Below are 41,017 nucleotides of genomic sequence, written 5' to 3'. Positions count from 1 at the left end.
TCGTGTACCCCGAAAGGCCTTACCGCTCGACTTGCATGTGTTAAGCACGCCGCCAGCGTTCGTCCTGAGCCAGGATCAAACTCTCCGTAAAAGACTCTCGATCAACAGCCGAAACTGCAAATCAGTCATAAACATAAAGAGTCAAATCACTAGCAAATAAACTCAACTAGCATTCAAGCAACACTCGACAACAACCACCACAAGCGGATGGCTGATACATCGAATGCTTTCACCAAATAAAATTCGGCACTGACATTCATCGACACACTGTTGAGTTCTCAAAGAACACGCACACACCATGGTCACCGTGTGAACGGCAACGTCCGGGGCTTACACGCTCGAACCCCAGACATGGCTGATAACCTCTGCCTTGTCTGGGTTGTTCAGGACGTACTCCGTACAACCTCGTTGTCCCGGTTTGTGAAGACCGGGTCGGTGTCCGTGTCGCTCTGACTCGACAAAAGTTACGCGAAGACCAACGCTTACGCAAATCGCCAGGTCAGATGTAATTTTCGTGTGAACATCTAGGTCGAGCGTTCAGTCAGACGACGGCGATGGCGTCTATCTCGACCAACATCTCCTCGCGCGGAAGCCCCGTGAACACGGTCGTCCGGCTCGGCAGCACGTCGCCTGTCGTGTTCGCCGAGACGAACTCGCCATAGGCGTCGTTCATGATCGAGAAGTCCTCACGCTTGGTCAGGTACACGCGCAGCATGACGACGTCGTCGAACGTCGCGCCGCCGGCTTCCACGATTGCCTTGACGTTCTCCAAGGTTCGAGTGGTCTGCGCGGCGACGTCACCTGGGAACAGGTATTCGCTCGTCGCCGGATCCACCGGGCCCTGACCCGAAACCTGCACGAACGGCCCTTTCCGCACCCCCTGGGAGAAGGTGTGTGCCGGGGCCGGGGCACCGGTGGTGCGGATTTCGATCTTTTCGCTCATGATTTTCCTTCCATCGAACTGTCGTTTGTCAGTGAGCGGTCATGTCGATCGGGCGGCCGCCAGCCCAGTCCTTCGGAAATTGCCGCTGCCGTGCCGCGCACTGCGGGCAGCGCAGCCAGTACCTGCTGATGGTCGAGCAACATGTCCGGTACCGACATGGACACCGCGGCCACCACGTCTCCGGTCCCGTTGTGCACCGCGCAGCCGATGCAATTGACGAAAGACTCGTGTTCTTCACGGTCCTCCGCAAAACCCTGCTGGTCCACGAGCTCGAGCTCGCGCAGGTACTGCTCCGGTGTGCTGATCGTGCGTTCCGTGAACGGCGTGTACGTGATGCGTCGAGCGATCTCTTCTCGTTCGGCGCGCGGGCGGCCTGCGACCAGTATCTTTCCCACCGCGGTGCAGTGCAGCGGTGCCGGCCGGCCGACGCGTGAGTACATCCGCACGCTCTGCTGTGCGTCGAACTTGTCGATGTAGATGACCTCCCCCGCCTCGTACGTGGCCAGGTGCACCGTCTGGCCCGTGTCGGAGTTCAGCGCAGCGAGATGCGGTCGCGCGACGGTGCGCACGTCTCGCTGCTCGAGCGCGTGATTTGCGAGCTCGAACAGCCTCGAACCGAGTTGGTACCGGTGATCTGCTCCATGGCTGACAAACCTGTCCGATTCCATGGTCCGAAGCAGTCGCAGCACCGTCGTCTTGTGTACACCGAGGACTGCGGCGAGTTCGTCGAGTGACTTGGATCCGTCCCCGAGCAAACCCAGGATCGTCAGCGCCCTCGACAAGCTCTGGCTCACAACGCCGCCTCGGTGTGCACCGCTGCCACGGCCGCGTAGTCGAGTGTCGCCCACGCATTGTCGTCGATTCCGGCCAGTGCTGCCAGCTCGTCGTGCGGCAGGACTTTTGCTACATCACCGTCGCCGGTCAATGCGCCTGCGGCACAGAGATGTCCGAATCGCACACGCTGCACCGCGCTGTATCCCATCAGCAACGCGGCCAGAAAGCCGCCGGCGAAAGCGTCACCTGCACCGATCTTTTCGACGACGTCGAGTGTCAATGCGGGAACGTCGACTCGCGCGACTCCCTCGAATGCCGTGACCGTGTGCGCATCGTTCTTGATCACCAGATGACGGGGCTCGGGAAACATCTCGCGTAGTTCCACTGGACTCGAGGTCCCGAACACCGAAGCGGCCTCGTCGGCACCCATCGACACGATGTCGCTACCGCGGACGTGCTCACCGAGGACGCGGGCCGCGTCGTCCGAACGCCCGGCCCACAAGGCCGGCCGATAGTTGAGATCGAAGCTGACAGTGGACGGGCCGGCCATGAGGCTTCGCGTCAATTGTTCCGCAGTGGGTGAGATGGCGACGGTGATGCCGGTGAAATGGACGATGTCGGCGCAGTCGATCGCCGCTCGCACCTCGTCGTGAATATCGTTGGGCGAGAGCGCAGTAGCAGCCGACAGAGACCGGTAGTACGTCATCGCGCTGTCTCCCAGAGGCAGGTCGTGACGGTGATCGGACCCCGATCCGCGCTCCTTGAAGTAGAGGCCCGTCGGCCGCCCGTTATCGACGATCACGCCCGACGTGTCCACACCGGCAGCGTCGAGTTCCGCGACCAGATATCGGCCGAACCCGTCGTCACCCACCCGCGAGACCCACGCAGCCTCGATTCCCAGTTGGACGAGGACACGAGCCACGTTGGCTTCCGCACCTCCAGCCGTCCGATGGAACGTCTCCGACCGTTCCAGTGGGCCAGGGTCCGCGACGAGGACAGCGAGGCCTTCGCCTACACACACCACCCGAGGGGCTGCCATGTCCGTCTCCTCGAACTCTTGCGGGAATGCATCGTTGGATGCAGACTACAAATGAACCACACGATACGCAACCGTCGTTGCATATAGCGCAACGCAGAACTCGAGGAGACTGCCGTGATCGACACTGCCGGAGTCGAGGCGCTGAGTCGACGACTCCTGGGGCCCGAACACAAATCGCTCCCAGCGAGATCGTGGGGACAGAGCGCCGAGAGCTTTCTGGCCACCGCGCCGCGGCTGTCCGAGTTCACCACTCCTGTACTCACCCTCGACAGGACACGCATCGCATCGAACGTCGATGTGATGGCGCAGTGGACCGAGAAGGCGGGCGTCCTCCTGGCACCCCACGGCAAAACGACCATGGCTCCCCAACTGTGGAAGCAGCAACTGGATGCGGGCTGCTGGGCCATCACCCTCGCTACCGGTTGGCAAGTTCAGGTGGCACGCGCATTCGGTGTGGAGAGAATCGTTCTCGCCAATGCCGAAGTCGATCCTGTTGCTCTGAACTGGGTTGCTGCCGAACTGGACTCGCATCCCGAGTTCGAGTTCTACTGCTGGGCGGACAGCGTCGCCACGGTGCGAGAGATGAACCGCATCCTTGCCGACCACGGCGATCGACCGGTGTCCGTCGTCGTCGAACTCGGCGGCGAGCACGGACGAACCGGCGCGCGAACGACCGAGGAGGCCGTCGCAGTAGGACGGGAGATCGCCGCGTCACCGCGCCTCGAACTGGCCGGTGTGGGCGGCTACGAGGGTGCCCTGAGCCACGACCGTTCCGAGGCCGGTCTCGCGGCAGTACGTGCGTACCTCGACACTCTCGCCGCACTGCATCGCACCTTCGATGCCGAAGGACTGTACGGCGATCACGCCATTGTGACCGCAGGCGGGAGCGCGTACCAGGATCTAGTGGTCGAACGCCTGCATTCTCTGACCTCGGGCAACGGCGTGCGCACCGACGTCGTGCTCCGATCCGGGGCCTATGTGGCGCACGACGACGGCTTCTATTCGCAAATCTCACCGCTGACTCCCGCCCGAACCGAGACGCCGTTGGTTTCTGCGATGCACGGATGGGCGCGAGTGGTGTCACGCCCCGAGCCCGGCCTCGCATTGCTGGACGCAGGTAAGCGCGACTTTCCTTTCGACGAAGGAATGCCCGTCCCGCAACGTGTTCGAGGTAATGAAGTCCTGGATCCGGCCGCGGAGGTGACGGCACTCAACGACCAGCATGCTTTTCTTCGACTACCGGCAGACGACGCCGGCGCACTTCCGGTGGGGGCGGTGCTGCGGCTCGGCCTCTCGCACCCCTGCACTGCGTTCGACAAATGGCGTCTGATCCCCGTCGTGGACGACTCGGACAGCGACGACCCACTCGTGGTCGATCTGATACACACCTTTTTCTAGGAAGCAGAACTTGATGGCGGACACACTATTTCGCGGGTTCGACGTCATCGACGGCACCGGTTCCGCGCGGCTGCGTCGGGACGTTCTCGTCCGTGATGGCACCATCGCAGCACTCGTCGAGCCCGGAAGCCTTTCCAGTGCAGACAGAATCGTCGATGCAGCACCAGGTCACGTCCTGTCCCCCGGCTTCATCGACATGCATGCGCACTCCGATCTGGGGTTGCTGACCGATCCTGGGCACTTCGCCAAGATCAGCCAGGGTGTCACCACCGAGGTGATCGGACAGGACGGCATCGCGTACGCGCCCATCGACGATGCGACGTTGGACGTCATCCGGCGACAGATCGCCGGGTGGAACGGCAATCCCGTCGATCTGGACTTCTTCTGGCGAACGGTTGCCGAGTATCTCGCCCGACTCGACCGTGGCATCACTCCGAACGCCGCATATCTGGTTCCGCAGGGAACGCTGCGCTACCTGGCCGTCGGTGCCGATCGACGTCCCGCAACGCCGTCCGAGATCACCCACATGCAGGAGTTGCTGGCGCAGGGCCTGCAGGACGGTGCCGTCGGAATGTCGAGCGGACTCACCTACACACCCGGAATGTATGCCGACACAGGCGAATTGCGAGCACTGTGTGAGGTAGTGGCAGATTTCGGCGGGTTCTATGCTCCCCACACCCGGTCGTACGGCGCGGGTGCACTCGACGCCTACCAGGAGATGCTCGATCTCTCCAGAGAAACCGGATGCGCCCTGCATCTGACCCACGCAACGATGAACTTCGGTGTCAATCGTGGTCGGGCACGTGAATTTCTCGATCTTGTCGACTCCGCGATCGCCGACGGCTGCGACGTCACGCTCGATACGTATCCGTACCTACCCGGGGCCACGACTCTGTCTGCGCTGCTGCCGAGTTGGGCGATGTCGGGTGGGCCGGACCGAGCGCTGGAACGACTCGACGATCCGGCCGAGCGTCGCCGCATAGCGCAGGACGTCGATGTCGACGGCTCGGACGGCTGCCACGGAGTCACCGTCGAGTGGGAGACGATTCAGCTCAGCGGAGTATCGAACCCGGAACTCGACCGGTACGTCGGTCGCACGATGGCCGACATCTCGGCGGACGAAGGGCTCGAGCCGGTCGACGTGTTCTTCGACTTTCTACGCCGCGACGCTCTGGCCACGACCATCCTGCAGCACGTCGGGCACGAGGAGAACGTTCGCGAGATCATGCAGCATCCGCGCCATATGGGCGGCAGTGACGCCATTCTCGTAGGCGAAAAGCCACATCCGCGTGCGTGGGGAACGTTCCCCCGCTATCTGGGCCACTACGTGCGGGACGAGCAACTGCTCTCACTCGAGGAGTGCATCAATCACCTCACGGGTCGTCCGGCTGCACGGTTACGACTGCGCAGGCGCGGCACGATCGCCGTGGGTCATGCTGCCGATCTCGTGGTGTTCGACCCGGACACCGTTCGAGACACCGCCACGTTCGAAGAGCCCAAACAGCAGGCCGAGGGAATCAGCCACGTGATGGTCAACGGCTCGTTCGCGATAGACGATTTTCTTCCCACCCACTCCTTGGCAGGCCATGCCCTGCGTATGGACTCAGCCAGAAAGCAGACGTCGTGAATGCACTGACGACAATTCTCGAAGACCGCGCACTTGCCGTGGTGCGCGCGCCGCACATCTCGGATCCCGCCGCACTCGCACACGCCCTGGCCGGCGGCGGAATTCGCGCTGTGGAGCTCACGTTCACCACGCCGGGAGTCCTCGACCTCATCCGGGCCGCATCCGATGCGGGTGCCATCGTCGGGGCCGGAACGGTCCTCACAGCCGATCAAGCCCGGGCCGCCCTGGACTCGGGTGCCAGTTTCGTCGTGACACCCGGGCTGCGGTCAGACGTCGCCGCCGTGGTGACCGCCGCGCGCATACCGCTGATGATGGGGGCACTCACCCCGTCCGAGGTGATGACCGCGCTCGACCTCGGTGCAGACGCGGTGAAGATTTTCCCGGCGCGCACCGTCGGACCGGCCTATTTCAAGGATCTGCTCGGTCCGTTCCCGGATGCACGTCTGGTCCCGTCCGGCGGCGTCAACGCCGCAAATGCCGCGCACTTTCTGGCAGCCGGAGCCATGGCTGTAACTGCCGGCACGGATGTGGTGCCGCCGAATTCTGTTGCTACCGCTCAGTGGGACGACATCGCAGCACGAGCCCGGGCATTCGTCCACGCCATCGAAACCGCCAACGAGAAAGAACTGTCATGAATCCTGCCGTCGACTGGCTGAGAACCTCGACACCCGGCCTTCTGGTGCTGTGCGGCATAGCAATCGCCGTGTTGCTCGTCGTGATCATCAAGATCAAACTGGAACCGTTCGTCGCACTGCTCATCGTCGGACTCGGCCTGGCCCTGGCTGCCGGTCTTCCGGTCAATCAAATCGTCGGAACCGCGATCAAGAGCAACGAGTCGTTGCTCGAGACCGGCTTCGGCGGAATTCTCGGGCACATCGCCGTCATCATCGGCCTCGGCACCGTACTGGGGGCCATACTCGAGAAGTCCGGCGGCGCACAGGCGTTGACCGCCAAGTTGCTAGGAATTTTCGGCGAGCGCGGCGCTCCCGTCGCGATGGGCCTGCTCGGATTGATCTTCGGTATCCCGGTGTTCTTCGACATCGGCATCTTCGTGCTCGCCCCGCTGGTGTACGTCGCTGCGCGCCAAGGCGGAAAGTCGCTGGTGCTGTACGCGTTGCCGATGCTCGCCGGCTTGTCGATGACGCACGCATTCTTGCCGCCGCACCCCGGGCCGGTGGCACTCGGTGGACTGCTCGAGGTCAATCTCGGTTGGCTGATCCTGTTCGGCTTCATCTGTGGCATACCCGGATTCATCGCTGCGGGCCTGGTATGGGGAAACTGGATCGGCAAGCGCATCATCGTCGAGGTTCCGGACGACTTCATCAACGACGGGGACGACTCGCTCCGCGACTCGAACGGTGGCGCCGGTGCCGTCACCACCGCACGACCGGTGGTCACGACGCCTCCCTCGGTGGGCACCATCGGCGCGATCATCGCAGTGCCGCTGGTCCTCATCCTCGGTGCGACCTTCGGCAGCATCCTCCTCGACCCGGGCAATCTGCTCGAAGTGCTGACATTCTTCGGCACTCCGGCCGTCGCACTTCTCATTGCCGTGCTGATCGCGTTCTACGTTCTGGGCATCCGCCGCGGGTCCACCGTTCAGGAACTGAGCAAGCTCACAGGTGAGTCGCTGCGCCCGGTCGGCATGCTGTTGCTCGTTGTCGGCGCGGGTGCATTCTTCGGAAAGGTCATCTCTGCCACAGGGATCGGCACTGCACTGGCCGACACCATGGCGGCAGCGGGTCTACCGATCATCGTCCTGGCGTACATCATCAGTTGTGCGCTGCGTGTCGCACAGGGTTCGGCCACCGTCGCGATCGTCACCACCGGTGGCATCGTGGGCCCACTCGTCGCAGCGCAGGACTATTCGGCCCCCGCCGTCGCATTGATCGCCATGTCCATCGCAGCGGGCTCGATCATCGCGAGCCACGTCAACGACGGAGGCTTCTGGATCATCTCGAAGTTCTTCAACCTCACCGTCAAGCAGACGCTACAGACGTGGACCGTCCTCGAGACGATTCTGTCCGTGGTCAGCTTCGCGGTTGCCGGCATTCTCTTCGCCATCATCGCCTAGCTCGACGGCGCGGTCGGGTGTCGACGTGGGCACCTGATCGCGCCACTGGGAGTGCACCTGATCACCGACGAAGTGCGTGTTCTCTGCCGACATCTCCCGGCTCCCCGACCGTCCGACGAGATCGTCTATTCGATCGTCCAGGCTGTGGGCGCGAGCCATGGCGTCCGACGTACGTGCTTCACCCTCCGAAGACTCGACCAGATCGGCCAAACGAACCAACGCAGCCACTCGTCCCGTCAACTGGGTCCATACGACTTCCAGTGCGCGGCGACGTGATTCGACCTGTTCCGCCGTGTCCTCGTCGACCATCGTCCGACCAATACGGATCAACTCGTCCCCTACCGAGCGCAAAGACGTTGCATCGACCGAGATTTCGGCGAGCTCGACGAACAGATCGACCTGGCTTCGCTGAAACTCGAAGTACGTCGACTGCCACGCCGGCGAGCGATGTATGCGATCGAACGAGGTGCCCGCGAGAAACAGCAGCGTGTCGTAGCGGTCCGAGAATCGGTCGTCTTTGCGATCGATCAACTGATCGACCACCCCGGCTGCCCACTGCACCCGTTTGTCGATGGGCGTTCTACGTGCAAGCGTGCTGACTCGATCCTTTGCGGCGTCCGCCAACGTCAGACCTCGCTCGGCGAGCACCCCGTACTTGAGGGGTGCGGGCGTGTGCATCAATGCATCGAAGACCGCGTCGCGCTGTTCCAGGTCGAGATGAATACCTTCGCGACGTTCCTTACGTGCCGCGCGGACGCCGTTGGCGTAGTGCCGGTTCGACATCACCACCGTGGTTCGCAGATGCTCGATCCGCTTGTTCGACTCCGCGACTCGCAACTTGTAGACCAGGGCCGCGCCGGGCTTACCCGACGAATCCTTGGCACGCCATCGATCCCGCTCGTCCACCAACTGCCGCAAGGTTCCGAATCCCCCGACCGACGGGAGAGAACGCCCCGCACGCCACCGAGCGATGAGCACCGTTCTGGTTGCTTCATCGACCCTGCCCGCCGCGACGGCCGTTGCGGCGGCGTCGGACAACGGCTCGGAATGGCCGGGTAGCCGACAGTCGGCACAGAGGCGATGCACCCGGTCATCGAATCGAGCGCGCTGCTGTGCCGAATCGCCTGCATCGAACTGAGACATCATTTCTCCTCGGTCGCACCGCGGTCCGGCGTGCTCGCCGTCGAGTGTTCCAGAAAGTTCAGATCAACCCCTTCAGGGTTTCCTCCGTGTGAGGCTTCTTCTCGGCCAGCAAGGTGCGCGCCTCGTCCAGCCCCTCCCAGACATTCCACATCAGTACCCCGCGCACGACGGCATCGTCGTCGAGGTAGTAGACGACGCCTTCTTTGCCGATCGTCTTCCAGTCCTCCACCGTGTTCATCGACGTTGCCACCGTTCCGATTGCCTGGTAGCCGTCGTCGTACACGTCGGAGTAGAAGTACGGAGTGTAGGTGTAGGCCGCGCCGGCACCTGCCATGTTGCGGCCCGCCGCTTTGCCCATCTCGGTTGCGTTGTCCACGTGCTCGATGCGTCGGCGACCGAGAATGGCGTCCGGATAGTTGGCCACGTCGCCGGCCGCGTAGATGTGCTCGTCCGCGGTGCGCAGGAACTCGTCGACGACGATGCCGTTGTCCACCTCGAGACCTGCCGCCTCGGCCAGGTCTGTGCTGGGCCGGACGCCGAGACCGAACACGACCCCATCTGCTTCCACCGCGGACCCGTCGTCCAATTGCAGTTGAACACGAGCCGAAGCCTCCGCACCCGACGTGACCTTGGTTCCTCGGCGCACGGTGACCCCGTGATCGGAGAACCCTTTGTCGAACCCGGCGGCCAGCGAGCGGGGGAACATGTGGCTGCCCACGACGTCGTCGGACGTGACGAGGGTGACTTTGACACCCTGCTGAGACAGCGCTGCTGCGATTTCCGTTCCGATGTAGCCGCCGCCCACCACCGCTATGTGCTCCGCGGTCTCGGTCAGTTCCCGCAACATCCGGTAATCGGCGAAGGTGCGGAAGTAGATCACTCGTGGACTGGGCGACAGGTCGATCTGCGTGGGCGCTGCGCCGGTTGCGAACAAGAGCGTTCCGTACTCGTGGTTCTCGCCGGCCGCTGTCGTGACCGCCTGCTTCGACCGGTCAACCGACGCGATACGCGTACCCGTATGGACCTCGGCACCGGTGTCCGAGGCGGTGCCGAGCGGAACCTGATCACGGCCGAAATCGCTGTCGGTCCACAACTTCTTCGACAACGCAGGGCGCGTGTACGGCTCGTCGGAATCGGCTCCGAAGATCCCGATGGAACCCGTTGCGTCGTGTTCACGAATCCCACGAGCAGCACTGTCGGCAACCATTCCGCCGCCGATGATGAGGTAGTCGTATCGCATCGCTCACTCCTTGCACGTGGGGGTATCGACGACCTGGCTACCCGGAACGGCGTGAGCGCAACCACTCCGACGCCTCGGTTCGGAAGGCCGGAGAAAATCGAACCGAACGAACTGTATGCAGCATCACACCCCGTAAAGGTTGGCCCAGGCCCGTCCAGTGGGCATCTTGGTTTGCGAGACGAAACATCGCGTTCACACATTTTGGGTTGTAACGGTTCGGCTCGGACGAACGACTCACACCTCAGGACGCGAACAAAAGGAGACGATGTGACTGTTCAGATCGATTCGCTCGCAGCCGGCACCAGCAATGCCGACAACGCGATCGCAGACGTCGACCAACTCTTCGACGAAGTTTCAACGCTGGACGCCAACATCCTCGACGCCATCGAGCGCCGCACCCGCTTGGCGCGCACCCTCGCTGCCGTGACGCCCGACGCCACCGTGTCGGACACGACAGCAGACCCCTACGCCGATCTCGGCAACGACGGCCGAGTTTTCTCGCGGATGCTTTCCCGCCTCGCGCAGATCACTCGGTAACGTCCTTCCCCCTTTATTTCGCAGTCCGCGGCCCCGTCGAGCACGTCTCGGCGGGGCCGCGTCGTGTCTGGGCACGGCACCGGTGAATTTGTCGACGGACCGTTGTCTGTACCGGCACGACCGTTGTTCGACGGTCGTGCCGGTACCCGACGAATAGGTGTAATCCATGTCCCGTTTGCTGTTCGCCAATATGCCCGTCCGCGATGTCGTGGCCACCCGCGCATTCTTCGAGGGTCTCGGGTTCGAGTTCAACGACATTTTCAGCGACGAGAACACCGCCTCGATGATCGTCAGCGACCAGGCCACGGTGATGTTTCTGGCCACATCGAGGTTCGGGGATTTCATCTCCGATTCGATCTGCGACACGACGTCGGCTCGTGAGGTACTGATGTGTATTTCGGCCGACAGCCGCGCCGAGGTCGACTCACTCACGGACGCGGCCATCGCCGCGGGTGGATCGAAGTGGATGGAACCGCAGGATCATGGGTTCATGTACGGCCGAGCATTCCGTGATCTGGACGGTCACGTGTGGGAAGTGATGTGGATGGACCCCTCGGCCGTTCCGACGAGCTGATGTCGCTCAGAGGCGGTCGGGCAGTCCGAATCGATCGAACAGCGACAGATCGAAGAAGCAGGCGACATGCCCGACGCCTCGAGCGTCGACGTCGAGAACGTGTAGTTGGAACGGTCGATGTATTCCGTCCTCGCCCACCATGTAGAGCCCGTACGCAGGTTGACCGTTCGCTGATGTCGCCACCATCCGCATGTCGCCCGCTCCCTGGGCGGGGCAGTTGTTTCGGATGAGCGATCCGATCGTCTCGGCTCCCTGATACCAGCCGACGAACGGGGGCATCTCCCACACCGCGTCCGAGGTGAAGAGTGTGACCAGCCGGTCGATGTCGTAACGCTCGAAGCACTCCACGTACTGGGCCAGGAGCTGGCGCAGTTCGGCAGATTCGATGGGTTCCACGTTGTCCAGTTCCGGAGCGATCTCTTCGAGTCGCTCGCGGGCCCGCTGCAGGAGGCTGTTGACCGCAGTGGTCGTCGTGGCGAGAACCTCGGCGACCTCGGAGGCCTTCCACTGCAACACCTCGCGCATCAACAGCACTGCGCGTTGTCTCGACGACAGATGCTGCAGCGACGCCACGAACGCGAGGCGAACCGACTCCCTCCCCACCACCAACGTGGCCGGGTCGTTCGAGTCGGCCAGATCCGAGTCGGCAATCGGTTCGAGCCACGGCACCTCGTTGTTCTGCACCAGCTCGTCGGTCGGGCCCGAACTCGGCGCGCCGAGTCCGGTAGGAAGCGGACGCTTGGCTCGCCCCTCGAGGGCGGTGAGGCACGTGTTCGTTGCGATTCGATACAGCCAGGTGCGCAGCGACGATCGGCCCTCGTACTTGGCGTACCCCCGCCAGGCGCGGATGTAGGTCTCCTGGAGCATGTCCTCGGCGTCGTGGATGGACCCGGTCATGCGGTAACAGTGCGCCAACAGCTCGCGACGGAACGGATCGAACTGCGCGACGAAGTCGTCGTTCTGCACAGATGCCACGGTCATGCCGAAGAGCTTAAACCGGGTTCGGTCGCATCGACGGCCGATCGCGCGCCACCGCCGGGATTGGTCGGGCCTCTGGGTTAACCTCGGCTCGTGACATCGCTCAGCAGCATCGACGACTTGGTAGAAGAGCTGTATCTGCATCGTCGTCGCGCGTGGGAAGCCGCACTCGTCACCGCACAGAATTTTCTGGAGACCATCGCCGACGAGATACTCGAAGATGTCGACCGAGACAGACTCAATGCCCAGACCGCGCGGATCAAGGACCCTGGTAGATCTGCCGACAAACTCCGTCGATATCTGTCCGAGGGACGCATCAGCGAACCGCACGACGCCGACGCCGTGGCCGACGCACTGCCCGATCTGGTCGGCATCAAGGTGCTGTGCAAGACCCCACGGGACCAGCTCTCGTTCGTCACCGCACTCGAGCGCGCGTGTACCGATCCGAAATGCTCGGTGCGGTTCGCGCAGCCGCCCACCGACTACGTCTCGTTTCCCAAGCCGAGCGGATACCGGGCATATCACGCTGTGCTTGTCGTACGAGTGGCCACTCATCAGGGCGACCTCGACGTGAAGGTGGAGGTTCAGGTCAAGACTCGGCTGCAGGACGCGTGGGGCGAGCTGACCCACGAGGACATGTACAAGCCCGGTGAAGCACTCAAACCGACCAAAAAGCACACGGATTACGCCGCGCACATGGCGCACCTGCTCGATCAGGTCGACGCCATGGCCGACGATCTCGCCGCGCAGCTCGACTCGCTGACCGCCGCCTCGAAGGACGGCAGCGTGGTGGCACCCGACCCGATCCCCAAGGACCCCGACTTCATCCGGGCACGCGTCACGCGCACCGGCCCTCGCTACGCCCTGGCCGTCGGTCCGGACGGGCGCCGTGGGCTCGTCCCCGCACGGTCGGTCAAAGCCGTGATCGGCTCGACCGATCGCATCGCAGTCAACGATTACCTCGAGGTGGGCGACTACATCGACGTCGTCGTGGAGGACTCCGAGGACGCGCTGTACTACCACCTGACCTCGCAGCCGCCGCGACGCACGCAAGGAAAGAAACGCAAGCGCTGACCGGCGTTTCTCAGGAAGATCTCACGTCGGTCCGGTAGACATGCCATCTCGTGACCACTACCGAGAAATCCCAGGTCGTCACCGACGGCGATAGCGTCGCCGCAACTACGACCGGCACACGTGCCATCGGCCGTCTGCGCAGGAGACTCCGGTCTCCCGATGTGATGGTCCCGACCGTCGCGTTCGTACTCCTTGCATCGCTGTACTCGACGATGTCCGTTCTCGGCCACCGCCAACTGCGCACATCGGGCTTCGACCTCGGAATATTCGTGCAGCAGGTCGCGTCGTACTCGCAGTTTCGGGCTCCGACCTCCGATCTGCTGGGCACCGGCTACAACACTCTCGGCGATCACTTCTCGCCGATCACGGCCCTGCTCGGCCCGGTGTATCGCGTCTTCCCTCATGCCGAAACGCTGCTCATCGCTCAGGCGGTTCTGTTCGCGCTCGCGGTGATTCCGATCAGCCGATTGGCGGTGCAGAAATTCGGCACTGTCGTCGGAACAGTGATTGCCGGCGCGTTCGGCCTGTCGTGGGGCGTACAAGCCGCGCTGAACTTCGACTTCCACGAAGTGGCCTTCGCGATGCCGTTATTGGCGATGTCCCTGGTGGCTCTCGTTCGCGAACGCTGGGTGCCCGCTCTGGCCTGGGCTCTTCCGCTGGTGTTCGTCAAAGAGGACATGGGTTTGACCGTCGTCGTCATCGGCGCGCTGGTTGCCCTGTTCACCACCGGCCGTCCGCGCATCCTGGGAGCGATGACCGCGGTGTGGGGGCTGACCTGGGTGATAGTGGCCGTCAAGGTGATCGTTCCCGCGCTGAGCTCCGACGACTCGTACGGCCAGGGCTCGAAATTGCCGCCCATTGGCGAAGGGATCGCCGATACCGCGCACGGGCTGGTTGCCGGAGACTCCCGGGCCGCGACGGCGTTTCTGCTGCTTGCCGTCACGGGGTTCTTCGCGCTGCGCTCTCCACTCCTGCTGGTCGCGGTACCGACGGTTGCCTGGCGTTTCCTCAGCGACAACACCAACTTCTGGAAACCGATCTACCACTACAACGCCATTCTGATGGTGATCGTCTTCGTCGCCCTGATCGACGCCTTGGCACGCAGCGAGCGCCACGCCCAGCTGACCGAACGAGGTCGACGAGCGATCGTCGCCTTCGTCGCTGCGTTCGCATTGGTGGCACTACCGTTCCTGCCCATGTCGCGGATGGTGCACGCCGAGGAGTGGCGCGTCGATCCACAAGCAGCCACTGCTCGCGATATCTCGGCGTGGATCCCGGCCGGTGACCGCGTTGCAGCGTCGAACAACCTCGTGGCACAACTCGTCGCCGACCACGACGTATCGGTGTTTCCGCAGCGACCGACCGATTCGACCGTCCCGGACTGGATCGTCGTCAACCGAGAACGGCCCGCGGGTTGGCCGACCGACGAACGCGGCGATCGGCAGGCGATCGACCGGGCACTGACCACCGGATACGACGTCGTCTACTCCGTAGACGGTATCGAGGTGCTGCACCGCAACTGAGCGGTCCCTACTAAGGTTTCGATCAGTTCGGGCATTTCGATACCGCGGGGTTCTCGAACTCTCGACATTCGACCGATCACGACAGCTACGGCAAGGCAGGTACAGGACATCGACGCTCGAACCGGCGACCTCGGCACCACCCGAACAGCATCGAAGCGGTCACCGTGGAATCGGAAGAATCCGTACCGCGCGCAGGTGTCGAGCAACCGATTGCTGTCCGGTCCCACCTCTGCAAAAGAAGTACGACACTTCTCGATCGACCTCGGTGACAGCGGAATCACCTACGAGCCGGGAGACGGATTCGGCGTCAAACCCGTCAACGACGCCGCACTGGTCTCGGCCGTGATCGACCGTCTCGGTGTCCCCGCAGACACGGCCGTCCACACCAAGTCCGGAGAAATCAGCCTCGCCCAGGCCCTGACCACCGAATACGAAATCGGCATACCGTCGATGGACCTGATAGAAGCCATCGCCGAGCGGGCCGGTGACGCCGAACTCGACCACGTGCTCCAGAACGGCGACCGGGCGTCGTTCGACGCGTGGACATGGGGACGCGACGTCGTCGACGTTCTCGACCTCGACCGGTCGGGTGCTCTCGACCCCGCTGAATTCCTGGGCCTGCTCCGTCCCCTGCAGCACCGCGTCTATTCGATCTCGTCGTCGCCGACAGCGCACGAGGGAAGCGTTCACCTCACCGTGTCGACCGTGAGATATCGATCGGCCGAGCGAGATCGCGGCGGGGTGTGCTCGACGTACTTGGCAGATCGTGTCGGCGACGCGCAGGAAGCGGGAGTGTTTCTCTCGGCCAACAAGTCGTTCCGACTTCCTTCCGACGACACTCCGATCATCATGATCGGTCCGGGCACCGGAGTGGCACCGTTCCGTGCGTTTCTGCACGAACGACGGGCTCGCGGTGCGTCGGGCCGAAACTGGCTGTTCTTCGGGGACCAACATCGAGCGAGCGACTTCCTCTACGAGGACGAACTCACGGACTTCGAGCGTGACGGTCTGTTGACCAGGCTGGATCTGGCGTTCTCGCGTGACCAGTTCGAGAAGATCTATGTACAGCACCGCATGCGCGAGGCCGGAAAGCAGCTGTACGGCTGGCTCGAAGAAGGCGCACAGATCTACGTCTGCGGAGACGCGTCACGCATGGCGCAGGGAGTCGACGAGGCACTCCACGAGGTCGTCGCCGAACACGGTGGGCGCTCCTCCGACGCCGCGGAGGACTACGTGAACGACCTCAAGCGCGCCAAGCGCTATCTGCGCGACGTCTACTGACGGGCCGTTCTTGTCGGACCCCCTCGCTACCGTCACGGGCACAGCAATGAAGTTCTCGTCCGAGTAGAGGGTGTGCACCGTGAACGCAGTGCAGAACGACCATTTCGACTCCACCACCGCGCGTGCATGGGGCACGTTCACCGAGAATCTGCACGCGCACCTGCGGTCGCTGCCGATGCGGGACTACATCACTGTGACGGCCGCGCAGGCCAGCCCCGGCGAGCGTGGGCTCCGGCCGTACATCGACATCGCAGCAACTCGAGACGGGGCTCTGGTGTCGATCGCGTCGCTGCCCTCCCTGCTGTATCCACAGGCACCCGAGTCGGTCACCCTCGACGTTCAATTGCTCGACTTCGGGTGGCTGGACCGAGGCAAGCCCGTCGCAGACGGGTCGATCATCGATCTCACCCGAACGGATTCGAGGGCCGACGCTGCTCTCGTCGCCGAGATGGTGACCCGGGCGTTCCGCGAGCTGTGGAACGTTCCCCATCCGTCGTTTCTCAGCGTGTGGGGCGTCGCCGCAGACGGAGCCGCCTCGGGGCCGATCGACCTCCAGCGCGGAATCGTCGGCGTCCGGTCCAGCACTGCCGGGGACAGCCGTGTCGACTCGACACCGACCAATCCCCCGTTCGACATCACCGACGTTCCCGACGAACTGCGATCACTGCACACCCTGTGCCAATTGACCGGTCGAAAAGCCGACGCGCAAACAGTGCACTCGGTGTGCGTGGGGGCGGACATCGATGAACTCGGTGTACACGCGCTCGCCCTGCATCGCTCGGCTGCCGCACACTCGGACCGCAGCGCAGCCGAGGGAACAGGCACCTCGATCGCGGTGTGGACGGGACTGGCCCGAACCTGGCTGTTGGTTGCCCGCAGTATCGCAGCTGCAGCCGGATCGGACCGGCACGCCTGTCGCTGAACTGCTACAGAATCCTTCGCCGCAATCCGCTGGCCCGCAGGACCTGACGTTCGACTCCGGCTCGGATGGCCTCCTCGGTGCCGATCACCCGTACATGCGACCGCGCACGGGTGATCGCGGTGTAGAGCAACTCGCGAGTGAGCAGAGTCGATGCCTCGACGGGCAACAGAACCGACACGGTGTCGTACTGACTTCCCTGGCTCCGGTGAATCGTCATCGCGTACACGGTCTGGACGGCAGAGAGGACGTTCGGGTGAATGAGAACGTGGCCGCGACCCCGCGCGAAAGCAGCCATTGGAGTTCCGTTCTCACCCGACACCACAACACCCGTGTCTCCGTTGTAGATTCGCGCTTCGTGATCGTTGGCCGTCACCAGCAGCGGCTGACCGGGGTACCAGTAGGCGGGGTCGAGGAAGGCCTTGTTCGCTTCTCCCACCCACTCGAGTGCCAGCCGATCCCACAGCGCAACGCCCCACCGCCCCTCACGGTGCGCGCACAGAAGTCGATGCTTCTCCAGTCCCAGCAGCGCCGCGGCGGCGTCACCGCGGGTTGCCGCCGCTGTGACCTCGGCGGCGGTGTCGACCACGTCGGCCCGCAATGCGTCGGTGTCCTCGGGTGCATGGAACGAGATCTGGTCGTCACCGGATTCGAGTAGTTTCATCACCTCGTCACCGCGGCCGTCTCGAACTGCGACGGCCAGACGGGCGATCGCGCCACCGAATCGTCGACCGCGGCTGAGCCGAACCACTCCGCCGCGCAACCTGTCTCGCTCGAACGCACTGAGCGCCGCCTCGTCCGGATCCTCGGCTGCGTCGAAATCCGCGTCGACCAGGTGCGCCAACACAGGGTTCTCGGTGCCGGTGACCGGCCGTGCGACGAGGTCGGCCAGCACTGCTCCGGCGTCGACGGACGTCAACTGATCGGGATCGCCCACGAGTATCAACCGCGATTCCGGTCGAACTGCTTCGAGCAGCCGGCACATCATCGTCAACGACACCATCGACGTCTCGTCGACGACCACCACGTCGTACGGCAGTCGATTGTGGGAGTCATGACGAAACCTGGTCTTGCTGCCCGGTTTCCACCCCAGCAGGCGATGCAGAGTCATTGCTTTCAGTTCTGCCGGGAGACCCAGCAGTCCCGCTTGCTCGGCCACCGACTCCTGCAGACGAGCGGCAGCCTTGCCGGTGGGGGCGGCAAGACCGATTCTCACATCGCTGCCGTGTTCTCGAACCAACAGCGCCAGAATTCGAGCCACCGTGTGGGTCTTACCGGTGCCCGGCCCGCCCGCTATGACCGTGGTCCAGTGCGTCGCCGCGAGGGCTGCTGCAATGCGTTGTCGATCGGGAGGGGTGGTGGGTGCGCCGGATTCGTCGATGAACAATTCGGCCAACGCACGGTCGATCTTTGCACCGTCGACGACGGGGTGCGACTGCGATCGAGCGTCGAGTATGCCTCGAACTGTATTCTCCTGCAGGTGATATCGATCCAGGTACAGCAGTTCACCCAGGTCGGTGCGCACCAGCTTCAGCGGCGTCAACGGCCCGTTGGCGCTGCCGACCACGAGCGGGCTGACCGCCAACGCGTCGAGAACGTCGGACAGATCGGGCCAGGGAAGAAGGCTCGGATCCACGTCCGATTCCTCGTCCACCGTGACATCCCGCAGGCGCTGCAGGTCGAGACATATCGATCCTGATCGCACTGCGCGCACCGTCAGAGCCGTGGCGAGCAGCACCGGATCGGAGGCTTCCCCGGCCAGGGCACCGAGCCGCAACGCCACGTGCACGTCGGCCGCTGTCAGTACACCGGCGTCGTTGAAGGACCGCAGAATTCCGCTGCCTCGCAGCGCCGTCGAGACACTCGTCATCGTTGTACCTTTCCGGCGAGCAGATCCGACAACTCGACCACCAGTGCCGCAGGCGGATCCCAGTCGAACACACCGCAGCCGGCCGGAGTCTGCGGCCCCACCATGCCCCGAACGAACAGGTACCGCACTCCGCCGAGATGCGTCTCCGGCCGGTAGTTCGGTTGCCGCCATCGCAAATACCTGTGCAACGCAACGGCATACAGAATGGCCTGCAGCGGATAGTGCGACCGCATCATCTCCTGCGCCATCTTCTCGCGCGTGAAATTGCCGGTCGTCAGATCGCCTCGGGCCAGGCGGTTGGTCTTGTAGTCGACCACGATGTAGCGAGGGCCGGGTACCCGAAGAACGGAGTCGATACTTCCGGTGAGAAAGCCGCGCAGTGGGGTGGCTTCCACCGCATCGAGCAGATCGGCGTAGTCCGCGAGGACATCCGCCGGGTCGAGATGTCGACGCAGCAGCTGCGCAACCGATGTCAGAGTCACGCTCGATTCCACCGGGTCGTCGCCTCCGGCCAAGGGTAGCTCGAAATCCAGCTCGGCCAGGTGGTCGTTCGGCGCGATGTCGGCCAGCGTCCCGAAGCCCAGCGGTGTCTGCATCACCGGCAACAGGGCGGCTGCCAGAGCCGTCGGATCGACATCTGCCATCCGTGAGGCAACGGCAGCTCTGCAGCGCTGCTCGAGTTCAGACAGTAGATCGGCTGCGGAGGTATCGACGTGCTCAAGGGCCTCGTGCACCAGGGTTCCGAATGCGGCACCGGCCGGCATTCCGTTCATAGGTGACGCGATCCCGTCCACGGGCTCGTCCGGGTTCGCGCTTCCCAGCGGAGGTTCGACAGGCTCATCCGCTTTCTCGGGCCGCTCGGCCTCACTGGTCACCCCCACCTCCGGCTCGACGGGCGACGCATCGTGCGCGTGAGCGGTCAAGGCCGAGTAGGACGTTCGACGCCACAGCAGATCCAGAGCACGCCCGAAGCGAGCGGCAGTGACGTCGCGGTGTTCCTCCTCGGGTCGAACCCACTGCTGGTCCGAGGGTGGTGTGGGGCCGACTGCCTCGATCGAGATCAGATCCGCTGACGGACCGACCCAGGATTGCACGCGGTTGGCGGTAGTGGCGTCGTCGAGCACCTTGTACGACGGCTCCGGCTGCGCGATCCCCGGAATGCGGCCGAACAGCATGCGGTGCAACGACGACGTAGCAGTGTTGCGTCCCGGCGCCCACCACAACACCACTTGACACTGGGCTCTGGTGAGTCCCACGTACAGCAGCCGTAGTTCTTCTCCGGCTTCTTCACGATCGTTGACGAGCTTTCGTGCCGCGTAGCCGGCCCCGGAGGGACCGCCGACGTCCCGGATGCGGTGGCCGTCCTCGTGCAGCAGCAGGGTCGACGGTGAGCTGAAGTAGAGCGTGTCCCAGGCGTACGGAAGGTAGACGACGGGAAATTCCAGCCCCTTGCTCCCGTGCGTTGTCATGATCTGCACTGCCGCCGAGTCACTGTCGAGCCGGCGACTGCGATCGGTGGAACCGCCGGCTGCCGGTTCCTTGATTCGATCGGTGAGCCACCGAGTGAGAGCGGTGATTCCGTACGATTCGGATACCGCTGCGCGATTGAGCAGTTGGGCGATGTGCCGCAGGTCGGTCATCGTGCGCTCCCCCGCCTCGACCGCGAGCAACCGAGCATCGAGACCCGACTGCGCCGACACCCGCTCGAACACTGCCGCGAAACCCGCCTCGTCGAACAGCACGGAGTACTCACGCAGCCGGCTGCTCACCTGCGACAGAGCGTCCTCGGCCCCGGAATCGAGTTGGGCGGCAGTCCAACCGAGCAAAGGTGTCAGGGCTGCGAGTCTGACGCGGTCGGTGCGGTGCGGTTGTTCGATCGCTTGCAGTAGCCACAACCAGTGTCGAGCACTGTCGGTGCCGAAGACGCTGGTGCTGCTCGACACCACCGACGGCACACCCACTGCGTCGAGCGCATCTCGAATCAGCGCAACCTGTTTGGTCGTGCGAGTCAACACCGCAATGTCCCGCGGTTCGACCGTCCTCGGCCCGTCCGGCCGGTCCATGACGGCGTTCCCGGACAGGAGCGTCACGATCTCGGCCGCCACATCCGCAGCCACCCGAGAGCGAAGTCGATCCACCGCCGGAAATCCCGAACGTAACGGTCCTGCTCCGGTGCGCGGCAGATAGCGCAGCCGCAGCGGACGATGTTCTGCCATGCGCGAGAACGGGTTCCGCGCTTCGACGCGATGGACGACGATATCGTCGTGTCCGAGAGCGGCACCTCCGTAGAGATGGTCCAACGCGTCGAGGAGCCCGGAGTCGCTACGCCAATTAGCCGTCAGCTCGTACAGATGATCGGCCGACTGCACCGCATCCAGATAACTCAGCACTTCGGCACCGCGGAAAGCGTAGATGGCCTGCTTCGGATCTCCGACGAGGATCAATGTCGTGTAGCCGTGAAAGGCCCGGCGCAGGATGTCCCACTGCATGGGGTCGGTGTCCTGGAATTCGTCGATCAACACGACACGGAACCGGTCTCGCACGCGCGCGCATGCTGCCTCCCCGTGCACGGGATCGAACAACACCGAGTGCAGCAGTCCGAGTAGATCGTTGTAGTCGCGGATGCCGAGAAGACGTTTGCGACGCTCGACCTCACGGCGGGCCTCCCGAGCGAACTGCACCCGCAGGGCGGCTTCCCGGTTGCCGTCGTCACCGTCGAGGTCGTCGATGTCGGGGTACAGGATCGACTGTTGATCTCCGACGGCTGCCGCGGCCAGTTGTTGGGCGTCGCGTCGCCCGAACGGTGGTGCCTCGTCGTCGCCGCTGAACATCTGCAGATACAGATCGTCGACCACCTGCTCGAGCAGATCCGACACCGACTCGACGAACGTGGATTCGGGTTCGCGCTCACCCGCGATACCCAGCCCGTCGAGCATGCGTTGACAGAAGCTGTGCGTGGTGACGATCGTCCCGGCGTCGAAGTCCGACAGCGCTTTACGCAGTCGTCGGCGCCGCTTGTCCACTTCGTCGTCGTCTGCCGCGGCGAGAAAGGCGACGAGGGGGTCGCGAGCACCACGCGCAGCGTCCGGATCACCGAGGTCTCGGGCGATCGACGCGAACCGGCTGCGGGTGCGATCGCGCAGTTCCTGGGTCGCGGCCCGACTGAACGTCACCAGCAGTAGATCCGAGATCTCGGCCAGTCCTTCGGCGATGTACCGCGCCGCAAGTCCGACGATCGCGTACGTCTTGCCCGTTCCTGCACTGGCCTCGAGCACGGTCGTCCCGGTGGGCATCGGACCGAGGAGGTCGAATCCGCGTGCGGCGGTCATGCGTTCCCCATGTTCTCTGCGGTCAGCAATGGATCCCACAACCGGCGGGAGAGAACTCCGAAGCGGCTCTGCTCGTTCGCGGGGTCGGTCTCGTCGTCGAGAGGGCTCGGATCGAGCAACGTTCCGAACGAGAGCGTCGGGCCGTGCACGTATCGCAACGATCGGTCGGTGCCGTCACCGAAATCGCCGCGCCACGCCCAACCGGCAGATTCGTAACCGTCCTCGATCGATCCGCCGCCGAACCGCTTCTCCGCGTAGGCAGCTGCCGTCCCGGTCGAGATCGGCAGCGGCGCAACCAATCCGCGATCCCGCAGGTCCACCACGTCACAGAGTACCGCGAGGGGATTCGGAGGGGTCGTCAGGCGGGACCGGCGAGGCGGACGCATTCCGCTGGCGCGCCCGATGGTGACCGCGCTCCACTCCCCCGGCTCGGACGCTGCCACCGCCAGCAGACGCACCCACGCCGCGAGCCTGTGCTTGGCCGCCAGCCGTGAATAGGACGAACGCACGAGTGTCCGGTCGTGAATGCCGATGACGGTACCGGTCAGACGTCGCCCATCACCGAGATCGACCACGATGTCGGTGGTCTCGGCCGGGCCGTCGTGAAACGGCGCGGCCGCGTCGGCGATGATTCCGACGACTCGGCGGATGTCGGACATCTCGCGTCGACCTTGATGAAACGGAGGCAACGTGCCTCGCCGCCACTCGGCGTCGGCGAATTCGCCGATGTCCGTGCCGGCCAGCACCGCTGCCAACATCCGATCGCCGATGTTCCACCGAGACAACGGATCCAGTTCGATGTCGAGACTGTCCGCCAGATCGTCTTCGAGCTCGGGAACTCGAAACCCGAGACGTTGACGCAGAAACGCCTGAACCGGATTCTCCACGAACGCGATCACGTCCGCGAGTTCCACGTCGCCCGAATTCGCTGGGGGCAGTGCATCTGGCAAGAACAACGGCACCGGTACGGACGGTCGCTGCTGAGACACGGCGCCCGCCAACGCCACCGTGTCGAAGCTGAACGGGTGTCGGGCCTCGAAATTCCGAGGGTCGAAGGGCTGCAGTGGATGCCGGTGTTCGACGCTACGGCCGGCGGTCACGTCGAGAACGTCCATCAACTCGCGCAGTGGGATCGCGGGCGGTTTGGTCGATCCGTCGACGGGGTCGGCACCGGTGTAGAAAAGCAGTAGCTTTTCTTCGGCGGACATCACGGCGTCGAGCAGTAGCTGTCGGTCCTCGCTGCGGATGTCGCGTTCGCCGACGGCCGGGTCTCGTGCGAGGACGTCGTCTCCGTCGAGGCTGCCGACGCGGGGAAATACCTCGTCGTCGAGACCGAGAAGTATCACGACGCGGTGCGGGACCGATCGCATCGGCACCATCGTGCACACGGTGAGCTCTCCGGTGCGAAAGTTCGCTCGGGTGGGGCGGCCGGTGAGCCGGCCACCGAGCATGGCGCGCACATCCGCCAGCCGCAGCTCGGCGGTGTCGCCGTGCTCGGTGGCCTCGGCGATCTCGCGATGCGCTTGCGCCAGTTGCCATTCGTCGGCGGTGGGCACGTCGGCGAGCAGATCGAGGGTGCGGCCGAGCTGCCGCGTCCATTCGGTCACGGGGGCGCGCCCGGACAGCGCCCGTAGTACCGAGGCGAGCCGGTCGACCAGCTCGGCGAATCGGCCCGCAAGCCCGATGTCGTTACTGTCCACGTCGTCGAGGGGCAGCGCGAGGTCGAGATAGTCGTTCCCACTCTCGTCCGCCGCCACTCCGAGGAGAATACGGTCGAGTGCGGACTTGAAGGTGTTCTGCCGAAAGTTGTTCAACCCGAAGGATTCTCGTTGTCGCACCGTCAAACCCCAACGGGCTCCGGACGTGGCGACCCATTCGCGGAGGCGTTCGAGGTCGTCGTCGGTGAACGAGAACTTCTGCCGCACCGGGCCGCTCGCCGCGAAATCGAGTAGTTCGCTGGCCGTCACTCGCCCCTCGGAAAAGTCGAGCACCGTCGCCACCACATCCAGTACCGGATTGGTGCGACGCAGGCCCCGATCGGCAAGCCGGACCCGCAGTCGATGACCGGGATGCACCAATGTGGCCTGGCCGAAATTGGCACGGATCAGCGGCGCATAGGTCTCGACGTCCGGGCACATGACGAGCACGTCACGGGGTTCGAGAGTCGGGTCGTCGGTGAACAGATGCAGCAGAGACTCGCGCAGCACCTCGACCTGGCGAGCAGGCCCATGACATGCGTGAACCTGCACGCTGCCGTCGGCGAACGCTGGATCGCCGACCGTCGTTGCGTCGGAGGGCACTTCGTCGCCGGCGATGTCGGATTGGATCGTTCCGAGCAAGGTCCGCGTTGGTTCGGGCCCTTCGTGGTGCACGGTGTGATCGGCGATCGAGCCGATGGTTGTTTGCAGTTCCCGCACGTCGCGCGACAGACTCGCCAGCAGCGGGTGCTCGACGGCCAGAGCGGTCACATCGTCGCGCCGTCGGGTGGCCGCCGGGATGTCGGCGAGTGTGGCCCACATCGACGGGCTGGGGTGCGGGATCCAGATGTGGACGTCGCGGTGGTGCGCGAGCGCGTGCAGGATGTCGAGCTGGTCGGCGGTCAGCCGAGTCGGACCGAACACCGACAACCTGGACGGTAGGTCCACCGCGTTCGGTTCCGATCGCAGTGTCGAACACGTATCGGGAAGGCGCTCGGCGGGACTCGGACTGCCGATCCGCTCGCGTACCAGGCTCCATATCCGCGGTTGCCACGTCAGGTCGTCGTCCAGTTCCTGGCCGAGCCCGTCGGTGAATCGTCCGGCGCGCCAGTCGCGCAGCATCTGCGGTCGCTGAGATCCATAGGCGCGGAACAGCTCCGCGATGTGCGCGGCCGTCGACCAGCGGCGCCCTACCCGATGATCGTCCGACCCCGAACCCAGATGTTTGGAGAGCACCGCGGCCCACGGTTCGGTGCGACAGTCGTCGATCACCGACAGCGCGGTCCACAGCACTCGATTGTGAGACCACGGGTCGTCGTCGGGATCGATGCCGTCGACCTCGGAGATGGTGCGCGCGACCAACCTCGCCGGGCTCGGAAACTCGATGTTCGCGGCTATTCCATCACCGTCGGGAGCGCCCAGGACGCTCGACAGACGTTGGGTGAGCCACCGCTCGACACCTCTTGCCGGCACCGACACGATTTCGGGCACGAAGGCATCGGGCAACGGCTCCGACAGAACATCGGCGAGGGCTGCAGCGAGCGTTCCTGCACGTTCGGCGCGGTGGAGCGTCAACACGGTCGAAGTCCCCTGCCTGCTCGTCTGAGAACGCCCGAATTCGGACTGGTGACGACCCTACTCGAGCCACCGACAAGTTCTGTCCGGTGAGTCGAGCCCTCGGCACCGGTCCGTATGTGCAGAACCCGACAGCAACGGAGGAGAACGACATGTTCAGACACATTTTCGCGGTCGTGGCGGTCCGGGACATCGATATCGCGAACGCCTGGTACGAGACGTTGTTCGACCGCCGGGCGGACAACAATCCGATGTCGACACTGGTGGAGTGGCAGGCCGCTCCCGGAGCATGGGTGCAGGTGACCGTCGATTCCGAGCGTGCAGGCTCGTCGCTGGTCAATGTGGCGGTCGACGACCTCGAACCGTTCGTGTCGGCGGCCCACTCGCGCGGAATCGACTTCGCCGACATCGTCGAAGCGAACAAGGGTGTTCGGCTGTCCACGGCCACGGATCCCGACGGCAATTCCATCACCGCTATCGGCGGTTTTCGCGAGCACTACTGAGCCGGGGCGTGCCGTCTCGGCTCGAGGTGTAACGACGCTCGCACGCGGTGCGACATGGTGGAAGGAAATGCGACCGCCCGGTTCGGAAGAACGTGGGGTTGCTCCCGTCTCGCGGACACCCTTCGCCGCGAGACCGACACCCCGTGACCCGAGGACGATCCGACATGACCAGTGCCTACCCACCACCGTTCCAGCGCCCCGCACCCGAGCCAGCTCCTTCTCGACGACCCCCCGTCGGCAGGATCTTCGCCTGGGCGGCAATCGTTTTCGGCGCGATCTTCTTGATCGGAGCCATAGTCTCGTTCGAGTTCGGTGCGGTACTCGTCGGCGCATCGATGCTCGCTGCGGGCGTCGCGTACCTTCGGTTGTCCCCTGAGCGTGGACGCAAGGGTTGGGCCGTACCGGCGATCGCTGTTCTTCCGGCATTGATCGTCATGGGACTGACGGGGTCGACCGAACCCGAGAAGGTGGCCGTCACCCCGGTCGCGGCCGTGCCCGCGCTACCCACCGTGACGACGACCTCCGCACGTCCGACGACCACCACACCGGCACCGACCACGACGACCACGGCCGCTCCCACCACCGAGCCCGTCGCCGCGATCGTGGAAATACCGACGACGTCGGAGTACACCACCGCTCCCGAGCCCGTCTACATCCCCGAACCTGTCTACATTCCCGAACCTGTCTACATCCCGGAGCCGGTATACACACCCGAGCCCGTCTACACCGTTCCCGCGCCGTTGGCAGCGGTGCCGGAGAGCGTCTACTACGCAAACTGCTCCGCGGTGCGTGCAGCAGGCGCAGCCCCTATCTACGCCGGCGACCCGGGATACGCGAGCAAACTCGACCGCGACGGGGACGGGGTCGGCTGCGAGAACTAATTCACCATCCGCTGTGTCAGCTCCGCAGCCTCGCGAGAGTATGCGACGAGCATGACGAGGTCGACGGATGGCCGCGCCGACTTGACTGCAAGGACCTGTCGAGTGATGGCGTCGTGCATCGGCCAACCGTAGGAGCCGGCCGAAATGAGTGGGAAAGCAATGGATTTCAGATTCATCGACGCCGCCAACGCCAGGCTGCGCAGGTAGCACAGGCGTAGTAGTTCGGATCTGTCTTCGTTCTTCGAATAGCGCGGGCCGACGGTGTGGATCACGCAACTGGCGCGCAACCTGCCTGCGGTGGTGGCCACAGCGGCACCGGTGTCGAGGCCGTGGGGCAGGGTGGTGGCCCGCAATGCCTTGCATTCCGCGAGGATCGTGGGGCCTCCGGCCCGATGCAGCGCGCCGTCCACCCCACCGCCGCCGAGGAGTCGGGTGTTGGCCGCATTGACGATCGCGTCTGCGGCCACCTCGGTGATATCACCGTGCACTACGTCGATGATCGTCATGCGTCGTCCTTTCTCTCGGCGATCGCGATGGCGATGCGATCGAGGTCGTCGGCGCGCAGCCCCGGGTAGCCGTGGACCAGCTCGCGCCACTGCGTCGGGACCGCCGACGCGCCCCACCGTGCACCGAGAAGTCCGCCTGCGATCGCGGCGGTGGTGTCGGTGTCCCCGCCTGCTCGGACACACAGTTCGAGCGCGGCAGGAAGGGGCAACGATGCGTCTGCCGCGCGATGTATCGCCCACCAGGCCGTTTGGAGCGCGTGCACGACCCAACCGTTCTTCGGGAAGTCGGTCGGCTCGCCCTCCCGAGCGCTGCCGAGCAGCGGCTGCCAGAAGTCCCGGACATCGGGTTCTTCGTGGCGCAGGAAGTCGGCGATACCGTCGTACGTTCCGTGTAGCACCGCGTGCCGGATCGCGTGCGACCACAGTTGACATGCCTGACCGGCACGAGGATCGGAGTGGGTCAGCGCGCTGATCCGCTCCGCAGCAGCCCGGCATCCGGTCACGTCGTCGAGATAGGCCAGCGCGACGGGCGCGGTCCGCATCAACGAGCCGTTTCCACCGGTCCGGCCGGTCAGCGACGCCGCGACCGCGGCCATCTCCGATCCGGTGCTCGCTCTCTGCGACAGCACTTTCCGGGTCTGATTGCCGACGTCGGGAGGATTCACCGCGAACCAGGCGCGGAAGTTCGCTGCCACCTCATCGACGTCTCCGCCGATCTCGAGAGCGCTCGCAACGCACAGTGCCATCGACGTGTCATCGGTCCATTCCCCCGGGGCCCAGTCGAATGCGCCGCCGCCGATCATCGCAATGGCGGTCTCGTGCGTCGGATATCCGAATTCGTACCCCGCGCCCAACGCATCGCCCACTGCAGTGCCGAGCAGTACCCCACGCGCCCGATCCCGCTGATTGTCGGTCAAGTTCATTCGCTGCCCCTTAGATCGTTGTTGATCTAACAATAGATCAGACTTGCGCTAAGCTGCAACCCATGACGTGGACGGACCGAGACGGCAAGGCTCTGACCGATTACCCGCGACCTTCGGTTGCGGTCGATGTCGCGGTCCTGACGGTCCGTGAACAGCAGCTACAGGTCGTTGTCGTGCCCTCTGAGCGGGGCCTCGCACTTCCCGGAACGTTTCTGCGCCCGTCGGAAACCCTGACCGAAGCCGCCGAACGCGCACTCGAGTCCAAGGCGAACATCGTCGATCTGCAGTTCCACCAACTCAAGCTCTTCGACGAGCCCGGCCGCGACGACCGCGGTTGGGTGCTGTCGATGGCGCACGGCGCAGCAACACCGAGTCGATCACTGCCTGCGACAGCCGAATCGGTCGCCATCGACGGTGTGGTGCCGGGCTCGACGCTGGCGTTCGATCACAGCGAGATGGTCACCGAGGCAGTGCTGGACCTCCGAGCTCGCTACGCGCGAGAGATCGACCCTGCCGGATTTCTGGATTCCACCTTCACACTCCTCGAACTGCGGTCGCTGTACGAAATCGTTTTCGATCGCGCGTTCTCCAAAGACACGTTTCGCCGCCACGTCATCACCGCACTCGAGGGAACGAGCACGACGACGACGGCAGGTGGCGGTCGCCCCGCCGAGCTGTACCGCCGGGCACCCGATGCTGCACCGGCCGCTTCTGCGGACTCGTTCCTTCGCGGCTAGAGGCGTCACGCGACGAAACCGGACATGTCAGCGGATAAGCTGCGAGCCATGGGATCGAAGCGGCCTGCCAACCGCGGACAGAAACGTGCAGAAAAGACCAAGGCCCGGCAACGGCGTCACCAGCAATCTCGGCCGGCACCGACCGGTGTCGTATCCGAGCGGATCAGCGATCTGATCGACGGTTTCGTCGAGTGGCTCGACGAGAGCGAGATGTCGGAGCAGGCCGAGGCAATCTCACGGTTGGTGTCGTCGACACTGACCCAGTTGTCCGGTGCGCGCCACGGGTTCTCCCCCAGCGCGTGGATTCCCGCCGATGCGCACCTGCTGGTGGATGCTGCAGAACGCATCCTGCAGGAGGAATCGGAGACCGCCGAGGACACGGCGGTGAACCTCGTTCTGACGTCACTGCAGTATCTGACGTTCCTCGACGAGACCGATCTGTGGGACGGCAGCCCCGAGGACTACGCACACTGCATGGAAGACCTCTCCGACTTCCTCGAGGGCGACGAGCCCGACATGCTCGACGCAGACGACATCGATCTGCCGAACGTCTCGCTCGACCAGGAGCTTGCGGCCATTTCGGCTCTGCCGCTGTTGCCTGCGCTCGATGACATCGTTGCTCGCGTCGCCGACGGACTCGCAGTGTCGGACGACGTCCATCTACGCACCGCCGTCGGCCCGGCTCCACTCGACCCCGCCGGACTCACCGAGTCCTCGGACGTTGCAGCCGTCGATTACTGGTCGACGGCCATCGCGACCGAATTGGTCCGGATCGACGGCGACACGGCCAAGCTCGGCGACAACGCCCCCTCTCTGGCCAAGCGTGAGGCGGAGACCGTTCATGAGCTGGTTGCCGAACACGTCCGAGTGCAGCTGTCCGGAGACGCCGACGACCCCGACGTGTCCCGTTCGCTGGCCAACACGTTCGCGGTTCAGACCCTGCTGGCCGCGATGACCGACGAGCTGCCTCTGAACAACGAGGGCGAGGACTACGCCGATTTGGAAGGTGAGGACCTGCGGACGGCGCAGCTGATCGACCACCGGGTTCGATCTCTGATCGAGCAAGGCATTCTCGTTCGAATCGAAGAGGTCCTGGCGGTTCCACATGCGCTGCGTCCCGCCGTTCTGGACGGCGTGGCCGAGGCACACCCTTTCGGGGCGCTGGACGAGGAGACGCACGAGACGCTCGAGGACTCGGCGTCGTCGTGAACGCACTCGCGCGCGCCGAGACTCTGTCGGTGCTCGCCGCTAGCGTGACCGACGCCGCGTTATCTCAGCGCGATTCGGGTAAGGAGCCGACATGAGCGATTCACTCGAGTTCGACTTCGACGTCGACTCGGCATGGATGCACTTCCAGCGCCGGCTCGGCGAGTACGTCAGCGCCATGCGCGACGGTGACGCCTTGGTGATCGAGTCTCGATACGACAGCACGGACGGCGTTCCGGACACCGCGGCCTGCGTCCAGTTCTACGCCTGGGATCTCGACATGGTTCGCTGCGAGCTGCCCGCCAACGAGCACCTACACAGTAGTCGGGCCATCACCGACGCTCACCGAGAAGCACTGAACGCGTTGGGCTTTCGAACGTCCCGGGATTCCGAGCCGACGCCACCCCACGTCGACCGCAATCGATCGTGGTCCGATGATCTGGCGAATAAGACCGTCGCGGTGTTCCGTGACATCTGGGGCCTGCCGCACCCGTCCTTTCTGAGTTCGCGGGCCACCGGACGCTACGACGTGCCGAGCTTCGAGGCCAGCACCGAACCCGTCTCGGCAGTCGTTCCACTGTGCGTGCAGCCGAAAGGCAAGGACCACCTGCAGCAACTGGTCGATCGTGCACTCGAACCCTGGTTCGGCTTTCCGCCCGATCACGACCCCGACGGCGACATCCCTCTGCGATTCGTCAACGGCACCGCATACGTCACGGTCAAATCCACCGAACCGGTCGTCGAGATCAACTCGACGTTGGTGCACGCGGTCACCGGTCGCACCCGTGCAGCCGAGTTGCTGGTCGATCTCAACGTGCAGCTTCCCGATGTGATGTTGCATCTCGTCCAGGACTGCATCGTGGCCCAGGTACGTGTCAGCGGATCACCGTTCGTGGCCGATCACCTGCTGTGGGCGGTCCGGATGCTCTCGCACGTGTGGGAGCAGGTCGACGACAAGTTCGCCGAGGACTTCGGGGGCAGGCTCGGCGAACCGACCCCTCCGGTCCTCGAAGGTGACGACTTCCCGGACGGTCTGCTCGCGTTGATAGAGCTGATCGCGGATTCGCCCGATGCTGTCGAGCCACGCACCGTCCTCGAGTGCTGCTCTTCGGACCGTGACGTGGTCGTGTCGTATCTCCGCATCAGCGCCGAGCAGGAGGCATCGTGGCGCGGCATGGCGGTAGCCGCGGACCTGGGCGACGAACACTGCGATGTGGACGAGGCGGATCGCGAGGCCGCGAACTGGGGTCGCGCAGTGGCTGCCCTGCGGGAGGTGCTGCGGAGCACCCCCGAACAGGTCACTCCTGTGGTCGATCCGTCGGCGATCCAATTGCAGCTGTTCGAGACCGACGAAGTCGCGGAGGTGTCCGACGAGCGTTCGGACGATCAGTAGCGCCGTCCGAACAGAAAAGTTTCGACGGGCTTCCCTTTCATGTTAACTGGGGTTACATTAACTCCATGTTCGCATCACGTTTGGAGAAGCCATGACACTGACGACCGGCACCACGTCCGTTTCGGTGGACATCGACGCCACGGACGAGCAGCAGTACAACGAAACACTCACGTTGCTGTCCGAGGGTTCGGTGCACAAACACTTCGATCCTTACGTCGACATCGACTGGGAGTCCGAGAAGTTCGCGGTTCCCGCCAATGATCCCCGCTGGGTACTGCCCGCCAAGACCGACCCTATCGGGGGCCATGACTGGTACAAGTCCCTGCCGCTGGACCGGCAGATCGAGATCGGCATGTGGCGTCAGGCCAATGTCGCCAAGGTCGGCCTGCAGTTCGAGAACATTCTGATCCGCGGCATGATGCAGTACGTATTCTCGCTGCCCAACGGTTCGGCCGAGGCGCGCTACTGCACCCACGAATCCATCGAAGAGTGCAACCACACCCTGATGTTCCAGGAGATGGTCAATCGGGTGGGTTCCGACGCTCCCGGCATGAGTCGACCGATGAAGATGCTCTCGCCGTTCATCCCTTTGTTCGCGACGCTGCTACCCGAGTTGTTCTTCGTCGGGGTCCTCGCAGGCGAAGAACCCATCGACCACATTCAGAAGTCGGTGCTTCGCTCCGGCGAAGAAATCCATCCGATCATGCAGAGCGTGATGGCCATTCATGTGGCCGAGGAGGCTCGCCACATCTCCTTCGCGCACCAGCTCCTTCGTCGTCGTGTGCCCAAGATGTCCAAGGCCGGACGCTTCCTGCTGTCGCTGGCCTTCCCGGTCACGATGCGCATTCTGTGCGACGTCATCGTCATCCCGCCGAAGAAATTCTGGACGAAGTTCGACATTCCGAAGAGTGTCAAGAAGGACCTCTTCTGGGGATCCGAGCAGTCGCAGCACGCTCTGCAGGACTACTTCGGTGATGTGCGCATGCTGGCCACCGATACCGGAATGATGAACCGGGCGGCTCGCCTGATGTGGAAGCTGTGTGGAATCGACGGCAAGGCATCACGTTTCCGTAGTGAGCCGGACCGCAGCTCGAGCCAGTTCGCCGCATAGCCCTCTCGACACCCCACGCGCCAGTTATCCGTACAGCAGCGCCCGCCGTCAGGAACCCCACATGCCCCACGTCGTCACCCAGTCATGTTGCAGCGACGCGTCGTGCGTCTACGCGTGCCCCGTCAACTGCATACACCCCACCCCCGACGAGCCGGACTTCCTGACGGCGGAAATGCTGCACATCGACCCGCAGTCGTGTGTCGACTGTGGTGCCTGTGTGTCGGCCTGCCCGGTGGACGCCATCGTTCCCCAGGCCAAACTGACCGAGGCTCAACTTCCGTTCCTGACCATCAATGCCGACTTCTACAAGCAGGAGCGGCCGCCACGGCCGATTCTGGCTCCGGTCACGCCGGCCGCCTCGGTGTCGAGAGATCGCCAACCGCTCCGAGTGGCGATCGTCGGGTCCGGACCCTCGGCGATGTACGCGGCCGACGAGCTGCTCACGCAGCCGGGGGTCAGCGTCGATGTCTACGATCGGCTTCCGCAACCGCACGGTCTGGCACGCCTGGGTGTTGCACCCGACCACCAGAAGACGCGTCAAGTGTCACGGCTGTTCGAAACCATCTCGGCGCAAGAGGGATTCACCTATCACCTCGGCGTCGAGGTAGGAAAAGACGTGACGCACGACGAGTTGATGGACACCCATCACGCCGTGATCTATGCGGTCGGAGCGTCGTCGGATCGCGAACTCGGTATCCCCGGAGCCGAACTGCCCGGGCGCACGTCGGCGACCGACTTCGTCGCCTGGTACAACGGCCATCCCGATCACGCTCACCGCACGTTCGATCTGTCACACGAACGAGCGGTCGTCATCGGCAACGGCAACGTCGCACTCGACGTGGCCCGGATCCTGACCATGGACCCCGACGCACTCGCCGCGACCGACATCGCCCCCCACGCCTTGGAAGCGCTGCGCCACAGTGCCATTCGAGAGGTGATGGTCGTCGGTCGGCGCGGCGTGGCGCAATCCGCATTCACGGTGCCCGAATTCGCGGGACTCCTGACCGTCCCCGACATCGATCTCACCGTCGATCGCAGCGAGCTCGCACTGGATCCGGTGACGGTACGACTGGCCGGCACCAACGACCTGCCTCACGCGGTCGCCCAGAAGCTGCAACTGCTGCGGCACGTCGACGAGTCACCCGAGCACATCGACGGCCGAAAACGCATTACGCTGCGCTACCTGCTCTCCCCCACTCGAATCCTGGGCACGGATCGGGTCACCGGGGTCGAGTTCGAGCGCATGGGTCTGACCGCCGACACCGACGATGTGGTGCGCAGCACCGCCACCGGCGAGATCGAAACGATCGACGCCGGCCTCGTACTCACCTCCATCGGATACCGCGGCGTCGCGCTGCCAGGAATTCCGTTCGATCACGCAGTCGGCATCATCCCCAACCTCGGCGGCCGCGTCCTCGAGGAAGTAGGCGGATCCCCGTCGACCGGTACGTACGTCACCGGGTGGATCAAGAGAGGACCTTCGGGCTTCATCGGCACCAACAAGTCGTGTGCTCAGGAGACCGTCGGACATCTGGTCGACGACTTCAACGCAGGCCGCCTGACCGATCCGATCGATCTGCCGAGCGCATGGACGGCGGGCTCGGGTCGAGGGTCGCTGCGTCGCTCGAAAGACAAATTGCTGGCACTGCGCCGATCCTGACTGATCGGCTCCGACACCCCACCCGGTCGGGATCAATGCGACTGTCAGTCGCTCTGAGTGCAACAAAGCCACATTCATCCGGTCAGGGGTGAGGTTGAAGCGTCTACTATTAGGGTACGTACTTTCATCGGCCACCGATTCGCGGCGGGCCAACACCTCGAGGAGACCGAGATGCCGGGCCTGCGTCGCATCACAACCACAGCCGCTGTCCCATTTGTCGGAATTGCCATGGCGCTCGCGTGCGCCGCACCGGCGCAGGCTCTGCCCACACCGGGCGATCTGGCAGATGTGCCGGCGCGGACGTCGATCTCGTACGAACACGTCCCGACGGGTACGTACGTCGGCAGCGCAGAGGACAATTCGGCGCGCCCGGGGTTGTCGACGGTCAAGCTCTACATGGCCGACTACGTCGTGCGCTTCGGAGACGGTTCGCCGCGAGATCGCGACCTGGCCGCACGCATGGTCCAGGTCAGTGACGACGGTGCCGCCTCGGTACTCGACAACAAATATCCCCAGGCCATCGATTCGACGGCAACGGAGTTCGGACTCACCTCTACCTCGCGGGGCGGTTTCTGGGGCAGTTCCTACACCAGCACAGCCGACACCGTGCGATTCCTGGCGGCGAAGAAGCGAACAGACCCCCCCAGCCCGGTCCTCGGCTGGATGAACTCCGCCGCACCGGTTGCAGCCGACGGAACCGTGCAGGACTGGGGCACCCAGCAACTACCCGGCGTGACCGGTAGCAAATGGGGATGGGCCGACGACGGATCGAGCGTGGTTGCGTCCACGTCGATCGGTGACGAGTTCGTCGTGGCTTCCAACACGTATGGACCGCGCCGCTCACAGACCGACGACGTCCTGGCAGCGCTGGGCGGCGTCGACTTGACGGCACCGCCCGCTGCTTCTCCTGTACCGAACCTTCCCGTGATTCCCGGCCTGCCGTCGGTGGAAGAACTGCTGCTGATGCTCGCTCCTCGCTGACATGTTCGAATAACTTGTCGGACCCCTCCCCTACTCTGCGATTCACCGAAAAGTTCGGGGACCACACCGGGGGACGTGGAGGGGACGACGATGAGTCGTATCGATCTGGACAGCTTTCAAAATTTTCACCGCACCGGTCAAATCCGGCCGGACGCGGATCCGGTTCGCCTCGTCGAAATGGGCCTCGACTACGCCACTCGAGGGTCAGGGTGGAAGGCGTACGTTCGGCTGGTTGCAGACCGTCTCGCGAAATTCGAGTGCACGCCCGAGGTCGATCCTGCGTACGCCGTATCAGCACGGATACTCGACCACTCTGTCGACAGGTTGTTCGAGATCGGTTGGCAGCCGGCCGAACTCGCGCACGCTACTCGAAAGATGGTCGGGGGCGCGGCCGGGATGCTCGTGGTGGAGGCGATCGCCACCCATGCGGGGCGTTCCTCTGCCCTCACCAACGCACCCGATTCCTGGCGAGAGCAACTGATCGATCTGAAAATCGATTCCACCGCAGGCGTGTCCGTCGACCGTCTCCGGAGGTGGTGTGCGAGGCCTCGGGTCTCCACGTCCGACTCCTGGAACACGGTGTTGACCGTCCTCGGTCATACGACCTCACTGGGTTCACTCGACAAGCTGGTTCCCATTCCGTCGCAGTGGTCGTCGGTTCGATCCTCGCCCGCACCGTCATCGGCCCGCAAGAGTGGCGTCTCGGATTCCAAGATGCTGGGCAAGATCCGGGGGTTACTGGCAAAGGCGGAGTCCACCCAGTTTCCAGCCGAGGCCGAGGCGTTTTCGGCGAAGGCTCAAGATCTCATGACCCGCTATGCCATCGACCATGCGCTGCTCGAGTCCGACAACCCGCGCGGTTCGATCGGCGACGTAACCACCCGCCGCATCTTGGTCGACAGTCCGTACTCGGAGGCCAAGTCTCTTCTCCTGCACAGTGTTTGCGAAGCAAATGGTGCCCGAACCCTGTGGTACAAGCGATTCGCTCTGGTCAACATCGTCGGGCTCGAAGTCGATCTGGATTTGTGCGAGCTGCTGTTCACATCGCTACTCGTGCAGTCTTCTCGCGCACTCGACGAACTCGCCGAATCACCGGAAGCCCGAGGTCGCAGCTTCAGAAAATCTTTTCTGATCGCGTACGCCCACCGTATCGGCCAGCGCTTGCTGGAAGCTCGGGAGCGAGCTACAAAGGCGGCGTCGGAGCATCACGGTAGCGCCTTGCTGCCGATCTTGGCCGAGCGCAGCGATGCCGTGAACAAGGCATTCACGGCCATGTATCCGTCGACAACGGAGGTGCGTATCGAGGCACGCGATCATGCGGGTCGACGTGCAGGCCGTGCCGCCGCCGAACGCGCCGACCTTACCGGTGGGCGCGAACGTATCGACAAATCAGATCTGGCCTCGTAGTGCGCGCTACATTGGCTGACATGACCGGTCTGGATACTCCGCTGACACCACTTCGCTTTCTCGAACGCGCTGCGGAGGTTCATGCCCACAAGATCGCCGTAGAGGATGGTCCGCGCACCTTCACCTACGAACAGTTCGCCGCCGCCGTCACCCGGCTCGCGCATGCACTGCGCGCGTCGGGGGTCGGCCACGGCGATCGGGTGGCCTACATTGCGTCGAACTCGGCAGAGCTGCTGTTCGCGCATTACGCGGTGCCACTGGCCGGCGCCGTTCTGGTCGCCATCAACACCCGGCTCTCACCGGACGAAGTTCGGTACATCTGCGATCACTCCGGTTCGGTTCTGTTGGTGGGTGATTCGGCACTGTTGGCCGGTCTCGGAACGGACCCCATCGCAGATTCGGTCACCGAGATCGTCGAGACCCCCTCGGTGGACGGCGCGTACGACAGGCTGCCGCACACCACGCGATACGACGCGTTCCTCGAACGGGGCACGGACGAACCCATGGAGTGGGAGGTCGACGACGAGACGTCGACCATCACGATCAATTACACCTCGGGCACCACCGGTCGACCCAAGGGCGTGATGTACACCCACCGCGGTGCTTACCTCAATTCCCTGGGAGAACTTCACCACCAGGGATTCGGGGGCGACACCCGCTATCTGTGGACTCTGCCGATGTTCCACTGCAATGGATGGTGCACCACGTGGGCGGTCACGGCCGCGTCCGGCACCCACGTGTGCCTTCGCGGAGTGCGCGGCGACGCCATCTGGTCGGCCATCGACAACGGCGTCGACCACCTTGCCGGTGCGCCGACCGTGTTGACCACTCTCGCCACTGCTGCAGAGGCACATTCACTCGATCGACCGTTGACCATCGTCACTGCGGGAGCTCCTCCGAGCCCGACGATCATCGCCAAGATTCGAGCATTGGGAGCAACGCTCGTACACGTCTACGGCCTCACCGAAACCTACGGTCCGTATTCGGTGTGCGAGGCGAAGCAGGAATGGCTCGAACTGGACGCTGACGAACAGGCCCGTCGCTTGGCTCGACAAGGAGTCGGCATGCTCACCGCAGACCGTCTGCGCGTGGTCCGCGACAAGCCTGGCCCCAGTGGGGTTTTGATCGATGTCGAGCCCGACGGCACCGAAATGGGTGAGATCGTCATGCGCGGCAACAACGTCATGAAGGGGTATTACAACGACACAGCCGGAACGACACAGGCTTTCGCGGGCGGCTGGTTCCATTCCGGTGACCTCGGGGTGATGCATCCCGACGGCTACGTTCAGCTACTCGATCGCGCCAAGGACGTCGTCATTTCCGGCGGCGAGAACATCTCCACCATCGAGGTGGAACAGGCACTGGCGAGCCATCCTGCCGTCGCGGACGTTGCGGTCATCGGGGTGCCCGACGACAAGTGGGGAGAGCGGCCGAAGGCGTTCGTGGTACTGGTGGCCGGCGTGGACGTCTCGGAAGCCGAGCTCGTGGCGCACGTGAAATCGGCCATCGCGTCGTACAAGGCTCCGCGCAACGTCGAGTTCATCGTCGAGCTGCCGAAGACATCGACGGGCAAGATCAGGAAGAAGGAGTTGCGCGACGCCGAGTGGGGCACGTCCGCGTCCAAGATCAACGGATAGCAACTCTGGTCACGCCATCTGCACACCGGCGATTTCGGTGACGCCGCCCTTGCCGTCGAACGACAGCTGCCGAAATGCCACCTTCTCGACGAAGAACCTGTCGTGGCTCACCAGAATCACCGCGCCGGGAAAGGCCGTCAGCGCACGTTCGAGCACCTGGGTGCTCTGTAGGTCGAGGTGGTTGGTGGGCTCGTCGAGCACGATGACGCCTGCGCCGAACAACAGGCACTGCGCCAATGCAACTCGTGCCTTTTGCCCTCCGGACAGCACGCCGATCTTCGATTTGAGATCCATCTCGGAGAACTGCAGCAACGTGAGAAAGCGGTGGACTTCCTTCTTCGTCGCCGTCAGAGCGAGACTGCCCGGCATCGCGTTGACCGAGTGCGACACGGTGTCGTCGAGATCGAGATCGGCGAGCACCTGGTTGTAATAGATGAACGACGGTGCCTTGGTCTTCCATTTGATCTTGCCACTGTCGGGTTGCTCGGCACCGACGAGAATGTCGACCAGCGTGGTCTTTCCGCATCCATTGGGTCCAGTGATGGCGATGCGGTCGCCGCGATGCACGGTGAACGAGATGTTCTCGAAGAGTCGTTGGTCGCCATAGCTTTTCGAGATTTCCGTGATCTCCGCGAGGTTGTCGTGCACATGCAAACCGCCGTAGATTGCGGTGACCACCGTGTCGACCGGGCGGGGGCTCTTGCTCTTCTTGATGTTCGCCAGTCGACGTTTGAGCACTCCGCTGGGGTTCTTCACTGCTTCCTTACGATCACTGATCGCTTCTTGCTCGTAGGCCAGCAGCTGCTGTTCGTTGCTGAACTCACGTTCGAGGTTCTTGAGTCGGAACTGCTTCTGCTGCACGTATTCCGAGTAGCTACCGTCATAGGTCTGCAGGTGATGGTTTTCGATTTCGACGATGCTGGTGACGACCTGCTCGAGGAATGCGCGGTCGTGCGAAACAACGAGTAGCGCACCGCGGAAGTCTCGTAGCCAGCGTTCGAGCCACGCGATTCCGGCGACGTCGAGGAAGTTCGTCGGCTCGTCGAGGAGCAGGACGTCCGGGGCCTCGATGAGGATCTTGGCCAACGCCGCGCGGTTGCGCCAGCCACCGGACAGTCGATCGACGGGGAGCTCCCGTCGTTCGGCGTTGAATCCCAGCATCGACAGCACGGTGTCGATCTGCTGGTGGTAGGTCCAACCGCCACTGTTCTCCATGGCGTCGAGCAGTTCGGCTTGGCGGTCGACGAGCTTGTACATCTGCTTCTCGTCCAGGTCACCGCCCAATGCGGCCTCGACCTCGGCCAACTCGGTCTCGATTGCGTGGACAGCACCGAAGAGAGATTCGAGCTCCGCTTGAATGCTGCGATCGCCGTCCAGTTCGGAGAACTGCGAGAAGTAGCCGATGCGAGCGCCCTCGGTGACGTCGACGGTCCCCGAATCCGGGGTCTCTCGGCCGAGAAGAAGCTGCAGCAGAGTGGTCTTGCCTGTGCCGTTGCGGCCGATCAGACCGATGCGATCGCCGTCGGCGAGGCGGAAGAACACCTCACGCAACATCACCTTCTGGTCGTATCCCTTGGCAACGTCGTTCAAGCGAATCCAGCTCAAGCGTCCACTCCTGTAAAACACGGGGTTCGCTGAGTCGTCGAACCGACTCGCTCACTGTAGTCGCGTCGGTGCGAACGCTCCGCGTCGCCGATCAGGTCGACTCCCACAACCACAAGTAGTAATCGAGCCGTTCACGGTCGAGGTCTATGCCGTACGCATCCAAGAATGCATCGCAGTAGCTCCGGCCGAAGTTGTACTCGGTACTCCAGATTGCCGGTGCCAGGTCTGCCCAACGATCGGCGACGCCCATGCTGCCCATGTCCACGTGCGCTGCGCAGGATCCGTCGGCGGCGATCAGGGTGTTCGGCATGCAGGCGTCGCCGTGACACACGACCAGTCGATCGACCGACGGAGATTTCACCGGCAACTCGCGATCGCCGATACGAGAGACCACCGACCAGTCGAACGGGCACTGCGCGACGGGGACGGCATCGTGAAAGGCGCGAAGGCCGGTTGCCGCCGCTCGGACCGCGGTGGCCGGGTCCTCCATCCAGCGATCGGCGACGGCGTTCTCCCACGGCAGAGCCTCAGTCATCATCCAGGACCCGGTAGCGTCCGAACCGGTTTCGAGGACTTTCGGAACCGGGGTGTACCGAATTACCCAGTCCAGACGACACCGCTCGTCTTCCAGGTCGATCGAGCTTTCGACCGGCGTCCACTTGACGTAGCGCGCCTGGCCGAGGCGGAATGTCATGCCTCCCAGCACATTCGACCACACAGGTTCGATTCCGTCGTACCCTGCCAACTCTCGTACGACGGTCGGGACCGCGATACCGCCGTCGGGCACGCTCATTTGCCGGTGATTGTCGCAAGTGAATCGTTCGGCGGGGACACAACGACTGGATCGCGTCCGGACCACAGATCGAGAACTG

The 41,017-nt window shown here is 63.9% G+C and carries 33 protein-coding genes, 1 rRNA gene and 1 pseudogene (1 of these 35 running past the window's edge); 20 read left to right on the top strand and 15 right to left on the bottom strand.

What is annotated here, in order from left to right:
* From J2X62_RS23340 to J2X62_RS23325, 4 genes are all read right to left on the bottom strand, one after another.
* Positions 1–91: ribosomal RNA gene (locus J2X62_RS23340) — 16S ribosomal RNA — on the bottom strand; the annotation flags it as partial.
* A 450-nt stretch (positions 92–541) separates the two neighbouring features.
* Complete coding sequence (locus J2X62_RS23335) at positions 542–943, bottom strand: RidA family protein (RefSeq protein WP_032384918.1); 402 nt, start codon at positions 941–943, stop codon at positions 542–544.
* Entirely contained in the window at positions 940–1,737 is a 798-nt protein-coding gene (locus tag J2X62_RS23330) for an IclR family transcriptional regulator (RefSeq protein ID WP_310183725.1), read from the bottom strand. The genes J2X62_RS23335 and J2X62_RS23330 overlap by 4 nt, the downstream gene beginning before the upstream one ends.
* Positions 1,734–2,756 carry a sugar kinase gene (locus tag J2X62_RS23325; protein WP_310183724.1) on the bottom strand — a complete coding sequence of 341 codons (1,023 nt, stop codon included), beginning with the start codon at positions 2,754–2,756 and terminating at the stop codon, positions 1,734–1,736. Before J2X62_RS23325 ends, J2X62_RS23330 begins: the two co-directional genes overlap by 4 nt.
* 114 nt (positions 2,757–2,870) lie before the next feature.
* On the opposite strand from J2X62_RS23325, the gene J2X62_RS23320 reads away from it, so the two are divergent.
* The 4 genes from J2X62_RS23320 to J2X62_RS23305 are packed head-to-tail and all read left to right on the top strand — an operon-like array spanning position 2,871 to position 7,855.
* Complete coding sequence (locus J2X62_RS23320) at positions 2,871–4,154, top strand: alanine racemase (protein WP_310183722.1); 1,284 nt, start codon at positions 2,871–2,873, stop codon at positions 4,152–4,154.
* Positions 4,155–4,167: 13 nt separating this feature from the next.
* Positions 4,168–5,781 carry a D-aminoacylase gene (locus tag J2X62_RS23315; protein ID WP_310183720.1) on the top strand — a complete coding sequence of 538 codons (1,614 nt, stop codon included), beginning with the start codon at positions 4,168–4,170 and terminating at the stop codon, positions 5,779–5,781.
* Complete coding sequence (locus J2X62_RS23310; RefSeq protein WP_310183718.1) at positions 5,778–6,416, top strand: bifunctional 4-hydroxy-2-oxoglutarate aldolase/2-dehydro-3-deoxy-phosphogluconate aldolase; 639 nt, start codon at positions 5,778–5,780, stop codon at positions 6,414–6,416. Before J2X62_RS23315 ends, J2X62_RS23310 begins: the two co-directional genes overlap by 4 nt.
* Complete coding sequence (locus J2X62_RS23305) at positions 6,413–7,855, top strand: gluconate:H+ symporter (RefSeq protein ID WP_310183716.1); 1,443 nt, start codon at positions 6,413–6,415, stop codon at positions 7,853–7,855. The genes J2X62_RS23310 and J2X62_RS23305 overlap by 4 nt, the downstream gene beginning before the upstream one ends.
* Here the strand turns inward: J2X62_RS23305 and J2X62_RS23300 are convergent.
* Both J2X62_RS23300 and J2X62_RS23295 read right to left on the bottom strand, forming a co-directional pair.
* Positions 7,772–8,998 carry a hypothetical protein gene (locus J2X62_RS23300; RefSeq protein ID WP_310183715.1) on the bottom strand — a complete coding sequence of 409 codons (1,227 nt, stop codon included), beginning with the start codon at positions 8,996–8,998 and terminating at the stop codon, positions 7,772–7,774. The genes J2X62_RS23305 and J2X62_RS23300 overlap by 84 nt on opposite strands.
* Positions 8,999–9,056: 58 nt before the next feature.
* The gene (locus J2X62_RS23295) at positions 9,057–10,238 is read right to left on the bottom strand and encodes an NAD(P)/FAD-dependent oxidoreductase (RefSeq protein ID WP_201011405.1); all 1,182 of its coding nucleotides are present in this window, start codon (positions 10,236–10,238) and stop codon (positions 9,057–9,059) included.
* Positions 10,239–10,505: 267 nt separating this feature from the next.
* Between J2X62_RS23295 and J2X62_RS23290 the strand changes: the two genes are divergently transcribed.
* Both J2X62_RS23290 and J2X62_RS23285 read left to right on the top strand, forming a co-directional pair.
* Positions 10,506–10,775: a hypothetical protein gene (locus J2X62_RS23290; protein ID WP_032364406.1), complete on the top strand. Its 270-nt coding sequence runs from the start codon at positions 10,506–10,508 to the stop codon at positions 10,773–10,775.
* Positions 10,776–10,941: 166 nt separating this feature from the next.
* The gene (locus tag J2X62_RS23285; RefSeq protein WP_310183711.1) at positions 10,942–11,349 is read left to right on the top strand and encodes a VOC family protein; all 408 of its coding nucleotides are present in this window, start codon (positions 10,942–10,944) and stop codon (positions 11,347–11,349) included.
* 6 nt (positions 11,350–11,355) lie between these two features.
* On the opposite strand, the gene J2X62_RS23280 is transcribed toward J2X62_RS23285, so the two are convergent.
* Positions 11,356–12,330 carry a sigma-70 family RNA polymerase sigma factor gene (locus J2X62_RS23280; RefSeq protein WP_027497693.1) on the bottom strand — a complete coding sequence of 325 codons (975 nt, stop codon included), beginning with the start codon at positions 12,328–12,330 and terminating at the stop codon, positions 11,356–11,358.
* A 90-nt stretch (positions 12,331–12,420) separates the two neighbouring features.
* On the opposite strand from J2X62_RS23280, the gene J2X62_RS23275 reads away from it, so the two are divergent.
* The 4 genes and pseudogenes from J2X62_RS23275 (at position 12,421) to J2X62_RS23260 (ending at position 17,127) form a co-directional block, all read left to right on the top strand.
* The gene (locus J2X62_RS23275; protein WP_027497694.1) at positions 12,421–13,401 is read left to right on the top strand and encodes a GTP pyrophosphokinase family protein; all 981 of its coding nucleotides are present in this window, start codon (positions 12,421–12,423) and stop codon (positions 13,399–13,401) included.
* A gap of 50 nt (positions 13,402–13,451) precedes the next feature.
* Positions 13,452–14,924, top strand: a complete 1,473-nt coding sequence (locus J2X62_RS23270) for a DUF2079 domain-containing protein (RefSeq protein ID WP_222075436.1) — start codon at positions 13,452–13,454, stop codon at positions 14,922–14,924.
* Between the two features lie 111 nt (positions 14,925–15,035).
* A pseudogene (locus tag J2X62_RS23265) lies at positions 15,036–16,205 on the top strand (sulfite reductase subunit alpha); the annotation flags it as partial.
* Positions 16,206–16,284: 79 nt separating this feature from the next.
* The gene (locus J2X62_RS23260; protein WP_310183707.1) at positions 16,285–17,127 is read left to right on the top strand and encodes a TY-Chap domain-containing protein; all 843 of its coding nucleotides are present in this window, start codon (positions 16,285–16,287) and stop codon (positions 17,125–17,127) included.
* A 4-nt stretch (positions 17,128–17,131) separates the two neighbouring features.
* Here the strand turns inward: J2X62_RS23260 and recD are convergent, their stop codons facing one another.
* Genes recD through recC form a run of 3 tightly spaced genes read right to left on the bottom strand, consistent with a single transcriptional unit; the run spans position 17,132 to position 25,598 of the window.
* Positions 17,132–18,994, bottom strand: a complete 1,863-nt coding sequence (gene recD / locus J2X62_RS23255; RefSeq protein WP_310183706.1) for an exodeoxyribonuclease V subunit alpha — start codon at positions 18,992–18,994, stop codon at positions 17,132–17,134.
* A complete protein-coding gene (locus tag J2X62_RS23250) occupies positions 18,991–22,323 on the bottom strand; it encodes a UvrD-helicase domain-containing protein (protein ID WP_310183703.1) in 3,333 nt (1,110 codons plus the stop codon). Before J2X62_RS23250 ends, recD begins: the two co-directional genes overlap by 4 nt.
* Positions 22,320–25,598 carry an exodeoxyribonuclease V subunit gamma gene (gene recC / locus J2X62_RS23245; protein ID WP_310183700.1) on the bottom strand — a complete coding sequence of 1,093 codons (3,279 nt, stop codon included), beginning with the start codon at positions 25,596–25,598 and terminating at the stop codon, positions 22,320–22,322. The genes J2X62_RS23250 and recC overlap by 4 nt, the downstream gene beginning before the upstream one ends.
* A gap of 149 nt (positions 25,599–25,747) precedes the next feature.
* Here recC and J2X62_RS23240 point away from each other — a divergent pair, with 149 nt between their 5' ends.
* Complete coding sequence (locus J2X62_RS23240) at positions 25,748–26,098, top strand: VOC family protein (protein WP_310183698.1); 351 nt, start codon at positions 25,748–25,750, stop codon at positions 26,096–26,098.
* Positions 26,099–26,262: 164 nt separating this feature from the next.
* Positions 26,263–26,979, top strand: a complete 717-nt coding sequence (locus J2X62_RS23235) for an excalibur calcium-binding domain-containing protein (protein WP_310183695.1) — start codon at positions 26,263–26,265, stop codon at positions 26,977–26,979.
* On the opposite strand, the gene J2X62_RS23230 is transcribed toward J2X62_RS23235, so the two are convergent.
* Positions 26,976–27,485 (bottom strand): O-acetyl-ADP-ribose deacetylase, encoded by a 510-nt coding sequence (locus J2X62_RS23230; protein ID WP_310183692.1) that lies wholly within the window; start codon positions 27,483–27,485, stop codon positions 26,976–26,978. The genes J2X62_RS23235 and J2X62_RS23230 overlap by 4 nt on opposite strands.
* Positions 27,482–28,408, bottom strand: coding sequence for an ADP-ribosylglycohydrolase family protein (locus J2X62_RS23225; RefSeq protein WP_032406463.1), 927 nt, complete (start codon positions 28,406–28,408; stop codon positions 27,482–27,484). Before J2X62_RS23225 ends, J2X62_RS23230 begins: the two co-directional genes overlap by 4 nt.
* A 62-nt stretch (positions 28,409–28,470) precedes the next feature.
* Here J2X62_RS23225 and J2X62_RS23220 point away from each other — a divergent pair, with 62 nt between their 5' ends.
* The 8 genes from J2X62_RS23220 to J2X62_RS23185 all read left to right on the top strand — a co-directional run bounded on the left by J2X62_RS23220 (position 28,471) and on the right by J2X62_RS23185 (position 38,540).
* On the top strand, positions 28,471–29,145 hold the full coding sequence (locus J2X62_RS23220; RefSeq protein WP_310183689.1) for an NrtR DNA-binding winged helix domain-containing protein: 675 nt from the start codon (positions 28,471–28,473) through the stop codon (positions 29,143–29,145).
* Between the two features lie 48 nt (positions 29,146–29,193).
* Entirely contained in the window at positions 29,194–30,354 is a 1,161-nt protein-coding gene (locus J2X62_RS23215; RefSeq protein WP_052066746.1) for a hypothetical protein, read from the top strand.
* A 91-nt stretch (positions 30,355–30,445) separates the two neighbouring features.
* The gene (locus J2X62_RS23210) at positions 30,446–31,744 is read left to right on the top strand and encodes a T3SS (YopN, CesT) and YbjN peptide-binding chaperone 1 (protein WP_310183684.1); all 1,299 of its coding nucleotides are present in this window, start codon (positions 30,446–30,448) and stop codon (positions 31,742–31,744) included.
* Positions 31,745–31,835: 91 nt separating this feature from the next.
* Complete coding sequence (locus tag J2X62_RS23205; protein WP_310183681.1) at positions 31,836–32,855, top strand: diiron oxygenase; 1,020 nt, start codon at positions 31,836–31,838, stop codon at positions 32,853–32,855.
* A 61-nt stretch (positions 32,856–32,916) separates the two neighbouring features.
* Positions 32,917–34,515 (top strand): FAD-dependent oxidoreductase, encoded by a 1,599-nt coding sequence (locus J2X62_RS23200; protein WP_052073555.1) that lies wholly within the window; start codon positions 32,917–32,919, stop codon positions 34,513–34,515.
* Between the two features lie 171 nt (positions 34,516–34,686).
* Positions 34,687–35,496: a hypothetical protein gene (locus J2X62_RS23195; protein WP_310183678.1), complete on the top strand. Its 810-nt coding sequence runs from the start codon at positions 34,687–34,689 to the stop codon at positions 35,494–35,496.
* A gap of 90 nt (positions 35,497–35,586) precedes the next feature.
* The gene (locus J2X62_RS23190; protein WP_143537158.1) at positions 35,587–36,903 is read left to right on the top strand and encodes a DUF2786 domain-containing protein; all 1,317 of its coding nucleotides are present in this window, start codon (positions 35,587–35,589) and stop codon (positions 36,901–36,903) included.
* Between the two features lie 20 nt (positions 36,904–36,923).
* Complete coding sequence (locus J2X62_RS23185) at positions 36,924–38,540, top strand: AMP-binding protein (protein WP_310183675.1); 1,617 nt, start codon at positions 36,924–36,926, stop codon at positions 38,538–38,540.
* 9 nt (positions 38,541–38,549) lie between these two features.
* On the opposite strand, the gene J2X62_RS23180 is transcribed toward J2X62_RS23185, so the two are convergent.
* The 3 genes from J2X62_RS23180 to J2X62_RS23170 all read right to left on the bottom strand — a co-directional run.
* On the bottom strand, positions 38,550–40,145 hold the full coding sequence (locus J2X62_RS23180) for an ABC-F family ATP-binding cassette domain-containing protein (RefSeq protein WP_179274410.1): 1,596 nt from the start codon (positions 40,143–40,145) through the stop codon (positions 38,550–38,552).
* A gap of 91 nt (positions 40,146–40,236) precedes the next feature.
* Positions 40,237–40,938, bottom strand: a complete 702-nt coding sequence (locus tag J2X62_RS23175; RefSeq protein WP_027497709.1) for an aminoglycoside 3'-phosphotransferase — start codon at positions 40,936–40,938, stop codon at positions 40,237–40,239.
* Positions 40,935–41,017: the 3' portion of a vancomycin high temperature exclusion protein gene (locus tag J2X62_RS23170; protein WP_045841347.1), read on the bottom strand. 595 nt of this gene lie beyond the right edge of the window; 83 of the gene's 678 nt are visible here — the last part of the coding sequence; its start codon lies off the right edge, out of view — the gene reads right to left on this strand; the stop codon is at positions 40,935–40,937. Before J2X62_RS23170 ends, J2X62_RS23175 begins: the two co-directional genes overlap by 4 nt.

This window comes from Rhodococcus sp. 3258 (assembly GCF_031456475.1).
GTDB classification, from domain to species: Bacteria; Actinomycetota; Actinomycetes; order Mycobacteriales; family Mycobacteriaceae; genus Rhodococcoides; species Rhodococcoides fascians.
This window is presented reverse-complemented; position numbering and strand designations above follow the sequence as displayed.

Excerpts from the sequence above, each read along its gene's own strand:
- J2X62_RS23240 (WP_310183698.1), top strand. The coding sequence starts at position 25,748 with ATGTTCAGACACATTTTCGCGGTCGTGGCGGTCCGGGACATCGATATC.
- J2X62_RS23195 (WP_310183678.1), top strand. The coding sequence starts at position 34,687 with ATGCCGGGCCTGCGTCGCATCACAACCACAGCCGCTGTCCCATTTGTC.
- J2X62_RS23190 (WP_143537158.1), top strand. The coding sequence starts at position 35,587 with ATGAGTCGTATCGATCTGGACAGCTTTCAAAATTTTCACCGCACCGGT.
- J2X62_RS23205 (WP_310183681.1), top strand. The coding sequence starts at position 31,836 with ATGACACTGACGACCGGCACCACGTCCGTTTCGGTGGACATCGACGCC.
- J2X62_RS23225 (WP_032406463.1), bottom strand. The coding sequence starts at position 28,408 with ATGAACTTGACCGACAATCAGCGGGATCGGGCGCGTGGGGTACTGCTC.
- J2X62_RS23335 (WP_032384918.1), bottom strand. The coding sequence starts at position 943 with ATGAGCGAAAAGATCGAAATCCGCACCACCGGTGCCCCGGCCCCGGCA.
- J2X62_RS23300 (WP_310183715.1), bottom strand. The coding sequence starts at position 8,998 with ATGTCTCAGTTCGATGCAGGCGATTCGGCACAGCAGCGCGCTCGATTC.
- J2X62_RS23250 (WP_310183703.1), bottom strand. The coding sequence starts at position 22,323 with ATGACCGCCGCACGCGGATTCGACCTCCTCGGTCCGATGCCCACCGGG.
- J2X62_RS23220 (WP_310183689.1), top strand. The coding sequence starts at position 28,471 with ATGACGTGGACGGACCGAGACGGCAAGGCTCTGACCGATTACCCGCGA.
- J2X62_RS23230 (WP_310183692.1), bottom strand. The coding sequence starts at position 27,485 with ATGACGATCATCGACGTAGTGCACGGTGATATCACCGAGGTGGCCGCA.
- J2X62_RS23210 (WP_310183684.1), top strand. The coding sequence starts at position 30,446 with ATGAGCGATTCACTCGAGTTCGACTTCGACGTCGACTCGGCATGGATG.
- J2X62_RS23185 (WP_310183675.1), top strand. The coding sequence starts at position 36,924 with ATGACCGGTCTGGATACTCCGCTGACACCACTTCGCTTTCTCGAACGC.
- J2X62_RS23235 (WP_310183695.1), top strand. The coding sequence starts at position 26,263 with ATGACCAGTGCCTACCCACCACCGTTCCAGCGCCCCGCACCCGAGCCA.
- J2X62_RS23295 (WP_201011405.1), bottom strand. The coding sequence starts at position 10,238 with ATGCGATACGACTACCTCATCATCGGCGGCGGAATGGTTGCCGACAGT.
- recD (WP_310183706.1), bottom strand. The coding sequence starts at position 18,994 with ATGACGAGTGTCTCGACGGCGCTGCGAGGCAGCGGAATTCTGCGGTCC.
- J2X62_RS23325 (WP_310183724.1), bottom strand. The coding sequence starts at position 2,756 with ATGGCAGCCCCTCGGGTGGTGTGTGTAGGCGAAGGCCTCGCTGTCCTC.
- J2X62_RS23280 (WP_027497693.1), bottom strand. The coding sequence starts at position 12,330 with ATGACCGTGGCATCTGTGCAGAACGACGACTTCGTCGCGCAGTTCGAT.
- J2X62_RS23215 (WP_052066746.1), top strand. The coding sequence starts at position 29,194 with ATGGGATCGAAGCGGCCTGCCAACCGCGGACAGAAACGTGCAGAAAAG.
- J2X62_RS23305 (WP_310183716.1), top strand. The coding sequence starts at position 6,413 with ATGAATCCTGCCGTCGACTGGCTGAGAACCTCGACACCCGGCCTTCTG.
- J2X62_RS23175 (WP_027497709.1), bottom strand. The coding sequence starts at position 40,938 with ATGAGCGTGCCCGACGGCGGTATCGCGGTCCCGACCGTCGTACGAGAG.
- J2X62_RS23200 (WP_052073555.1), top strand. The coding sequence starts at position 32,917 with ATGCCCCACGTCGTCACCCAGTCATGTTGCAGCGACGCGTCGTGCGTC.
- J2X62_RS23315 (WP_310183720.1), top strand. The coding sequence starts at position 4,168 with ATGGCGGACACACTATTTCGCGGGTTCGACGTCATCGACGGCACCGGT.
- J2X62_RS23285 (WP_310183711.1), top strand. The coding sequence starts at position 10,942 with ATGTCCCGTTTGCTGTTCGCCAATATGCCCGTCCGCGATGTCGTGGCC.